This is a genomic window from Aeromonas sp. Y318-1, from assembly GCF_027706125.1.
Lineage (GTDB): Bacteria > Pseudomonadota > Gammaproteobacteria > Enterobacterales > Aeromonadaceae > Aeromonas > Aeromonas hydrophila.
This window is the reverse complement of sequence record NZ_JAPDCM010000007.1, coordinates 170,799-227,754: the sequence shown is the minus strand read 5'-3', so window position 1 is coordinate 227,754 and position 56,956 is coordinate 170,799. Positions and strand designations below refer to the sequence as shown.

General features: G+C 63.1%; 48 protein-coding genes, 2 tRNA genes and 1 pseudogene (2 of these 51 only partly in view). 27 read left to right on the top strand and 24 right to left on the bottom strand.

Annotated elements, in window-relative coordinates; all coding sequences use genetic code 11:
- From OKB87_RS12700 to OKB87_RS12660, 9 genes are all read left to right on the top strand, one after another.
- A protein-coding gene (locus OKB87_RS12700; RefSeq protein ID WP_139391600.1) for a hypothetical protein crosses the window boundary here: on the top strand, positions 1-217 show its 3' portion. The gene continues 449 nt to the left of window position 1, outside the view; only the last 217 of its 666 coding nucleotides appear in the window; its start codon lies off the left edge, out of view; it ends in the stop codon at positions 215-217.
- A 372-nt stretch (positions 218-589) separates the two neighbouring features.
- On the top strand, positions 590-1,168 hold the full coding sequence (locus OKB87_RS12695) for a DUF3305 domain-containing protein (RefSeq protein ID WP_270827649.1): 579 nt from the start codon (positions 590-592) through the stop codon (positions 1,166-1,168).
- Positions 1,161-1,763: a DUF3306 domain-containing protein gene (locus OKB87_RS12690; protein ID WP_270827648.1), complete on the top strand. Its 603-nt coding sequence runs from the start codon at positions 1,161-1,163 to the stop codon at positions 1,761-1,763. The genes OKB87_RS12695 and OKB87_RS12690 overlap by 8 nt, the downstream gene beginning before the upstream one ends.
- A 104-nt stretch (positions 1,764-1,867) precedes the next feature.
- Positions 1,868-3,610 carry a 4Fe-4S dicluster domain-containing protein gene (locus OKB87_RS12685; protein WP_270827647.1) on the top strand — a complete coding sequence of 581 codons (1,743 nt, stop codon included), beginning with the start codon at positions 1,868-1,870 and terminating at the stop codon, positions 3,608-3,610.
- A 10-nt stretch (positions 3,611-3,620) separates the two neighbouring features.
- Positions 3,621-4,241 (top strand): TorD/DmsD family molecular chaperone, encoded by a 621-nt coding sequence (locus tag OKB87_RS12680; RefSeq protein ID WP_270827646.1) that lies wholly within the window; start codon positions 3,621-3,623, stop codon positions 4,239-4,241.
- A gap of 69 nt (positions 4,242-4,310) precedes the next feature.
- Positions 4,311-4,514, top strand: coding sequence for a transcriptional initiation protein Tat (locus OKB87_RS12675; protein WP_005303194.1), 204 nt, complete (start codon positions 4,311-4,313; stop codon positions 4,512-4,514).
- A gap of 23 nt (positions 4,515-4,537) precedes the next feature.
- A complete protein-coding gene (locus OKB87_RS12670) occupies positions 4,538-7,414 on the top strand; it encodes a formate dehydrogenase subunit alpha (RefSeq protein ID WP_270827645.1) in 2,877 nt (958 codons plus the stop codon).
- A gap of 4 nt (positions 7,415-7,418) precedes the next feature.
- On the top strand, positions 7,419-8,042 hold the full coding sequence (gene fdh3B / locus OKB87_RS12665; RefSeq protein ID WP_011706855.1) for a formate dehydrogenase FDH3 subunit beta: 624 nt from the start codon (positions 7,419-7,421) through the stop codon (positions 8,040-8,042).
- Positions 8,039-9,010 (top strand): formate dehydrogenase subunit gamma, encoded by a 972-nt coding sequence (locus OKB87_RS12660; RefSeq protein ID WP_270827644.1) that lies wholly within the window; start codon positions 8,039-8,041, stop codon positions 9,008-9,010. The genes fdh3B and OKB87_RS12660 overlap by 4 nt, the downstream gene beginning before the upstream one ends.
- A gap of 65 nt (positions 9,011-9,075) precedes the next feature.
- Here OKB87_RS12660 and OKB87_RS12655 read toward each other — a convergent pair whose 3' ends face one another.
- Entirely contained in the window at positions 9,076-10,206 is a 1,131-nt protein-coding gene (locus tag OKB87_RS12655) for a hybrid sensor histidine kinase/response regulator (protein WP_270827643.1), read from the bottom strand.
- Positions 10,207-10,446: 240 nt separating this feature from the next.
- On the opposite strand from OKB87_RS12655, the gene OKB87_RS12650 reads away from it, so the two are divergent.
- Positions 10,447-12,162: an NAD-dependent malic enzyme gene (locus tag OKB87_RS12650; RefSeq protein WP_011706852.1), complete on the top strand. Its 1,716-nt coding sequence runs from the start codon at positions 10,447-10,449 to the stop codon at positions 12,160-12,162.
- A 69-nt stretch (positions 12,163-12,231) separates the two neighbouring features.
- On the opposite strand, the gene OKB87_RS12645 is transcribed toward OKB87_RS12650, so the two are convergent.
- Positions 12,232-12,573 (bottom strand): RT0821/Lpp0805 family surface protein, encoded by a 342-nt coding sequence (locus OKB87_RS12645; protein ID WP_270827641.1) that lies wholly within the window; start codon positions 12,571-12,573, stop codon positions 12,232-12,234.
- Positions 12,570-13,811 (bottom strand): hypothetical protein, encoded by a 1,242-nt coding sequence (locus tag OKB87_RS12640; RefSeq protein ID WP_270827639.1) that lies wholly within the window; start codon positions 13,809-13,811, stop codon positions 12,570-12,572. The genes OKB87_RS12645 and OKB87_RS12640 overlap by 4 nt, the downstream gene beginning before the upstream one ends.
- 304 nt (positions 13,812-14,115) lie before the next feature.
- Between OKB87_RS12640 and OKB87_RS12635 the strand changes: the two genes are divergently transcribed.
- Positions 14,116-15,354, top strand: coding sequence for a uracil-xanthine permease family protein (locus tag OKB87_RS12635; protein ID WP_016351527.1), 1,239 nt, complete (start codon positions 14,116-14,118; stop codon positions 15,352-15,354).
- A gap of 101 nt (positions 15,355-15,455) precedes the next feature.
- Here the strand turns inward: OKB87_RS12635 and pgl are convergent, their stop codons facing one another.
- The 4 genes from pgl to pykF form a co-directional block, all read right to left on the bottom strand.
- The gene (gene pgl / locus OKB87_RS12630; RefSeq protein WP_270827638.1) at positions 15,456-16,463 is read right to left on the bottom strand and encodes a 6-phosphogluconolactonase; all 1,008 of its coding nucleotides are present in this window, start codon (positions 16,461-16,463) and stop codon (positions 15,456-15,458) included.
- A gap of 69 nt (positions 16,464-16,532) precedes the next feature.
- Positions 16,533-17,366: a hypothetical protein gene (locus OKB87_RS12625; protein WP_270827637.1), complete on the bottom strand. Its 834-nt coding sequence runs from the start codon at positions 17,364-17,366 to the stop codon at positions 16,533-16,535.
- Between the two features lie 212 nt (positions 17,367-17,578).
- A complete protein-coding gene (gene mscK / locus OKB87_RS12620; RefSeq protein ID WP_270827636.1) occupies positions 17,579-20,902 on the bottom strand; it encodes a mechanosensitive channel MscK in 3,324 nt (1,107 codons plus the stop codon).
- A gap of 149 nt (positions 20,903-21,051) precedes the next feature.
- On the bottom strand, positions 21,052-22,464 hold the full coding sequence (pykF, locus tag OKB87_RS12615; protein ID WP_010633307.1) for a pyruvate kinase PykF: 1,413 nt from the start codon (positions 22,462-22,464) through the stop codon (positions 21,052-21,054).
- A gap of 316 nt (positions 22,465-22,780) precedes the next feature.
- Between pykF and OKB87_RS12610 the strand changes: the two genes are divergently transcribed.
- Entirely contained in the window at positions 22,781-22,993 is a 213-nt protein-coding gene (locus OKB87_RS12610) for a hypothetical protein (protein WP_270827635.1), read from the top strand.
- 74 nt (positions 22,994-23,067) lie between these two features.
- Here OKB87_RS12610 and OKB87_RS12605 read toward each other — a convergent pair whose 3' ends face one another.
- The 4 genes from OKB87_RS12605 to rdgC form a co-directional block, all read right to left on the bottom strand.
- Positions 23,068-24,249: a M28 family metallopeptidase gene (locus OKB87_RS12605; protein WP_270827634.1), complete on the bottom strand. Its 1,182-nt coding sequence runs from the start codon at positions 24,247-24,249 to the stop codon at positions 23,068-23,070.
- A 401-nt stretch (positions 24,250-24,650) separates the two neighbouring features.
- On the bottom strand, positions 24,651-26,294 hold the full coding sequence (ybaL, locus tag OKB87_RS12600; RefSeq protein WP_024944173.1) for a YbaL family putative K(+) efflux transporter: 1,644 nt from the start codon (positions 26,292-26,294) through the stop codon (positions 24,651-24,653).
- A gap of 386 nt (positions 26,295-26,680) precedes the next feature.
- Entirely contained in the window at positions 26,681-28,456 is a 1,776-nt protein-coding gene (gene ggt / locus OKB87_RS12595) for a gamma-glutamyltransferase (protein ID WP_270827633.1), read from the bottom strand.
- 180 nt (positions 28,457-28,636) lie between these two features.
- Complete coding sequence (gene rdgC, locus OKB87_RS12590) at positions 28,637-29,548, bottom strand: recombination-associated protein RdgC (RefSeq protein WP_011706841.1); 912 nt, start codon at positions 29,546-29,548, stop codon at positions 28,637-28,639.
- Positions 29,549-29,728: 180 nt separating this feature from the next.
- Between rdgC and OKB87_RS12585 the strand changes: the two genes are divergently transcribed.
- From OKB87_RS12585 to OKB87_RS12570, 4 genes and pseudogenes are all read left to right on the top strand, one after another.
- Positions 29,729-30,157, top strand: a complete 429-nt coding sequence (locus OKB87_RS12585) for a GNAT family N-acetyltransferase (RefSeq protein ID WP_011706840.1) — start codon at positions 29,729-29,731, stop codon at positions 30,155-30,157.
- Between the two features lie 101 nt (positions 30,158-30,258).
- A complete protein-coding gene (locus tag OKB87_RS12580; RefSeq protein WP_270827631.1) occupies positions 30,259-31,485 on the top strand; it encodes an exonuclease SbcCD subunit D C-terminal domain-containing protein in 1,227 nt (408 codons plus the stop codon).
- Positions 31,482-31,619, top strand: a pseudogene (locus OKB87_RS12575) (exonuclease SbcC); the annotation flags it as partial. The gene OKB87_RS12580 and the pseudogene OKB87_RS12575, both read left to right, overlap by 4 nt.
- Before the next feature lie 41 nt (positions 31,620-31,660).
- Positions 31,661-35,416: an AAA family ATPase gene (locus tag OKB87_RS12570; RefSeq protein WP_270827630.1), complete on the top strand. Its 3,756-nt coding sequence runs from the start codon at positions 31,661-31,663 to the stop codon at positions 35,414-35,416.
- Positions 35,417-35,497: 81 nt separating this feature from the next.
- Here OKB87_RS12570 and OKB87_RS12565 read toward each other — a convergent pair whose 3' ends face one another.
- A complete protein-coding gene (locus tag OKB87_RS12565) occupies positions 35,498-36,043 on the bottom strand; it encodes a cytochrome b (RefSeq protein WP_049047367.1) in 546 nt (181 codons plus the stop codon).
- Positions 36,044-36,262: 219 nt separating this feature from the next.
- Here OKB87_RS12565 and OKB87_RS12560 point away from each other — a divergent pair, with 219 nt between their 5' ends.
- Both OKB87_RS12560 and OKB87_RS12555 read left to right on the top strand, forming a co-directional pair.
- Positions 36,263-37,081, top strand: coding sequence for an ABC transporter substrate-binding protein (locus tag OKB87_RS12560; RefSeq protein ID WP_201974596.1), 819 nt, complete (start codon positions 36,263-36,265; stop codon positions 37,079-37,081).
- Positions 37,082-37,142: 61 nt separating this feature from the next.
- Positions 37,143-38,105 (top strand): sensor domain-containing diguanylate cyclase, encoded by a 963-nt coding sequence (locus OKB87_RS12555; RefSeq protein WP_270827629.1) that lies wholly within the window; start codon positions 37,143-37,145, stop codon positions 38,103-38,105.
- Between the two features lie 78 nt (positions 38,106-38,183).
- Here the strand turns inward: OKB87_RS12555 and crr are convergent, their stop codons facing one another.
- The 4 genes from crr to cysK all read right to left on the bottom strand — a co-directional run bounded on the left by crr (position 38,184) and on the right by cysK (position 42,177).
- Positions 38,184-38,693 carry a PTS glucose transporter subunit IIA gene (gene crr / locus OKB87_RS12550; protein WP_005303134.1) on the bottom strand — a complete coding sequence of 170 codons (510 nt, stop codon included), beginning with the start codon at positions 38,691-38,693 and terminating at the stop codon, positions 38,184-38,186.
- Positions 38,694-38,736: 43 nt separating this feature from the next.
- Positions 38,737-40,464 (bottom strand): phosphoenolpyruvate-protein phosphotransferase PtsI, encoded by a 1,728-nt coding sequence (gene ptsI / locus OKB87_RS12545; protein ID WP_270827628.1) that lies wholly within the window; start codon positions 40,462-40,464, stop codon positions 38,737-38,739.
- A gap of 44 nt (positions 40,465-40,508) precedes the next feature.
- Positions 40,509-40,766 (bottom strand): HPr family phosphocarrier protein, encoded by a 258-nt coding sequence (locus OKB87_RS12540; RefSeq protein WP_005303128.1) that lies wholly within the window; start codon positions 40,764-40,766, stop codon positions 40,509-40,511.
- 442 nt (positions 40,767-41,208) lie between these two features.
- Positions 41,209-42,177 carry a cysteine synthase A gene (cysK, locus tag OKB87_RS12535; protein ID WP_011706833.1) on the bottom strand — a complete coding sequence of 323 codons (969 nt, stop codon included), beginning with the start codon at positions 42,175-42,177 and terminating at the stop codon, positions 41,209-41,211.
- Positions 42,178-42,344: 167 nt separating this feature from the next.
- Here cysK and OKB87_RS12530 point away from each other — a divergent pair, with 167 nt between their 5' ends.
- From OKB87_RS12530 to OKB87_RS12520, 3 genes are read left to right on the top strand one after another with little or no spacing between them, the layout of a single operon-like run.
- Positions 42,345-43,187: an AAA family ATPase gene (locus tag OKB87_RS12530; RefSeq protein ID WP_270827627.1), complete on the top strand. Its 843-nt coding sequence runs from the start codon at positions 42,345-42,347 to the stop codon at positions 43,185-43,187.
- Positions 43,188-43,190: 3 nt separating this feature from the next.
- Positions 43,191-44,354, top strand: a complete 1,164-nt coding sequence (locus OKB87_RS12525; protein WP_270827626.1) for a vWA domain-containing protein — start codon at positions 43,191-43,193, stop codon at positions 44,352-44,354.
- 55 nt (positions 44,355-44,409) lie between these two features.
- Positions 44,410-45,531 carry a beta-ketoacyl-ACP synthase III gene (locus OKB87_RS12520; protein WP_270827625.1) on the top strand — a complete coding sequence of 374 codons (1,122 nt, stop codon included), beginning with the start codon at positions 44,410-44,412 and terminating at the stop codon, positions 45,529-45,531.
- A gap of 62 nt (positions 45,532-45,593) precedes the next feature.
- Here the strand turns inward: OKB87_RS12520 and tsaA are convergent, their stop codons facing one another.
- A complete protein-coding gene (gene tsaA, locus OKB87_RS12515; protein ID WP_270827624.1) occupies positions 45,594-46,301 on the bottom strand; it encodes a tRNA (N6-threonylcarbamoyladenosine(37)-N6)-methyltransferase TrmO in 708 nt (235 codons plus the stop codon).
- Between the two features lie 247 nt (positions 46,302-46,548).
- On the opposite strand from tsaA, the gene OKB87_RS12510 reads away from it, so the two are divergent.
- Positions 46,549-47,529 (top strand): NAD-dependent epimerase/dehydratase family protein, encoded by a 981-nt coding sequence (locus OKB87_RS12510; protein WP_270827623.1) that lies wholly within the window; start codon positions 46,549-46,551, stop codon positions 47,527-47,529.
- A 72-nt stretch (positions 47,530-47,601) separates the two neighbouring features.
- On the opposite strand, the gene OKB87_RS12505 is transcribed toward OKB87_RS12510, so the two are convergent.
- The 4 genes from OKB87_RS12505 to cydD form a co-directional block, all read right to left on the bottom strand.
- Positions 47,602-47,994: a DUF488 domain-containing protein gene (locus tag OKB87_RS12505; RefSeq protein ID WP_270800428.1), complete on the bottom strand. Its 393-nt coding sequence runs from the start codon at positions 47,992-47,994 to the stop codon at positions 47,602-47,604.
- Between the two features lie 22 nt (positions 47,995-48,016).
- Positions 48,017-48,388, bottom strand: coding sequence for an Rcs stress response system protein RcsF (gene rcsF, locus OKB87_RS12500; protein ID WP_010633326.1), 372 nt, complete (start codon positions 48,386-48,388; stop codon positions 48,017-48,019).
- Between the two features lie 253 nt (positions 48,389-48,641).
- Positions 48,642-50,387: a heme ABC transporter ATP-binding protein/permease CydC gene (gene cydC, locus OKB87_RS12495; RefSeq protein ID WP_270827622.1), complete on the bottom strand. Its 1,746-nt coding sequence runs from the start codon at positions 50,385-50,387 to the stop codon at positions 48,642-48,644.
- A complete protein-coding gene (gene cydD, locus OKB87_RS12490; RefSeq protein WP_270827621.1) occupies positions 50,380-52,149 on the bottom strand; it encodes a heme ABC transporter permease/ATP-binding protein CydD in 1,770 nt (589 codons plus the stop codon). Before cydD ends, cydC begins: the two co-directional genes overlap by 8 nt.
- Positions 52,150-52,350: 201 nt before the next feature.
- Here cydD and OKB87_RS12485 point away from each other — a divergent pair.
- Positions 52,351-52,424: transfer RNA gene (locus OKB87_RS12485), tRNA-Gly, on the top strand.
- A 94-nt stretch (positions 52,425-52,518) separates the two neighbouring features.
- Positions 52,519-52,593, top strand: a tRNA-Gly gene (locus OKB87_RS12480).
- 145 nt (positions 52,594-52,738) lie between these two features.
- Here the strand turns inward: OKB87_RS12480 and arcA are convergent.
- Positions 52,739-53,458, bottom strand: coding sequence for a two-component system response regulator ArcA (gene arcA / locus OKB87_RS12475; RefSeq protein ID WP_011706824.1), 720 nt, complete (start codon positions 53,456-53,458; stop codon positions 52,739-52,741).
- A 376-nt stretch (positions 53,459-53,834) separates the two neighbouring features.
- Between arcA and OKB87_RS12470 the strand changes: the two genes are divergently transcribed.
- Together OKB87_RS12470 and OKB87_RS12465 are read left to right on the top strand one after the other, a co-directional pair.
- A complete protein-coding gene (locus OKB87_RS12470; protein WP_270827620.1) occupies positions 53,835-54,251 on the top strand; it encodes a DUF3293 domain-containing protein in 417 nt (138 codons plus the stop codon).
- 42 nt (positions 54,252-54,293) lie between these two features.
- On the top strand, positions 54,294-54,773 hold the full coding sequence (locus OKB87_RS12465; RefSeq protein WP_270827663.1) for a putative 4-hydroxy-4-methyl-2-oxoglutarate aldolase: 480 nt from the start codon (positions 54,294-54,296) through the stop codon (positions 54,771-54,773).
- Positions 54,774-54,778: 5 nt separating this feature from the next.
- Here the strand turns inward: OKB87_RS12465 and OKB87_RS12460 are convergent, their stop codons facing one another.
- On the bottom strand, positions 54,779-55,255 hold the full coding sequence (locus OKB87_RS12460) for a hypothetical protein (RefSeq protein WP_124253017.1): 477 nt from the start codon (positions 55,253-55,255) through the stop codon (positions 54,779-54,781).
- 172 nt (positions 55,256-55,427) lie between these two features.
- On the opposite strand from OKB87_RS12460, the gene OKB87_RS12455 reads away from it, so the two are divergent.
- Positions 55,428-55,826, top strand: a complete 399-nt coding sequence (locus OKB87_RS12455) for an META domain-containing protein (protein ID WP_024943684.1) — start codon at positions 55,428-55,430, stop codon at positions 55,824-55,826.
- Between the two features lie 115 nt (positions 55,827-55,941).
- Here OKB87_RS12455 and aceK read toward each other — a convergent pair whose 3' ends face one another.
- Positions 55,942-56,956 carry the 3' portion of a bifunctional isocitrate dehydrogenase kinase/phosphatase gene (aceK, locus tag OKB87_RS12450; protein ID WP_024943685.1) on the bottom strand. The gene runs 713 nt beyond the window's last position, so 1,015 of the gene's 1,728 nt are visible here — the last part of the coding sequence; its start codon lies off the right edge, out of view — the gene reads right to left on this strand; its stop codon occupies positions 55,942-55,944.

Genomic DNA, 56,956 nt, shown 5'->3' with positions numbered 1-56,956 from the left:
CATAGATGAAGATGGCGAGACACATCAATTTGAAGAGTTGATTAAATTAACAAAGTTTAATGATAAATGGACGCGTAAAAAATATATTAAGTTACTTTCATATGAATTAAAATATCAATCTTCAGCATTTTTTAAGTATCGAGAGAATTTGGATCTTATTGGCCCATATGTGATTGGAAGTTTGGCGATTATGCTGACTTTATGGAAAATGCTATAGGTTACTGCGGCGAGCATCTCGTATGTTGGGATGAATTGTAGGTTGGTGCTGAACGAAGTGAAGCCCAACGTTTACCACAGAATATTTCAAAAGCAATAATCGGATAATTTGGTGTTATTCGATTATTGCCATCCCTTTTGATTAGGCTCTGGCGGATTGGTTTTACGCGGCATGTTGGGCTTCGCTGCGCTCTGCACCAACCTACGCTCGCGCCAACCTGCATCAAAGCCCCCATCGGCCACCAGACCGGCCTTGGCCCCACTCTTGCTATGTCTTATCCCATTGATGGCCGTGGCCGCCATAAATCTCCTGCCTTGATCCGCCCCGACCGAGGTGGATTACGGGGAAGGGCGGCCCGGCAGAGACCTTCTGATGGGAGCCGTGACAGTGCAAGAGACAACCAAACCCCTCTCCCCGCAGCGCTGGCTGCAACTGGAGTTAAAGGCCATCGACAGCCAGGTTGGCCGCTGGCAGAGCCGCCGTTTCGAGATTGCGGCGCTCCATCCCGCCGAGCCCGAGGCTGCCGGCGCCTTGCCCCTTACCCTGTTTCGCGACGAGCGGGGGGATTATCGCTTCAATTTGAGCTCCGGCTCGCCCCGCCTCTTTGTCACCGGAAGCCGCGTGGACAATGGCTTTGTGGCCGATGGCCTCACCCTGAGTCAGACCGTGGCCGCCGCCTATATGGATGGCGAGCGGCAGGTGCTCTCCTGCCCGCTGCCCGAAGCGCTGCAAGCCTGGGTGGAGGCCTTTATCGGTCGTCACGGCGAGCTGCTGGAGGCCCGCCGCAAGGGCAAGAAGGGCAAGGGACGGGCGCAGGATCAGCTGGGCCTCGATACGGCTGTAGCGACATCAAGAGATACGTTAGATCAAGCCAGTTGCGGCGCCGTCAAGGCCACCGGCCCCGATGGCCGCGAGCGTGGCAGCGACAGCGGAAATCGCGCCCATGAGTGAGTTCCTCAAACGCTGGTCGTCTCGCAAGAGTGAGGCGCGCAAGCATCAGGTATTGCAGCCGAGGGAAGAGGCCACCCCCGAGGTGGTTGCAGCCCCAGTAGAAGGCAGTGGCGAAGGTGAAATGCCAGATATTGCGCTGGATAGCCCCGTAGTCAGCACTGACAAGGGGAGTAGTGAAACCCTTGCCGTTGAGGGGGCAGGGAGTAGCGAGCCGCTGCTGAAAACGGCCCAGCCGGGCAAGGCCAAACTCCCCGACAGGGAGGCGCTGCGGGCCATGTTTCGCAGCCACAAGCCGGATGGGCTTGACGACTACACCCAGGATTTCAGCCGACCCGAATTGCTGCCCGCAGCCCTGAGCGCCGGGCTGCGCAACTGGCTGGTGGAGCAGGCGACGGCGCCCGATGGGGAAGCCCCTCACTCAACCGCTGCCGCACCCGAACCGGCGACGGTGGCCGTCACGGTCATAACCAGTGAACCGCAAGGGTTGGCTGATAACCATTCTCAAACCCACACCGACGATCGGGACATTTTGGTTGACCATGATGGACAAAATGTCCCAACCAAGGGTGGGGGAATGGAGCATTTGGGATCCTGACTCCCTACCAGTCACTTTTTTCCTGGGGGAGTTGGCTCGGCTCTTGCTCTCCCAGCTGACCAACAAGCGCGCCATCCCACGAGGTGGCGCGCACAGGAGTGCATGTGAGCATCGAACAACCCATAACAACATCCGTCGCAACTCTAACCGCCGATGGCGTGGCCGCGCGCAACGAACGTGCTCGCGCCTATGCCCTGCAGCATACGGTCAAGACCGACAACCTGATCCCGGCCACTGTCTCTTACCAGAGTCAGGGGAGTCTGCTGCTGGTCGGCCCGGAAGACAGCATTCGCCGCGCCGCCAGCCTGCTGCCCCAAAGCGTGATGCCGACCCTGCTGGTGACCGAGTCGGTGCATGACGCCGAGGCTGCGGATCTCGAGGCCATCTTCGAGGCTACCGCCGCCCTGGATGCCCTGACCCTGCGCGAGCCGAGCCTGACAGGGTATCTCGGCCAGTTTCAGCTCACCGGCCTTAACGGTCAGGGTGAGCGGGTTAACCTGGCTGCGCTCTGTTTTCCACAACAAGCGACTGCTGTCAGTGAACAGCTACGCGAACCGCGCTTCGATCTGGTGGCCGATCTGGGTACGACCCAGCTGTTTGCGCTGGAGCGCCCGCCGGTGGGATATCTGCATCTCTTTGATGACGATGGGCTGGCCGAACGGCTCGCCGAACTTTGTGCGCTGACCGGCATCTTCGACAAGCCGCGCTATTTTCGCTTAGACCCCGAGGCCTGCGCCTTTACCGCCCGCGGTGTGCCCGGTTGCAGCCGCTGTCTCGATGTCTGCCCGACCGATGCGCTCAAGCCCGTCAATGGTCGCATCCAGATCGATCCCCATCTCTGTCAGGGCTTTGGCAGCTGTGCCTCGGCCTGTCCGACCGGGGCGATTGCCTATCACCAGCCCGATGCCAACACCAGCGGCGACTACTTGTTCCGATTGCTCAAGCACTACCGGGAGGCGGGTGGCGAAGCGCCTCAGTTGCTGATCGCTGGTGAAAGCGAGCGCGAATGGGTGGAGGCCGAACTCATCCGCTTGCCCGCCAGCTGGCTGCCGGTCTGGGTGGAGGAGAGCGCGAGTTTGGGCATCGAGAGCTGGCTGGCCGCACTGGCCTATGGCGCCAGCGCGGTGCGCATTGCGCTCGGTGACGATGCCCCCGCCAGCGTCCGCGCGCTGGTGGAACGGGAGCTGGCGAGCGCCGCTGTGCTCTTGGCCGGCGCCGGTCTTGCTGCCGATCGCATCGCCCTGTTTAACCCGGATGCCGAACAAGATAAGCCGCTCTCCTGTGAGCCGGCCCTTGCTCTGCTGGAGAAGCCGCTCAAAGGAGACAAACGGGAGAATCTGTTTGCCGCCTTCGACGCCCTCTGGCAAGCCAACAATGGCGGCCGCGAGCCGCTGGTTGTGCCCCACGGCGCCCCTTACGGCAGCGTGGAGCTCAAAGACGCTGACTGCACCCTCTGCATGGGTTGCGTGGCGGTCTGCCCGAGCCGCGCCCTGCATGCGGTGGGCCATGTCCCCGGCCTCAACTTTATCGAGCAGGATTGCATCCAGTGCGGCATGTGCGAAAAGGCGTGCCCCGAGCAGGCCATCGTGCTGATGCCCCGCCTGCAACCGGTGCCCGAGGCGCGCCGCGCCGTGCAGAGCCTCAAAGCCGAAGAGGCGGCCTGCTGCATTCGCTGCGGCAAGCCGTTCGCGCCGGCCTCTCTTATCCGCCGCATCCAGCAAAAACTGGCCGGTCACTCCCACTTTCAGAACGAAGCCGCCCAGCGGCTGCTGATGTGCGAGGACTGCCGGGTCAAGGATGTGTTTGCGGCGCTGGCGGCGGATCCCGTCTCCCAGCTCAAGGTGTGAGGGGGCTCTGATGACTGAACAACGCAATGACTACCCGGAGGCGCCGGCAATGACCGACCTGGATCGCAATAGCGCCGACATGTACGCCCTGCTGGCGAGCCTCTGGCGCGCCGCCCCCCGAGGCGAACAGCTCGCCTGGCTGCAAGGGTTGCAGGCCATGCCCGGCTCCTTTGCCAGAGGGCTGGGGCTGGTGCAACTGGCGGCCAGCAGCCACCACGAAAACGAGCTTGCCGAGGAGTATCAGGATCTCTTTATCGGGCTGGGGCGCGGGGAGATCGTGCCGTTTGCCTCCTGGTATCTCACAGGCTCCCTGATGGAGCTGCCACTGGCGGTACTGCGCGCAGATCTGCAGTCGCTCGGTTTCGAGCGCCAGAGCGGAGTGTGCGAGCCGGAAGATCACCTGGCTGCCCTCTGTGAGGTGATGGCGGTGTTGATTGCCGAGCAGCACCCGGAGCGTAACCGCTTCTATGAACGCCACCTTGCCCCCTGGGTACTCGCCTGCTGCCGCGATCAGCAACAAGCGAAAGGGGGCAGCTTCTACCGGGCGGTCGGGGCGCTTGCCGAAGATTTCTTCAAGCTGGAAAACGAATTGCGCCTGCCCTTTGGCAGCCCGGTGGTGACGCAACCATGACGCTGCGCCACCCACTCATAGCAAAACCGGCTCACCGCAGCCGACCATAACAACAGAGGTCACAGAAAGATGAGCGATGAACAGCTGAAAGACCCGTCCCGCCGCAATCTGATCAAGGGGGTGGGGGTGGTTGCCACCATAGGCGTACTGGCCGGTGCCACTGGCCGGGTGGTGGGCAAGGAGGTACTGACCCACGACACTGAACCCGACAAGGGCTATCGGGAGACCCCCCACGTTCACGACTTTTATCGCACCCTGCGCGGCACCGACTGAGCCGGCTCAGTGAAGGAGAACTCATGAAACTGACAAAACGAGCCGAACCGGTCAACGCGAGCGAGCAAGGCAATGCGGCCGCTCGCGGTCAGGGGCTGACCCGTCGCGCCTTTATGGTCAACTCAAGTCTGGTGGCCGGTGGCGCCGTGGCCGCCGGCTGGCTGGCGCCTGCCATGATGCAACGGGCCGAGGCCAAAGCGGTGGCTGCTGACGTGCCGGTCGAGGTGAAGCGCACCATCTGCTCCCACTGCTCGGTGGGTTGCGGCGTCTATGCCGAGGTGCAAAACGGCGTCTGGACCGGGCAGGAGCCGGCCTTCGATCACCCCTTCAACTTGGGCGGTCACTGCGCCAAGGGAGCGGCCCTGCGCGAGCACGGCCACGGCGAGCGTCGCCTCAAGTACCCGATGAAGCTGGTGGGTGGCAAGTGGCAGCGCCTGAGCTGGGAGCAGGCCATCGAAGAGGTGGGCAATGAAGTGTTGCGCCTTCGCAAGGAGTCCGGCCCTGACAGCGTCTACTGGCTCGGCTCCGCCAAGCACTCCAACGAGCAGGCCTACCTGTTTCGCAAGATGGCGTCCCTGTGGGGCACCAACAACGTGGATCACCAGGCGCGCATCTGCCACTCCACCACGGTCGCCGGGGTCGCCAACACCTGGGGCTACGGCGCCATGACCAACAGCCTGAACGACATGCACAACAGCAAGTCGATCATGTTCATCGGCTCCAACCCGGCGGAGGCCCACCCGGTCGCCATGCAGCACATTCTGCTGGCCAAAGAGCGCAACGGCTGCAAGATCCTGGTGGTCGACCCGCGCCGCACCCGCACCGCCGCCAAGGCAGACATGTACCTCTCCCTGCGTCCGGGCACCGACGTCGCCTTTATCTGGGGCATGCTCTGGCACATCTTCAAGAACGGCTGGGAAGACAAGGAGTTCATCCGCACCCGCGTCTACGGCATGGACGAGGTGCAAAAAGAGGTGGCGCGCTGGACCCCGGCCGAAGTGGAGCGGGTGACCGGCCTCAACGAACAGCAGGTTCATGGCGCCGCCAAGCTGCTGGCCGACAACCGCCCCGGCTGCGTGGTCTGGTGCATGGGCGGCACCCAGCACACCACCGGCAACAACAACACCCGTGCTTACTGCATCCTCGAACTGGCCCTCGGCAACGTGGGCAAAAGCGGGGCAGGCACCAACATCTTCCGCGGTCACGACAACGTGCAGGGTGCCACCGACTTTGGCGTCACCTCCGACTCCCTGCCCGGTTACTACGGGTTAGAAGAGGGCTCCTGGAAGCACTGGGCCCGAGTGTGGGACGTGGATTACGAGTGGATCAAGGCGCGTTTTGACAACAAGGCCTACAACGGCAAGCTGCCGATGAACAACAACGGCATTCCGGTCTCCCGCTGGGTGGACGGGGTGCTGGAGAACGCCGATCTCATCGAGCAGGGCTCCAACATCCGCGCCATGTTCTACTGGGGCCATGCGGTCAACTCCCAGACCCGCGGTCCCGAGATGAAGAAGGCGATGCAAAAGCTCGACATGATGGTGATTGTCGACCCGTACCCCACGGTCGCTGCCGTCATGAACGATCGCACCGACGGTGTCTACCTGCTGCCGGCCACCACCCAGTTCGAGACCTATGGTTCCGTCACCGCCACCAACCGCTCCATGCAGTGGCGCGACAAGGTGGTTGAGCCGCTGTTCGAATCCAAGGTGGACCACGAGATCATGTATCTCTTGAGCAAGAAGCTTGGCTTTGCCGATGAGCTGTTCAAGCACATCAAGGTCGAGAACAACGAGCCACTGCTGGAAGACATCACCCGCGAGTACAACCGCGGCATGTGGAGCGTGGGCTACACCGGCCAGAGCCCGGAGCGGCTCAAGGCGCACCAGCAGAACTGGCACACCTTCCACAAGACCAACCTCAAGGCCGAGGGCGGCCCGGTCAGCGGCGAAGTGTACGGTCTGCCCTGGCCCTGCTGGGGTACCCCGGAGATGAAGCACCCCGGCAGCCACATCCTCTACGACACCAGCATTCCGGTGTCGGAAGGGGGCGGCGGTTTCCGCGCTCGTTTCGGCATCGAGTATCAGGGCGTCTCGCTGCTGGCCGAAGACTCCTGGCCGAAGGGGAGCGAAGTGGAAGACGGCTATCCCGAGATCACTGCCGACCTGCTGAAGCTGCTCGGCTGGTGGGATGAGCTGACCGAAGCCGAGAAGAAAGAGGCCGAGGGCAAGAACTGGAAGACCGACCTCTCAGGCGGCATCCAGCGGGTGGCCATCAAGCATGGCTTCGTGCCCTACGGCAACGCCAAGGCGCGCTGCGTGGTGTGGACCTTCCCGGATCAGGTGCCCAAGCACCGTGAACCGCTCTACACCCCGCGCCGGGATCTGCTGGCTGACTACGCCACCTGGCCCGATGCCAAGAGCCTGTGGCGCCTGCCGACCCAGTACGCCTCGGTGCAGGAGAAGGATGTCAGCAAGGAGTACCCGATCATCCTCACCTCCGGCCGTCTGGTGGAGTACGAGGGGGGCGGTGACGAGACCCGCTCCAACCCCTGGCTGGCCGAGCTGCAGCAAGAGATGTTCGTCGAGATGAACCCGGCGGATGCCAACGACGTCGGCGTGCGCGACGGTCAGGACGTGTGGGTGGAGGGGCCGGAAGGGGGCCGGGTCAAGGTGAAGGCGCTGGTGACCCCGCGGGTCAAACCTGGGCTCGCCTTTATGCCGTTTCACTTCGGCGGTCATTTCGAGGGCCAGGATCTGCGCGCCAAATATCCGGAAGGGTCAGACCCCTATGTGCTGGGGGAGTCGGTCAACATAGTCACCACCTATGGCTATGACCCGGTTACCCAGATGCAGGAGACCAAGGTCACCCTGTGCCGTTTTCGCCAAGTAGGAGCCTGATCTCATGGCCAGAATGAAATTCATGTGTGACACCAAGCGCTGCATCGAGTGCAACGGCTGTGTGACGGCGTGCAAGAACGAGAACGATGATGCCCTCGAGTGGGGCATCCAGCGCCGCCGGGTGGTGACCCTCAACGACGGCCTGCCGGGGGAGACCTCCATCTCGGTCGCCTGCATGCACTGCACCGACGCTCCCTGCATGGCGGTCTGCCCGGCCGACTGCTTCTATCACACCGACGACGGCATAGTTCTGCACAACAAGGATCTCTGCATCGGTTGCGGCTACTGCCTGTTCGCCTGCCCGTTCGGGGCCCCCCAGTTCCCGAAGACCGCCGCCTTTGGCGATCGCGGCAAGATGGACAAGTGCACCTTCTGTGCCGGCGGCCCGGAAGAGGATCACAGCGAGGCGGAGCGCCAGAAGTACGGAGCCAACCGCATCGCCGAGGGCAAGCTGCCCATGTGTGCCGAGCTCTGCTCCACCAAGGCGCTGCTGGCGGGGGATGCGCAGGTGATCTCCGACATCTTCCGCGAGCGGGTCGCCTATCGTGGCGCCAAGGAAGCGGGCTGGGGCAGCGGTGAAGAGCTGTTTTACGACGCCAGCAAGGCGGGCAAGGGAGGGGCGGCATGAAAACCTGGCTAATGGCCCTGTTTGCCGCCCTGCTGCTGGTGAGTACCGCCAGCTTCGCCGACGCCGAGAAAGAGGCGGTCGGTTTTGCCGGCGCCGACTACTGGCGGGCGGTGAAGGACGGGCAGGAGGGGGTGACCACCTCCCGCTCGCCGGAGCACGGGGTGCTGATCTCGGTGCCGGGCCAGCTCTGGTTCGAGGTGAAGACCAAGTGGGTGTCGCCGCTCGGTGCCATCGCCATTTTCGGGTCGCTCGCCATGTGCGGCCTGATGTACTGGGCGGTGGGGCCGACCAGGCTCTCCAAACCGCGCACCGGGCGCAAGCTCAAGCGCTGGAGCCGGCTCGATCGGGCGCTGCACTGGACCACGGCGGGGATGTTCCTGACCCTGTCCGGGTCGGGGCTGGCCATCATCTACGGCAAGCACTTTATCAAGCCGGTGGTGAGCATCGGGGTGTGGGAGAACTGGATCTGGTTCGCCAAGGTGTTCCACAACTACGTGGGGCCGCTCTTCTTCCTCTGCCTGATGGGAGTGCTCATCAAGTGGTTTCGCCACAACATCGTCAACATGGTGGACGTGCGCTGGTTCATGAAGGCGGGCGGCATGCTGGGGCCCCACAAGGGCAGTCACCCTTCGGCGGGCTTCTCCAACGGCGGCGAGAAGGCGATCTTCTGGCTGCTGATCTGGTTTGGTGGCATCGTCGTGGCAACCGGGCTGTTTCTGGACTTCCCCATCTTCGGCCAGCTGCGCCGCCAGATGGAGTGGGCCAGCTTCATCCACATCGTAGGGGCTCTCATCCTCATCTGCGGCTTCATCTTCCACATCTACATGGGCCTGTTCCAGCTGGAAGGGGCGCTGGAAGGGATGATCAGCGGCGAGGTGGACGAAACCTGGGCCAAGGAGCACCACGACCTCTGGTATGAAGAGGTGAAGCACCAGCTCGACGAGCCCAAGGCAGGCAAGTCAGGCTGAGGCTGACCGCGACATCAGGATGAAAGAGAAGGGGCGCTGCGGCGCCCCTTTGTTGTGTCTGCCGCTCAGAGCGGCGGCTGCAGCGGCAGCCGGATGCGGTAGCAGAGCCCCTCGCCGGGCGGGCTGGTGACGGCGAGCTGGCCGTGCAGATTGTTTTCCACCAGGTTGTGGATGCGACAGGCGCTCAGCCCGCAGTGGCGGGCGTCACCACGCAGGGTGGTGAAGAAGGGCTCGAACAGGTGGGCCAGCTGCTCGGCCGCCATGCCGGGGCCGTTGTCCTGGTAGATCAGCAGCAGCTCGCTGCCGGCCCGCTCCACCTGCAGGGTGAGGCGATGCTCCCCCGGCCCCTTGAAGGCGTGCTCCATGCTGTTCTTGATGAGCTCCTGCACCAGGTCGAGAAACAGCGACTCAGGGGCGGTCAGAGTGACCTCCTCGCCACCCAGATCGGCGTTGACCCTGGCGATGAGAAACTCGGGGGTGAAGGCCTGCAGCAGCTTGCGCAGGCTCTTCTGCACGGCGAAGGGGGTGGCGGGCAGCTCGGTCTGATCCCGGGTCAGCTCCTTGAAGCGGGTCACCAGCAGGGCGACCCGGCGCAGGCTGGACTCCACCAGCTCGGTGCCCTCCTTGATGTCGGTGAGCTGCTGCTGGAGCAGGCGCTGCCCCAGCATGCCGTTTTGCACCGCGCTGGCCAGCAGATCGCCGGCGCCGTGAATGAGGCTGGAGGCGGTGATGCCGATGCCGATGGGGGTGTTGATCTCGTGGGCGATGCCGGCGGTGAGCTGAAACAGGCTCTGGTAGAGCTGCACCTTGGCCTGCTGACGCCCCAGCTCCTTGAGGCGCAGCTGGTTTTGCACCCGGGCCAGTACCTCGAGCTGGTGGAACGGCTTGGATACATAGTCGCAGCCGCCGGCCTGAAAGGCCTGCTCGAGCGCCCCGATCCCGCTGTTGGTGCTGATGAAGAGTACCGGCAGGCACCACTGGCCCGGCAACTGCTTGATGCGGCGGCACGCCTCGTAACCGTCCATCACCGGCATGTTGATGTCCATCAGCACCAGATCGGGGGGGAACTCGGTGGCGGCATCCACCGCCTGCAGGCCGTCGGTGGCCTCCCGCACCCGGTAACCCGCCTCTTCCAGCAGACTGCGCAAGATGTAGCGGTTGGATGCCATGTCATCGACGATCAGGATTTCACTCATCTGTTTGTTCTCTCCTGCCCCCGGGAACCTCTCCCTGCCGGTGGCCTGCTGTTGAGCATAGTTGGCCGCTCTCTGTGGCGCGTGGCCGGTATGAGACCATCATCCGCCTCGGCGCGGATTTTGGCCGCAGGGTATGCCCAAGCTCACAAAACTAAACAGGCAAACGTCATATGATTGATTTCATTATGAGTCTTGCTCTCCTGCCGAACGGCAATTTCACGTAAATCAAAGAGAATGACTATGGCTACCGGACAATATCTGCTGTGGAAAGATGCACAGGGACAAGATTTTCGCCCCGTTGCACTGACTGGCACCGATCTGCTCAACGATCGCAATCTCAACAAGGGCACCGCCTTTACCGAACAGGAGCGCGCCGACTTCGAGCTCGACGGCCTGTTGCCTCCCCAGGTGCAAACCTTCGAAGCCCAGCTGGATCGGGTCTATCAGGGCTTTCTGAGCGCCTGCAGCGACATCGAGAAGTATCAGAACCTGCGGGCATTGCAGGATCGCAACGAGACCCTGTTCTACGCCCTGCTGGCGCGCCATGTGGAGGAGATGACCCCCATCATCTACACCCCGACCGTGGGCAAGGCGTGTCAGGAGTTCAGCCACCGCTACCAGAAGGCGCGCGGCCTCTACATCACCCCGAAGAACGTCGATGACATGGGCTCCCTGGCCCGTCAGCTGGATGCCAAATCGGTGCGCATCATCGTCGTGACCGACAGCCAGGGGATCCTGGGGATCGGTGACCAGGGAGTGGGCGGCATGGGCATTCCCATCGGCAAGCTCTCCCTCTATACCCTGGCCGCCGGCATTCACCCCGCCTGCTGCCTGCCCATTGCGCTCGACGTGGGCACCGACAATCAGGCGCTGCTGGATGATCCCATGTACCTGGGTCAGCCCCACAAGCGCATTCGCGGCAAGGAGTACGACGACTTCATCGACAAGTTCGTGGCCGGGGTCAAGCGCCACTTCCCGAATGCCGTGCTGCAGTGGGAGGACTTCAGCAAGTCCAACGCCTTCAACAATCTCTCCCGTTATCAGCAGTCGCTGCCGTCGTTCAACGACGACATCCAGGGCACAGGTGCCGTGGTGCTGGCGGGCATCATAGGGGCGGTCAAGGTCAAGGGCGAGACCCTGGGCCAGCAGAACTATCTGGTCTATGGCGCCGGTGCCGGCGGGGTGGGGGTGGCGGATCAGATCTGCGCGGGCATGATCCGCGAAGGGCTGGATCCGCAGGCGGCCCGCGATCGCATCTATATCCTGGATACCCAGGGACTGGTGTGTGACAACCGCGAGGGGCTCGACGAGTACAAACGCCGCTACGCCAAGCCTGGCCTGCTGCTGGCCGGCTGGGACACCGAGGTGCCCGGCAAGGCCAACCTGACCGACGTGCTGCGCCACGTGCCGATCACCGTGCTGCTGGGCACCAGCGGCTCGGGCGGCGCCTTCAAGGAGGAGCACGTGCAGCTGATGCAAAAACACTGCGCGCGCCCCATGGTGTTCCCCCTCTCCAACCCGACCGCCAACTGCGAGGCGCTGCCGGACGACATCTATCGCTGGAGCAAGGGCAAGGCCATCGTCGCCACCGGCAGTCCGTTCAAGGATGTGCACTACGAGGGGCAGGAGTTCCGGGTCGGTCAGGGCAACAACGTATTCATCTTCCCGGGGGTGGGTCTGGCGGCCATCGTCAGCCAGATCCGCGAGATCACGCCGGACATCTTCACCACTGCCGCCTTTGCACTGGCAGAGTGCGTGAGTGAGGTGGACCTGGCCAAGGGGGCCGTCTATCCGCGCATTCGCGAGCTGCGCAACATCTCGGTACACGTGGCGACGGCAGTGCTCAAGGACATAGTGCGGCGGGATCCTTCCCACCCGCTGATCGGTCAGGATCTGCAGCAGCATATTCTCAACCACATGTGGGAGCCGGTCTACCTGCCCTATCGCCGGGTATGATGGCTGCAAGCTTGCACTTGCAATAGCAGAGGGGTGGCCATGGCCACCCCTTTTTTGTTACCTGAGCTGTCAGCTGCGCAGCGGCAGCCAGTGCCCCGCCTTGCTGCGGCAGGCGGTGTCCTGCCACTGCTGGCTGGCCTGGCCTATGTAGAGCTGCTCGCGGTAGTCGCGGCACCAGAGGCCGTTGGGGTGGCGGAAGGTGCGCAGTGGCGTGACGCTGCCCGAGTGGCGGTTGGCGGAGTTGAACCAGGTGAGGCTCTGGCCCTTGGGGCGGGTTTGCAGCGCCTCGGCCAGCGCCTGATTGGCCAGCGCCACATCCTGCTTGTCCATCTGGTGATAGAGCGGGGTGGCTGGCTGGGTGGCACAGCCGGACAACCACAGCGCCAGGCAGATCAGCAGATAACGGCTCATGGTTGCACCTTGCTGTTGAACCCTTGCTGGATCAGCGCTTGCTCCTGCGCATCGGTCAGGGTCTGGCCGCGATCGTCGACCGTACCGTCGCCCCGGATCTGGTTGCCATCGGCATCGACGGCATCTACCCCGTTGTCGTCGATCGTGCCGTCACCCCGGATCTCGTTGCCGTTGGCATCGACGGCATCTACCCCGTTGTCGTCGACCGTGCCATCGCCCCGGATCTCGTTGCCGTTGGCGTCGACGGCATCTACCCCGTTGTCATCGAGGCCGTTGCCGAGGCCACGCCCGCCACCATGACGATCTCCGCCGGCGTGGCGGTCCCCTCCGCCATGCTGCTCACCACCGGCATGCCGATCGCCCCCTGCATGCTGCTCGCCGCCGGCATGTTCCCCACCGCCGTGGTCGTCACCACCATGGCTGCTGTCGCTGCCGCCATCGTGACTGCTTCCACCGCTGCTGCTACCGCCATCGCTGTCACTGCCTCCACCGCTGCTGCCGCCGCCATCGCTGTCGCTGCCTCCACCGCTGCTGCCACCGCCACCGCCATCGCTGTCACTGCCTCCACTACTGCTACCGCTACCACCTCCGCCGCTACTTCCTCCTCCACCGTTTCCACTGCCATCGCCATCCTTGTTGTGAACGATCAGCCCATTGGCGACATAGCTGTGGCTGCCATCGAGGATCAGGTTGAACAGTGCCGTGGTGGGCGGGGCGTCCAGCCAGCAGAGGGACTCCACCAGTAGCGGGGCGGGGTGGGGGGCCAGCGCCAGGTTGCCTGCGCTGCCGTGCTCCGACCAACCCAGCAGATGCATGCCGGTAAAGAGCGGCAGCACGGCGAGGGTCGGGTTCTCGGTACGGGTCATGGCCGGGGCGATGGCTGCCCAACCACGGGTGGTCAGCAAGGGGTGCTCAGCGGTGAAGAAGGGGGCCAGCCGGTTGAGCCCGTACAGCCGGCGCGCTCCCAGCAGTACCCGCTCGACCGCCAGGATCTGGTTGCTGTGGCCATATTGATCCCGTACCCGTTCACCGACCCGCAGGGTCTCGATGGGACGCTCCTCCCCATCGGCCATCAGGATGCGGGTGCCGGCCACGAAACAGGACTTGGCATAGGCCTGATTCAGCTGCCATTGATGGTGGCTGAAGTCATAGCTGAGCGGGGTGGCAAACAGGGCCAGGGCGATGGCTGAGCCTACCAGCAGTCGGCGCTGGCTGGGCTTGAAAGCGGGCAGTGACATGGGGGACTCCTTGTCCGGCTGGGTTCACGCCATCAAGTATAGAGGGGGCCGGTAGTGGGCAGGGGCAACACCTGACAACAAAACAGCGTGGAAAAACGATTGGCGCCGGCGATAAAAGTGCGTAAAATCGCTTCCTCGATGCTTGTAGCAACGAATCCCGCCTAAAAAGCCAGTTTCATGCTCTCCCCAAGCAGTAAGAGGCAACAAATGACGCCGAATGGCTCATTCAGTGCCTTGAAAAAGTCTTGTGATAACTGAAAAGTGTCAAATATCCCTGTCAGTTATCAAAAAATTAAGGACATCCATGTTTTCCTTAGTCAAGCAAAGTGTCGCCGGGCTGCAAATCCTGTTTGTCGCCTTCGGTGCCATGGTTCTGGTGCCCCTGCTCACCGGACTGAACCCCTCCATGGCCCTGCTTGGCGCCGGTGTGGGCACCCTGCTGTTCCAGCTCTGCACCCGCCGCCAGGTCCCGATTTTCCTCGGTTCCAGCTTTGCCTTCATCGCCCCCATCATTTACGCCACCCAGACCTGGGGCCTGCCCTCCACCATGTTCGGCCTGTTTGCCGCCGGTTTCATGTACTTCATCCTGGCCGCGCTCATTCGCGTGCGTGGGATGGGTTTCGTGCACAAGCTGCTGCCGCCGGTGGTGATTGGTCCGGTGATCATGGTGATCGGTCTGTCGGTCGCCCAGGTAGCCTGCAACATGGCGATGGGCCGTGCCGGCGGTGAGCAGGTCGTGCCAGCCTCGGTTGCGCTGACCCTGGCCGGCATCTCGCTGGCGGTGACCCTGATTGCGGCGGTGTTCTGCAAGGGCTGGATCAAGCTCATTCCCATCCTCTCCGGCGTCATCGCCGGTTATGTGGCCGCCGTGCTGATGGGTCAAGTGAGCTTCGATGGCATGGTGAATGCCCCCTGGTTGGCGCTGCCCCACTTCGTGACCCCCGAGATCAACTGGGCTGCGGCGCTGTTCATGCTGCCGGTGGCCATCGCCCCCTGTATCGAGCACATCGGCGGCGTGCTGGCCATCGGTGGTGTGACGGGCAAGGATTACACCAAGAACCCGGGTCTGCACCGTACCCTGGCCGGTGACGGCATCGGCGTCTGCTTCGCCGGTTTCATCGGTGGTCCCCCCGTCACCACCTATGCCGAAGTGACCGGCGCCGTGATGATCACTCGCAACTTCAACCCGGTCACCATGACCTGGGCCGCGGTGTTCGCCATCATTCTGGCCTTCTTCGGCAAGTTCAACGCCCTGCTCACCTCCATCCCGATGCCGGTGATGGGCGGCATCATGCTGCTGCTGTTCGGATCCATCGCCGCCATCGGTCTCAAGACCCTGGTGGAGTCCAAGGTGGATCTGGGGCTGTCGCGCAACATCGCCATCGTGGCCGTGACCCTGACCGTGGGTGTCGGTGCGCTGGAGATGAAGATCGGTGACTTCGCCCTGGCGGGTGTGGGTCTGGCCTCGGTGGCCGCCATCCTGCTCAACCTCATCCTGCCCCAGCACTCCGAAGAGGGTGCCATGGAGAGCGCCAAGGATTAAATGCCTGGCTTGCTGTGCGTTGAGATGATGAAAGAGAGGCCACCCCAGGGTGGCCTCTCTGTTTTGTCGATGCGCCGGGCTCGGGGCTAAGTGCTGAGAGCTCAGGGCGTCAGCGTCAATACCCGCACCCACATGGCCCCTTCGCCCGCCGGCTGGCGTGCCTGTAGGGTCAGGGCGCCGCTGGCCGGATCGATGCGGTGCAGCGCCAGCTGGTGGGAGGCCTGCCCTGCCGCCAGCAGCCAGCGGCCCTGCCCGTCGATGGCAAAGCCGCGCGGCATGGTTTCGGTGGGGAAGTGGTCGACTACGCCGAGCTCGCCATCCGGCGCAATGGCGAACTGGGTCAGCAGGCTGCTGGCCCGCTCGCTGCTGTAGAGAAAGCGCCCATCCGGCGTCACGTGCAGATCCGCGCCCCAGTACTCCCCCTGATAACCGGCGGGCAGCATCTCCAGGCTCTGGCACAGTGTGATGTCGCCATCGGCGCTACGCCGATAGCGGTTGATGGTGCAGTCGAGCTCGTTCAGGCAGTAGAGGTCGCCATTGCTTGGGTGCAGCGCCAGATGGCGCGGGCCGGCGCCGCTGGCGGTCTGCAGATCCCCCCGCGGATGGGGGCGCAGCCGACCCTCCCGGCAGAGCACAAAGCGGCGGATACGGTCCTCCTTGAGGCAGGCGACCAGTACCTCCTGCTCGCCCTGGCTGTCGGCGGCCAGCAGGGTGACCGAGTGGGCGGCCTGCAAGCCATCGAGCTGCTGATGGGGCGGCGCTGCCCGACCGGTGCTTCCGATGGCGGAGACGGTGACATGATTGAAGGCATATGAGGCCGCCAGCAGGAAGCGGCCGTCGGCCGAGATGGCGGTGTGGGAGGCGCTGCCCGCGAGCGGCGCCGAGCTCGGCTCGCTGAGTCGGCCATCCACGCCAATCCGGTAGCTGATGAGCGCAAAATCGGGCCGCACGGCGGCATGGAGCCAGTGTCCGTCCGGGCTGATCACCAGCGGCTGGACCTGGCCCGGGGTGTCGACCACCTGCAATAACGCGAGCTCCCCGCTCCCGGCCAGGGCGAACACGTGGATCTGCTGGCTGGCGGGGCTCGCCACATAAACGACCTGCTGCATCTGCTCTCTACTCCTTGTCATGTCATGGGCAACGGCGGTCATCTTATCCTCTTTCGGGACCGCTCTGGCCTACTCTTTTGCCCGCCCCGGGCAGACCACCTGACGGGCCTTGAGGTGGTAGAGCTCCACCTGCGGGTGGCTGAAGAAACCCACTTCCCACGGGTTCTTCTGCACGAAGGCGGCACGAATGGGCTCGAACAGCGGGTGATCCTGCGGGATCTGGTAGGCATCGGCGGCGATGATGGTGTAGTTCCACTCGATGGCGCGGGTGTAGGTGAACACCGCCCGCGAGTCGATGGCGAAGTGGCAGCGCCCGTCGCGCTTGAGCAACTGCGACTTGAAGGTCTCTGGGAAGGTGATGAAGAAGATGTCGTCCTCATCGGAGGAGAGAAACGCCAGCACTGTGGTGTGCGGCTGGGACTGGGCCCGGGTCACCAGCACCCCGATCTTGTTCTCCACTTCGCGCAGGTCTGGCACCGGCAGGCCGGTGAGCGGGGTGACCGGCAGCTCGCAGGCGGGGCGTTCATCGGCCGGATGCTGATAGTCCGGCCGGGCGAAACCATAGACCACCCGGTTGCCGTACCAGAGCTCGAACTGCAGCGGGGTGACCTGCACCTTGTCCGGGGCGGTGCGTGTTATCACCCCCTTGTAGGAGACGCGATAGACGCTCAAGGAGGCGTCGTACTCGTCGACCCCGGTGCGGTTGTCCAGATGCAGGGTGATCTTCTCCCCCACCGCCAGTTGGTGCCCCTTGGGGAAGCTCAGCAGCAGCTCGTCACCGGCCTGGATCTCGACCCCGCAGATGTAGACGCCGGTCTCCTTGCTGGCGGGGTCGACATAGGTGGCGGCCACCCCGAGCAGGGGAGAGCCGAGAAAAGAGAGCAGAGAGGATTGGGAACTCATTGGCGCACCTTGGCAAATGTGGGGGTTGGCCCCTCAGTGTATCGCGGCCGGCCCGGATTGGCAGACCCCCTCACTGGGGGAGGTAAGCACTTCAGGCTAGCGGCAAACGGTGTCCCATTCTGGCCGGCGTGTCACAAAACCAGCGCAGATGGCTGGCCGCCGACCATAAAAAAGGCCCCTTGCGGGGCCTTCGAGTGGCATGGCGTGCTGCCTTAGACGGGCTGGGCACCCGGCAGGGCGGGAGGCTGGGCGGAGTCGGACTCCACCTTCTGCTCTTCGCCCTTCATGTTTTTGATGTAGACATCCATCTGGTTGAACGCGATCTCGATGCCGTTGGCCTTGAACAGGGCGTCGATCTTGCGGTTCAGCTCGTCCACCGCCGGGTTGCGATCGCCGAGCTCGCTCACGAAGAAGCGCAGCTCGTGATCCAGGGTGCTGGGGCCGAAGGTGAGGAAGTAGACGATGGGGGCCGGGTCTTTCAAGACGCGGCTGTTGTCGTCCGCCGCCTGTTTCAGCAGGGTACGGGTCAGCTCCAGATCCGAGCCGTAGGCCACCCCCACCCGCACGATGACCCGGGTGACGGTGTCGCTCAGCGACCAGTTGATCAGCCGTTCGGTCATCAGCACCTTGTTGGGGATGATCACCTCCTTGCGGTCGAAGTCGGTGATGGTGGTGGCGCGGATGCGGATCTTGGAGACGGTGCCGGAGAAGGTACCGATGGTGACGGTGTCACCGATCCGCACCGGACGCTCGAACAGGATGATGATGCCGGAGACGAAGTTGCCGACCACCTCCTGCAGACCGAAACCGATACCGACCGTCAGACCGGCGGCGAGCCACTGCAGCTTGTCCCACTGCATGCCCATCAGGGAGAGGGCGGTGAGGGTACCGACCCCGATCAGCACGTAGTTGAGCATGGTGGTGATGGCGTAGGCCGTGCCCTGGGCCAGACGCAGCTTGGAGAGCACCAGCACCTCCAGCAGACCCGGCAGGTTGCGAGCCAGTGACCAGGCCGCCCCCAGCATGAAGATGGCGGTCAGCACATCGCTCAGGCTGACGGGGTAGAGCACCGCATTGGCGCCGGAGCCCACGCTCTTGTGCCACAGCACCATGCTGTCGAGGTAGGAGAAAACCGCCACCAGATCGGACCAGAGCCAGTAGAAGGCGACGCCGAACACCAGCAGCAGCACGGTGCGGGTCAGGCGCAGGGACTGCTGGCTGACATCCTCCAGATCCATGGGCTGCTCTTCGATGGACTCACCCCCTTCCGCATCTTCCGAGGACTTGTGCTCGCGCTTGGCCACCGCACGGCGATAGGCCAGGCGGCGGGCCGCCAGCTCCAGCCCGCGCAGGGCGGTGCGGTAGACCAGGCTCCAGATGATGATGAGGTAGAAGGATTCGATCAGCCGGCCGGTCAGCTTGAGGGCGGTGTAGTAGTAGCCCAGCCCGACCAGCACCATCAGCGCCACCGGTGCCAGCGCCAGGGCGATGGCGGTGATGGACTGCTGCATGCTCGCCTCGCCCTTGATGCGGGCGCGGGAAATGGGGAACACCAGGTATGCGGCCAGCCCCAGCAGGGCCAGGGTCAGCGCCTGACCCACCACGTCGTTGCCCAGCGACGAGGGTTCTACCACCGCCTTGGTCGACAGCATGATGAGCGGCAGCAAGGGCACCCACAGGTAGCGCATGCTGGTGCGCTTGGCCTGCAGTTCGGCTCTGGCAATGCGGAAATGGGTCTCGGCGATGCCGCCCGGCCGCATCACCGCCAGGTAGACGCTGAACACCAGGTAGCCAAGCGCCAGGTTGAGGGTGATCTGGAAAATCAGCTTGGAGCTGAGCAGACCGCAGTCAGTCAGCAGCAGGCCGGCAGCCAGGATGAACAGGCTGCCCGGCAGGCGCTGCAGCACGGTAAACAGCAGGGCACGCGGGGTGTGCCACTGGCTGTCCTGGCGAAAACGCCCCAGATCCTTGGTGATCTTCTTCTGCCGCTCCACCAGCGCCGGGCGCTTCCAGATCAGCAGACCACCCACCAGCAGCAGCGGGAAGGCGAGCAGGGTGATGGGCAGCAAGGTTTCACCCCAGCCGCTCCAGTCCGGTTTCAGCACCCAGTCGGAGGCCTGCTTGTAGGCCTGGGCCGGCCAGCTGATGAACCACTTGCCATCGATGGGCTTGTTGCTGCTCACCCAGAAGATGTGCTGCTGCAGGGTAAATTCGATGGAGGAGTAGATCCGCGCCAGCTGCTGCTGGGTCAGCTGCAGGCTGATGGCGTTGGTCAGCTGGGCATCCAGCTGGCGGTTGAGCTGGTCGAGCAGGCTGATGCGGGTGTCGAGCAGCTTGGAGAGGCTGGTTCTGTCCTCCTCGCTCACCGGCTCGCTGCTGCTGGCGATCAGGTTGTCCAGATACTGGGTCTTCTGGAACAGCTGGTCGCGCTGCTGGCTCAGCTCGAACTGGGCCAGGTGCAGGTCGGCGATCTGCTCTTCCAGGTTCTTCACCAGCGTGGAAGGCGATGACTCCAGCTGTTGATAGAGCTGGTAGAGAATGCGTGACAGCAGCAGGTTGCCCTTGAGCATCTGCACCTGTTCGTTGAGGTTACGCTCGGTCTGGGTGCCGCGCTCCAGCCAGCTCTTGGCCTGCAGGTTCTTCTGCACCAGCGAGTTGAGGTTGGTGGTGGCGCTGACCAGCTGCTGGCTGAGCTGATGGTTGAGCTCCTGCTCTTTTTGTACCAGCGGATTGTCATCCGCGGCGACCAGCTCGCCGGTCTGCTCGGCGGTCTTCTCGGTGTCACCGAGACGCTTGGCACTGCTCTGCTCTTGCAGCAGTTGCAGCTTCTGCTCTTCGCTCGCGAGGCGGGCGCTCTGGTAGTCGCGCTGCTTGACCGCCAGATCCTGCATGCTGGTGCGGTTGTCCAGCTGCTGTTGCAGGTTGGCCAGTTGCAGCTCCTGCAAGGCCAGCTCGGCGCCCAGCTTCATCTTCTCGGCGCCGCTCACCCCGTCACCGGCATTGAGGCGGGTACGGATCTCCTGGCTGCGCTGATAGGCGCGGCTCATCAGGGCCTGGGCCCGCTCCGGCAGGGTTTGCAGGCTGGTGATCTGGCTGCCGATGGTGCCGAGGGCTTCCTGGGCATCCTGCATGTTGGCCATGACGTCGGGCTGGCGACTCTCCAGCTCGCTCAGACTCATGCTGGCGTATTCACTCTTGATCTGTTCGGCACTCTTGTTCTGGGTCAGGGCATCGAGCTTGGCGCTGATGTCCCTGAGCTCGGCCGGCAGGGAGCGGATGCGCTCGCTCTGGCTCTTGGCCTTGCTCTTCTCCTTCTCGATGCTGTCGAGCAGGGTGAGGGTGTCGGTCAGGAATTTCTGGTCGGCCTGCTGGCTGACGGTGAGGGTATCAGACTTGCCAAGGGCATCGAGTGCCCGCTGCACACTGGCACGTGAGGGCACATCCTGCGCCATGGCCTGCGGGGCGCAGAGGCTGACGAGTAAGCAGAACAGCGGCAACAGGGTGGCCGAGGCTCTTTTGAAGCGTGTTGAGAGCATAAAACTTCCGGGTTATTACGCGATATTTGGGAATTTTCCCACTTGGATTAAATCTGCGTGGATTCTAACACCGGGCAGGAATGGGCAGCAGGGGGGCAGATAAAAAAAACGGCGCCCGCAGGCGCCGTTTTCAGCTTGTTCAGTTCCGATTAAAGAACGTGAACAGAAGCGGTGTTGGTGGTGCCGCTCGGTACCAGGGCACCGGAGACCATGACAACCACGTCACCCTTCAGACCCATGCCGCTGGCCAGCGCCGCTTCTTTACCGATACGATAGAAATCGTCGGTGGAGGCGATGCTGTCAACCACGTGAGCAACCACACCCTTGGTCAGTACCAGCTGGGCAGCGGTCTTCTTGTTGGTGGTGATGGCCAGGATCCAGGCTTTCGGGAAGTACTTGCGGATGGCCTTGGCAGACTTGCCGCCTTCGGTGGCAACCACGATCAGCGGGGCATCCAGCTTCTCGGAGGTCTCTACCGCGCCTTTACATACGGCTTCGGTGATGCGCAGCTTGTTGCTGTCGTTGGCAGCAGACAGGTTGGACGGCATCACGGCATCGGTACGCTCGCAGATGGTGGCCATGATGGTCACGGCTTCCAGCGGGTATTTGCCCTTGGCGGACTCACCGGACAGCATGACTGCGTCGGTACCGTCCAGGATGGCGTTGGCCACGTCGCCGGCTTCGGCGCGGGTCGGACGCGGGTTCTTGATCATGGAGTCCAGCATCTGGGTGGCGGTGATGACCACTTTGCGGGCTTTGTTGCACTTCTCGATGATCATCTTCTGGGCGAAGATCACTTCTTCAACCGGGATCTCGACACCCATGTCGCCGCGGGCAACCATGATGCCGTCGGAAACAGCCAGGATCTCGTCGAAGTTGTCCAGGCCTTCCTGGTTTTCGATCTTGGAGATGATCTGGATGTTCTCGCCACCGTGGGCTTTCAGGTGCTCACGGATTTCCAGCACGTCTTCTTTCTTGCGAATGAAGGAGGCGGCAACGAAATCAACGCCTTGCTCGCAACCGAAGATCAGGTCGCGCTTGTCTTTCTCGGCCAGGGCCGGCAGCTTGATGGAGACGCCCGGCAGGTTGATGCCCTTGTTCTCGCCCAGATCGCCGTTGTTCAGTACTTTACAGATGACTTCGCGCTCGGTGATCTCGATGACGTCCAGACCGATCAGGCCATCGTCAACCAGGATGCGGTTGCCGACGCGCAGGTCGTTGGCGAAACCGGCATAGGTCACGGCTACTTTGTCTTTGTTGCCAACCACGGTCTGGTCGGTGGTGAAGGTGAAGGTCTGGCCAGCGACCAGGGCAACGTCGTTGCCGCCTTCCAGCTTGATGGTACGGATTTCCGGACCCTTGGTGTCCAGCAGAATGGCTGCGTGCTTGCCGGTTTCGGCCATGACAGCGCGCAGGTTGCTGATGCGACCACCGTGCTCGGCGTAGTCGCCGTGGGAGAAGTTCAGGCGCATGACGTTCATGCCGGCGTCCAGCATCTTGGCCAGCATTTCTTTGGATTCGGTCTTGGGACCGATGGTGCAGACGATTTTGGTCTTTTTCATGTCAGTCTTCATGGTTAAGGAGTTTCCGCCGTGCAATATACACCAGTTTTTGGATACTTTTTATGATCCAGAAACAACGTTTTGACCAGATAACGTTTTCTTTTCAGGGATAACGTTTTCCTCTTGGCTACTTTTTAGGGCATAAATTAACTGGTCCGCGCAGATTTGGCATAAATGTCGCCATATGTATCTCGGCGCCGGCCCGCCTCGTCAGATGTTGTAAAATGACGATCCCGTCCCGTCATCAAGCCGTCATCGGTCCTCGACAAGAATAGACACTCTGCTGCCACCGTAGTGCCGCAAAGAGTGTCGCAAGATGGCCCCTTATCTGTTGCTGTTGTCCCTTGCCCTGCTGGGTGTGCAGGCGCTGCCCGCCAGCTGCTGGCCGGCGGATCCCGCTCCCCGCGATGGCGCGCTGCGCGCGTTCGAGCGCCTTGAAATGCACCAGGCCCAGGCCGCCACGGCCCTCGCGCAGCAAGGCTTGCCGCGCCCCAATACCCCGCTTGACGGGATACATCGACAGCCCTGAGCGGCAGATGCAGAGACGAAAGAGGGAGGCCTGGCCTCCCTCTTGTTTTGGATACGTCACCTCGCCTCGGCGGCTCAGTTTATCTTGCCCATCTCGATGGCAAAGCTGGTGGCCAGCTGGGCGAACTTGAGGGCGTGGGCAGCCGAGGGATCAGAGTTCTGCAAGGTGTCCTGGGCGGTGTGGATGTTGGGGTTGTAGTCGTTGAAGCGCGACTCGAACGGCATGGCGGCCGGGTAGCCCTGATTATGCCAGGAGGCGTGATCCGAGCAGCCGTAACCGCAACTGTCATAGCCGTAGCGGATCTGGGGCAGATAGGCGTCGAGCAGCTGGGCCAGATAGCCGGTCAGCCCCTTGTCGGTGTAGTCGGTCATGAAGATGATATCTTCCGCCGAGCCCTGGTAGTTGGTCATGTCCAGCTGCAGCGCCGCCAGCACCTTGGTATTGGCCGCCTTGTAGCGGGTGGCGATGTCCTTGGAGCCGCGCAGCCCCACCTCTTCCGCCGCATAGCCGATGAACTGCAGAGTACGTTCCGGCTGGCGGCCCTGCTCGGCGATGACCCGCAGCACCTCGGTCAGGGTGGCGATGCCGGAGGCATCGTCATCGGCGCCGGGGGCCAGGGTGCGGCTGTTGGGAGCCGAGCCCGCGGTGGAGTCGAGGTGACCGCCGAGCACCACCACTTCGTCCGGGTATCGGCTGCCCTTGAGGGTCAGCACCACGGATTGCTGCGGATAGCCGCTGTGCTTGACCCGGCTGACGCTGGCCCAGGGCAAGGTCGCGCTCAGGGTCTGCCACTGGCCGGCCACCCAGTCCGCCGACTGCACCCCTGTGGTGGTGGTGTAGTAGCGGTTGCGCCAGCTGGCGAGCTGGCTGATGGTGCCGACTATGTTGTCCTGATCCAGATAGGGCAGCAGCCGGTTGACGCTGGCCCCCTGGGTCAGCGGCGGGGCGCTGAACAGGTTCTGGCTGATGGGTTGGGCCATGCTCTGCAGGGCGTCGGCCAGGGTGCTGTGCACCACATAGCCGCCGCAGCGTTGGTGCCCTTCGTGCATCAGGTGGGAGAGGGTGCCAAGCTCGCTCGCCTCGACCTGGGCCAGCTGGACCGGGGCGCCGCTGGCGCTGAACAGGGGGGCCAGTTTGGCCTTGACCTGCTTGAGTTCGACGCCGCTGTCGGCACCGACCGTGATCCAGACGGGCTCGGCGGCCTGTACGGCGAGGGGCAGCAGGGGGAGCAAGAGGGCGGTCAACAAGGGTTTCATAGCGGATCCTTCCAGAGTGAGTTGCAGGCATGTGTGCCAAGTGGGTGTCATAAGACGACTGGCCCAGTCTAGCCAAAGGGAGAAAACGGCGAATTTGCCCATCTGGCGCGCCCCTACCCCCGTCCGGTGGGGGCCGCTGCAGGATCTGCTGTCTACTGCGCCCCGCTGGGGGTAACCGCTGGAGCTTTGTGCTGGCGAGGGGAAGCTGCGCAGCGTGCCCGCCGCCGAGGCGGCGCTCTGCCCTGACCTGGGGAGCTGACAACGGGAGTCAAATTGTGCCATATCGGCGCGAGACGCCGGTGGGCATGGGTGGGGGGGGGGTCTGGGTACCCCAAAGCACGGGTGTAAAAAGAGACATAAAAAGAGGGGCCTTGGCCCCTCTTGCGTACTGGATGGCGGGTTTACGCAGTTGCCTGGGCCAGCATGCCGAGCGCTATCTCACGTTCGCCCATGATCACCTTGTCCGCTCCCTGCTTGGTGAGGAAGCTCACCTCGTCGTCGCTGTGGGCGCGGGCGATCACCCGGATCGCCGGGTTGATGAGCTTGGCCTGGGCGATGGCCTCGCCGGCCTCGAAGCTGTTTGGGATGGCCACCAGCAGCCAGCTGGCGTCGGTGATGGCGGCGCGGCACAGCACCTCGTCATCGGCCACGTTGCCGTTGACGTGGGGAATGTCGGCCTGGCGCAGGCTCTCGAGCCGGTGCGGATCCTGCTCGATCACCACCAGCTCGCGGCCGGCCTGCTGCAGGCCGTTCACCAGCAGGCGGCCGACCCGGCCATAGCCCACCAGTATGGTGTGGGCCTTCATCTCCACCGCCGGGCACTTGCACTCGGCCAGCACCTTGGCGTTGTCGGCGTCCGGGTGTTTCTCCAGGTAGCGCTCGACGGCGTTGAACACCAGCGGGTTGAGCATGATGGAGAGGCTGGCCCCCACCAGGATCAGGTCACGAGCCCCTTCCGGCACCAGCTTGAGCACGATGGCCAGCCCGATGAGGATGAAGGAGAACTCGCCGATCTGGGCCAGGCTGGCGGAGATGGTGAGGGCGGTGCGCCGGCTGTAGCGGAACAGTCGCACGATGGCGTAGGCCGCCGCCGACTTGCCGAACATGATGATGAACAGGGTGGCCAGCACCGCCAGCGGCTCGGTCAGCAGCACCGCCGGGTTGAACAGCATGCCCACCGAGACGAAGAACAGCACGGCGAAGGCGTCCTGCAGCGGCAGGGTGTTGTTGGCGGCGCGATGGCTCAGCTCGGAGCGGTTCATGACGATGCCGGTGAAGAAGGCGCCGAGGGCGAAGGAGACGCCGAACAGCTTGACCGCGCCGAAGGCGATGCCGAGCGAGCAGGTCAGCACCGCCAGGGTGAACAGCTCGCGCGAGCCGGTGCTGGCGGTGTGGGCCAGCAGCCAGGGGATGAAGCGGCTGCCCACCACCATCATCAGCGCCACGAACAGGCTCACCTTGCCGAGGGTCCAGCCCAGATCCAGCGCTATGCTCTGCCAGCTCAGGGTCTGCTCGCCGAACTGGATGTCGGCGATGATCGGCAGCATCACCAGCGCCAGCACCATCACCAGATCCTCGACGATGAGCCAGCCGATGGCGATGCGCCCCTGCAGGGTTTCCAGATTCTGACGGCTCTCCAGCGCCCGCAGCAGCACCACGGTACTGGCGGTGGAGAGGGCGAGGCCGAACATCAGGCCGGCGACCGGATCCCAGCCCAGCAGGGAGGAGAGCCCCATGCCGAGCAGGGTGGCGACCGCGATCTGGGCGATGGCGCCGGGGATGGCGATCCGCTTCACCGACATCAGATCGCGGAAGGAGAAGTGCAGCCCCACCCCGAACATCAGCAGGATCACCCCCAGCTCCGCCAGCTCGGGCACCAGCTTCATGTCGGCCACATAACCCGGGGTGAAGGGACCCGAGATCACCCCGGCCGCCAGATAACCCACCATGGGGGAGATCTTGAGGCGCTGGGCAAACATGCCGAGGATGTAGGCCAGCACGAAGCCGCCGACCAGAGTGGTAATCAGGGGAAGGGAGTGGTCCATGTCGTCACCTCGCTAATGGCAGTCAGGGGGCTACCAGATCACCGCGCGGGCGAAGAGGGCAGCTGTCAATGAGCAGGGGGCGAAAGAGACAGATGCTGGCCGCATGCACAGAGGTGTGTCTGGGGGACAACAGTTGCCGTTTCTGTTGAAAAATAATACGTTTTTGGTAGAAAAACAATATTTATCCACATTTACGACTTAATTTGCGATTAAAACTGTATAAGTTGCTGTTTTGAGGTGAAAGCGCGCCTCTCTGGCGGTCAGGCTGGCAACAGTAATCAATCGATGATGGTTTTTCTGGCCACTGCTGGAGGAGGGGAGATAGCAAAAAAGCGGCCGACTGGCCGCTTCACTGCGTGGGGTTCCGAGTGCAGATGTAGCCGCGCTCACTGGCCCTTGGCGATCCCCTCCCGGCGCGGATCGGCGGCGCCCAGCCAGCCGCCGGTGTTGCGCTGCACGCCCTGCAGGCCGGAAGTTTGCTCGCTCAGCACCACCTCGTGCCCCTTTGCCTTGAGCGCCTCGACCACGGCGGCCGGGGTGCGACCCGCCTCCAGCTCGGTGGGGCCGTTGCGACTGCCGAAGTTGGGCAGATTGATCGCCTGCTGCAGGTTGAGCCCCCAATCCTGGGTGCCCAGCAACGTCTTGCCCACGTAGTTGATGATGGCGGAGCCCCCCGGCGAGCCCAGGCTCATCTCGAGCTCACCGCTGTCCTTGTCAAACACCAGCAAAGGGGACATGGAGGAGCGCGGCCGCTTGCCCGGCTCCACCCGGTTGGCCACCGGCAGCCCGGCGGCGTCCAGCGAGGTGAAGGAGAAGTCGGTGAGCTGGTTGTTGAGCAGGTAGCCGTTGACCATCAACCGCGAGCCGAAGCCGTCTTCGATGGAGCTGGTCATGGAGACCGCCATGCCCGCCTTGTCGACGATGGAGACGTGGCTGGTGGAGGGGAGCTCCGGGGTGGCATCCTGGCCGCGAGCCGGCGCCAGCGGCGGGGTGCCCGCTTTGGCCAGGCCCATGGAACGCTCGCCGATGAGGGCGCCGCGCCGGGCCAGATAGTGCTTGTCGAGCAGGCCGCTGACGGGGACCGCCACATAGTCGCTGTCCGCCACGTACTGGTTGCGATCGGCAAAGGCGAGCCGCGCCGCCTCGCTGTAGAGGTGGATCGCCTCGGCGGAGGCGGCCGGCTGGCCCTGCTCCCCCTGCACCGGTTTGAGGGCCGCCATGTCGCGGCTCTCCAGCATGCCGAAGATCTGGCCGAGGGCAATGGTGCCGGACGAGGGGGCCGGGAAGCCGCATACCCGGCTCTGGCGATAGTCAAAGCAGAGGCCGTCGCGCAGCTTGGCGCGGTAGCTGGCGAGATCGACCGCGCTCAGCACCCCGGGGTTGGTCGGGTGGGCGTGCACCTTGGCCACCATGGCCTCGGCCAGCGGGCCGCGATAGAAGGCGTCCGGCCCCTGGCTTGCCAGGGTTCGCAGCACCTTGGCCAGCGCCGGGTTGGTCAGTCGGCTGCCCGCTGGTTTGGGGCTGCCGTCGGCCTGATAGAAGTAGGCCCGCGCGTCCGGGTCCTTGGCAAGGTAAGGATCCTTGGCTAGCAGTGCGGCCAGCCGCGGGCTTATCACGAATCCCTGCTCCGCGAGGGCGATGGCGGGCTCGAACAGCGCAGCCCAGGGCAGCTTGCCGTAACGCTGGTGGGCCAGCGCCAGTGCCCGCACCGTGCCGGGGGCGCCCACCGAGCGCCCGCCCACCACGCCGTCGTAGAAGGCCATCGGCTTGCCATCCTTCATGAACAGCTGATCGGTGGCGGCGGCGGGGGTTGTCTCGCGGCCATCCACCGCCGCGACTTTCTGGCCATCCCACACCAGCATGAGGGATCCGCCGCCGATGCCGGAGGATTGCGGCTCCACCAAGGTCAACACCAGCTGCACCGCGATGGCGGCGTCCACCGCGCTGCCACCGGCCTGGATCATCTGGTAGCCCGCCTCCACCGCCAGCGGGTTGGCGGCGGCCACCATGAAGTCGCGGCCTTGCCAGCCCTGTTTGTCCTGCCAGCCGCTGGCGGCCTCCGGCGCGATCAGGGTGTGGGCGGGGGGCGCTTGCATCTGCTGAGTGGCGCAGCCGGCCAGCAGTGCGAGGGCGATGGCCAGCCCCAGTGGTTTGCGCAACATGACACTCTCCTTGTCTGTTTTATGAGCATGAGTGGGGGACTATGTCACGATTGGCGCTAATGACTCAAGTTGTTGAATCAGATCAACAAGTTACTCATCTATCAACAAGTCGCTTCGAGCGTATGCCCATAAAAAAACCGCCCGGAGGCGGTTTTTTGCAATCAGGCTGAGCCAAGTCGCTTAGATGGACTGCTCTTCACCGCCCAGGGCGGCAAACAGGGCCGGGATGAACTGGGCCAGCTCGGCGGTGACCAGGGCGAAGTCGGCATCCAGACGGGCGGCCGGATCTTCGCTGGTGACGTCGTCGTTTTGCTCGCGCAGCTCTTCGCTGAATTTCAGGCGCTTGATGGAGAGATCGTCCCCCAGCACGAAGCTCAGGGTTTCGCCCCAGTTGAGGGCCAGCTTGGTAACCAGCTTGTCGTTGGCCAGGTGGTTCTTGATCTCGTCCGTCATCAGATCCTGCTGCTTGCAGCGGATGATGCCGCCGTGCTCCATGGCGCTGCGCAGCTCGGCCTCGTCCTCCAGGGTGAAGGAGGCGGGCAGGTTGCCCTCGTTCAGCCACTCGGTCATGGTGATCTCGGGCGGGTTCTTGAGGGCCACCGGCACCACCGGCAGGGTGCCGATGGATTTGCGCAGCAGGGCCAGCAGGTCATCCGCCTTCTTGGCGGATCCCGCGTCCACCACCATCAGGTTGTCGGCCGGATTGATCCAGGCGAAGGTCTGGCTGGTGCGGCTGAAGGCGCGTGGCAGCAAGGTGTGGAGGATCTCCTCCTTGAGCGCTTCCTTCTCTTTCTTCTTGAGGGCGCGGCCCTGCTCGAACTCGATCGCTTCTACCTTCTCCGCCAGCATCTCCTTGACCACGGTGCCGGGCAGCATCTTCTCTTCCTTGCGGGCACAGATGAGGATGTGGCCGGCGGCGGAGTGGGTCAGGGTGGAGCCGAATTTGCCAAGGGGCTTGACCCACCCGAACCGGGAGATGTCCTGGCTGCCGCACGGGGTGAAGGCACAGGCTTCCAGCTGGGTTTCCAGCTGCTCGACGGTCAGCTCGAAGGGGCGGGTAAAGCGATAAATCTGCAGGTTTTTAAACCACATGGCGTCCTCGGTCTCATAGATTGTCCGGCGGGCATTGTACTAGAGAGGCGCTTTGTGATCAGCCAATCATTCTTGTTAAATAAAGGGCGATCGACTTCACAGGGAGTCATATTCGTCCCCAAAGCCGTCATCAAACTCCCCTAGACTGCGGATGTTCAGGTTGTTAACAAGGATACCAATATGCTGAGGGCGAGTCGGTCCGACGACATGGACGAGATCGTCGAAATCTGGTTGCTGGCCTCCCTGCAGGCCCACGACTTTGTCGATGCTTCCTGCTGGTGGCAGGCCCAGGAAGATCTGCGCACCCGCTATCTCGATCACGCCCGCATCTGGGTGTTCGAGGAGCGCGGCGAGCTGCTCGGTTTCATGGCGCTGGTGGATGACTACCTGGCGGCCCTCTTTGTGCGCCCCGACCGCCAGGGGCGGGGAGTGGGCCATGCCCTGCTGCAGGAGGCCAAATCCAAGGGGGCCCGGCTGCATGCGCGGGTGTTCGTGGAAAACGATCTGGCGGTGCGCTTCTATCGTCGCCACGGTTTCGTGATCGAGGGGGAGGTGGCCGATCCTCTCACCGGTCATCCCCAGTACCAGATGTGCTGCGAGCCCGCCTGAATCTGCCGGCCGCGCCGGGTATGGCTTGAAAAAGGGGAGGCATATCCTCATCTTGTCTGCATCGGGTGCCGCTGACACCTCCTCCATACGAGCCGTTTTTCATGAAGATCCTGCATACCGCCGACTGGCATCTTGGCCATCAACTCCATGGCCACGATCGCCGTTTTGAACACGACGCCTTTCTCGACTGGCTGGCAGACACCATCAAGCGCCGCGACATCGACGCCCTGCTGGTGGCGGGCGACCTGTTCGATACCGCCAACCCCCCCGCCAGCGCCTGGCAGCAGCTCTACCGCTTTCTGGCGCGTCTGCGCGCCGAGCACCCGGCACTGGAGATGGTGCTGATCGGCGGCAACCACGACTCTCCCTCCAAGCTGGATGCCCCCCACGAGCTGCTGCGCGCCTTCGACCTGCATCTGGTGGGCAGTATCAGCCGGGACGACGAGGGGCAGCTCGAGACCGAGCGTCTGCTGGTGCCGCTGCGAGGCAAGGATGGCGAGGTGGCCGCCTGGTGCGCCGCCGTGCCGTTTCTGCGCAGCAGCGATCTGCGCCCCGACGGGCTCAGCGAGGGGCAGGACAGACTGATCGAAGGGGTACGCCAGGTCTATGAGGCGGTGCTGAGCGAGGGGCGTGCGCGCTGCCATCCGGATCAGGCCCTCATCGCCATGGGCCACGCCTATCTGGCGGCGGGCCAGCTCTCCGAGCTCTCCGAGCGGCGGGTGCTCGGCGGCAACCAGCATGCCCTGCCTGCCGAGCTGTTTGCCGCCGCCGACTACACGGCGCTGGGTCATCTGCACCTGGCTCAGAGCCCGGCCGAGGGGGTGCACTACAGCGGCTCGCCGCTGCCGCTCTCACTGGCCGAGGCGAACTACAACCATCAGGTGCTGGAGGTGACGTTTGAGGGGGGCAAGCTGGCCCGGCTTGAGCGGATCCCGGTGCCCCGCGCGGTGGAGATGATCCGGCTGCCCCAGAGCGGTCTCGACGAGGCGCTCCGGGCCATCGAGGCGCTGGCGCTGCCCGCTTGCCCGCAGCAGGCGCAGCCCTTCCTCGAGGTGCGGCTGCTGCTGCCCAAACCCGAGGCCCGCATCCGCGAGCGTGTGCTGGCCGCCATCGGTGACAAGCCGGTGCGCCTTGCCCGCATCACGACCAGTTATCAGGGCTCGGGCCAGGGGCTGGCGGATGGTGCCGGCCAGCGCCGGCTCGATGAGCTCTCCCCCACCGAGGTGTTTCGCCTCTGCTATCAGCGTCAGTTCGACGGGGAGCCGGAGGCCGAGCTGGTAGCGTCGTTTGAAGAGATTTTGGAGCAGGTGAAGGAGGCAAATGCATGAAAATCTTGTCGCTGTCAGGGGAGAATCTGGCCAGCCTGACCGGCCCCTTTACCATCGATTTTGCCGGTGGCGCCCTAGGGATTTCCGGCCTGTTTGCCATCACCGGCAATACCCGGGCTGATGGGGGCAAGAGCATGCGCGATATCGGGTCGGTATGGATGGAGGCGTGTGGCGTATGAAGATCCTCTCTTTGAGTGGTGAGAACCTTGCCAGCCTGACCGGTCAATTCACCATCGATTTTGCTGGTGGCGCCCTGGGGGCCGCCGGCCTGTTTGCCATCACCGGCAATACCGGCGCCGGCAAGAGCACCCTGCTCGATGCCATCTGTCTGGCGCTCTACGACGAGATGCCGCGCTTCATCGCCAACCGCAAGAACGTGGCCGAAGTGGGCCGCATGGATGACGAGGAGAAGCTCAAGGCCAACGACGTGCGCGGCATCCTCAGCCGCGGCCACGCCAGCGGTTTTGCCGAGGTGCAGTTTCGCGGCTGTGACGGCCGCGTCTGGCTGGCCCGCTGGGCGGTGCGTCGGGCCCGCAACCGCGCCGAGGGGCGCTTTCAGGCCCAGGAGCGCAGCCTGACCGACGTAGCGTCGGGCCAGGTGTTCAGTGGCAGCAAGCGGGAGCTGCAGGATCGCATCGACGAGCTGGTGGGGCTTTCCTGGGAGCAGTTTCGCCGCGCCGTCATCCTGCCACAGGGGGAGTTTGCCGCCTTCCTCAAATCGAGCGCCGACGAGCGTTCGGCCCTGCTCGAACGGATGACCGGCACCGAGCTCTACTCCGCCATCTCGGTCCAGACCCATGAACGGGCGCGGGAGGAGCAGCAGAAACTGGCCGCCATCAGCCAGCGGCTCGGCGACGTGGCGCTGATGGACGAGGCGACTCGCGAGCAGTGGGTGAGCCAGCAGGTGAGCCTCGCTACCAGCCTCAAACACGAGCAGCAGCAGCAGCAGCTGATGCAGGACTTGCGCGATCTCAATGGCCGCATTGCCGCCCAGTTGCAGGCCTGTCAGGAGGGAGAGGCGGCCCTTGCCGCGGCCGAGGCGGCCCATGGTGCGGCCGCCCCCGAGCGCGAGGAGTTCGCCCGCGCCGAGCTGGCCCAGGTGGCCCGCGCCGATCACGACGAGCTGGCCCGCCTCACCCTGGAGGTGCAGCAGCAGGAGAAGGCGCTGGCCGAGCTTGGTCCCGAACTTGGCAAGCTGGAGGAGCAGACCCAGCAGAGCGCCCTCACCGAACAGCAGCTGCTGGCGGAAAAGATCGCCGCCGAGCGCGAGTGGGGCGCTCTGCAGCCCGAGCTCAAACGGGCGCAGGAGCTCGACACCCGCATTCGGGAAAAGCAGCAGCAACTGCAGAAGATCCAGCAGGAGGGGGCGCAGGAGCGGGAAGTCCAGCTCACTCTGGAGCAGGGCTGGCGCCAGCAGCGCCAGCAGGTGGAGCAGCTCAAGGCCCAGCACCAGCAGTGGGGCGCCTGGCTTGAGGAGCACAAGGAGCTGGCGCCGGTGGCCCGCCAGTGGCAACCCCTGCTCACCGCCATGCAGGATTGGGCCGAGGATGCCGACAGGCTGCAGCAGCTCCTTACCCTGCGCGAACACAAGCTGCGCGCCCTCAGGCAGTTGCAGCACCAGCTGGAGCAGGGGCAGCAGGAGCGCGACTACTGGCAGCGCGAGCAGGAGCGGCTGCAGCAGCAACAGCACGAGCTGCAGGAGCAGCAGTGGGAGGGGCGCCTGGCCAAGGCGCAGGAGCAGTGGCAAGGGCAGACCGAGCAGCTGGGCCAGCTGCGCCAGCTGCTGGAGCTGGCCGACTATGGCCGCAATCACGGCGAGCAGCATGGTCGCCTGCAGCAGGAGATCGCCCAGCTGGAGCAGGCGCTCGGCAAGCTGGCCATCCTCGGCGACGAGCTGACGCCAGCCCGCGAGCGGCTCGCCCTGCAACGGGACGAGGCGCGTCACGCACTGGAACAGTCCCGTGCCATCGCCAGTTTCGAGCAGCATCGCCACATCCTGCGCGACGGTGAACCTTGCCCACTCTGCGGCGCCGAGGAGCACCCCTATCACCAGAGCCAGCCACAGGTGGCGGGCATTCTGGGGCAGTTGGCGGAGCGCGTCCGCAGCCTGGAGCTCGAGTGGGAGCGACTCAATCACCAATACATTCAGTGCGAGAGCGAGCGCCAGGAGCTGGCCCGCCAGCTGGCGGTGCGTCAGCAACATCTGCCTGAGCTGGAGACGCGCGCCGAGCAGCTGACCCAGCGCTGGCAGCAACTGGGCGGTGCCGAACTGCTGGGCCATCCGCTGCCGCTGCGTCAGAGCCCGATCGAGTGGAACGAATTGATGAGTACCCTGCTCGGCCGCGGCCAGAGTCTGGAGCAGGGGCTGGCCCGCAGCCAGCAGCAGCTGCGCGAGGCCCAGCTCGGCCAGCAGCAGTTGCAGGCCGTGCGCCAGCAGCTGAGTCAGCTGGCCAGTCAGCACCAGCAGTTCGAGCAGCAGTGGCAGGAGGCCGACCGCCAGCGCATCGCCCTGGAAGGGGAGGTGAAGGCGATGGGCGAGCAGGAAACGACCCTGCGCCAGCGCCTTGAGCAGGGAGGCAGCCGGCTCGATGAGCAGATGGGAGGCCAGCCCTGGCATCAGTGGCTGGGCAGCCAGCAGTGGCACGAGTGGCAGCGGGCCTGCGAGGCCTGGCTGCACGGCCAGAGTGAGTGGGAGCGGCTGACCGGCGAGATTGCCAGCCTCACGCCGGCCCTGAGCGCCCAGGAGGCACGCCTGCAGACCCAGCGCGAGCTGCTGCACAAGCTCGAGCGCGACTACAAGGAGCATGAACAGCAACGACAGGGGCTGGTTACCAGCCGTGCCACCTGTCTGGGGGGGGAGGAGATTGCCCTGGTCGAAAGCCGCTGGCAGCAGCGGCTGCAGCAGCTGGCCAGCGAGCTGGAGACGATGCAGGGGGCGGCCCGCGCCCTGCGCGAGCGCCAGACCGAGCTCAAGACCCGTCTCAGCCATCTGGAGCAGGAGAAGCAGGTGAGCAGTCGGCGGCGGCGGGAGGTGCTGGGGCGCTGGGCTGCCCACGCCAGCAGCCTCGGCATCGCCGAATACGACCTGCGCCGCCTGCTGGCCATGAGCCCGGATGAACTCAAGGCGCGCCGCGCCGCCTTGCAGGCGCTGGAGGATGCCCGCGCCGAGGCGCGAACCCGTTTGACCGAGCGGCAGCGGGCGCTGGCGCTGGAGGAGAGCAAGCTGGATCGTTACCGCGAGCATCACCCCGAGCTGGCCGCGTTGGCGCCGCAGGAGCTCGACAGCCGGCTGACGGCGCTGGAGGCGCACTGCCGCACCCTCGACGAGCAGCTGTTCCAGTGCAAGAGCACGCTGGCCCAGGCCGAGGCGGCGGCCCTCAAGGCGGGTTCTTTGCAGGAGGAGCTGGCCGCCCAGCAGGCGGTGGCGGATCACTGGCAGCGCCTATCCGACCTTATCGGCTCGGCCAGCGGCGCCAAGCTGCGCACCTTCGCCCAGAGCCTCACGCTGGAGCGGTTGCTGCTGGAGGCCAACGCCCAGCTCGCCGAGCTCTCCCCCCGCTATCGACTGGAGCGGGTGCCCGGCACCGATCTGGCGCTACAGGTGGTGGATCTCGACATGGGGGACGAGGTGCGCTCGGTGGACTCCCTCTCCGGCGGCGAGAGCTTCCTGGTGTCGCTGGCGCTGGCGCTGGCCCTCTCCAGCCTGTCGTCGCGCCAGACCCAGGTTGAATCGTTGTTCATCGACGAGGGCTTTGGCACGCTCGATCCTGACAGCCTGGATCTGGCGCTCTCCAGCCTCGACTCCCTGCAGGCGGCCGGCCGCCAGATCGGGGTCATCTCCCACGTGCAGACCCTGGTGGAGCGGATCGGCGTGCAGGTGCGGGTGGAGGCCCTCGGCGGCGGTGAAAGCCGGGTGGTACTGCCCGGATGACGACGGGTCGCTCATGACCATCCATGAACAAACAGGCCCCTGTCAAAGGGGCCTGTTTGTTGGTGTGCAACCTGTCGCCGGTTATTTGCGCTCGGGCAGCATATTGGTCAGGGTGTTGTCCTTGAGCACATGGTGGTGGTAGATGGCTGCCGCCGCGTGCAGGGCAATCAGCGCATAGCCAATGTTGGCCAGCGTCTCGTGCAGCTCCTTGATGGTGCCCTTCAGGCCGTCGTCGGGGGCGATGAGGGCGGGGAGTTCCAGGCCGAAGAAGGGGATGGGCTTGCCGCCTGCGCTCAGCAGCAGCCAGCCCAGCAGCGGGGTGAGGATCAGGAAGCCATAGAGTGCCAGGTGGGCGAGCTTGGCCAGCGTGAGCATCAGGGGGGAGAGCTCGGGCACGATACGCGGTGAGGGGCTACCCACGCGCACCAGCAGGCGCACGACCACCAGCGCCAGGATCAGCAGACCCACCATGAAGTGAAACTCCTTCATCAGGTCGCGGCCGGCCGACCCTTTGGGGAAGATGTCCCTGAACTCCATCAGCGCATAGACGGCGATCATCAGCAGCAGGGTCAACCAGTGCAGCCCTATGCTCAGGCTGCCATAACGTTGTTCGGTATTTTTCAACATGCTCATATCCTTCTCGGGGCTCGCATTGCATCAAGGGTGGTCGCATCGGGCATCCTGCCCCCGCACCATTCCTTTTCATGTTACCGCGCAGATGTGTCAAAACCTTGATCTCGGTGTGTTTTTTAACATCTTATTTGCAACTCGCCCGACACGCTCTGTGCCGAGTCTATGCTTCTGATCAACAGGACCATGCTGGCCCTGCTGGTGAGGGGTTGCATCATGAAGCATCTGAGAGTGGGCGTGCTGGCAGGCTTGATGCTGCTGGCCATGCTGCTGGGGATGACGGGGGTTGACGAGGAGCGGCTGGCTGCGGCAGAACCTGGCCGACCGACTCATTTTTCAGCCTATCTTGGTTTGTTGCCGGGGCTTATCGATTCCAACGGCACAGGTCCCTTCGTCGACCTGGTCAAGGCCATCGCCGGGCTGGATGACGGGGTGGAGGTGAGCGTGATGGTCTATCCCATGTCCCGTGCCACCCGCAGCGTGGTGGTGGGGGAGGCGGACTTCAACCTGCCGGCGCTGCGCAACCCCTACATCGACGAGTCCATGCTGCCCTATCGCTTCAGCTCGGCGACCTTTGGCAAGGTGACCCACGTGCTCTACAGCAACAGTGCGGCGCCCATTACTCCCGCCATGGTGCTGGGTTACGAGTACACCAAGCGGGATCTGCTCATCGAGGGGGTGACCGACTTCTGGCCCTTCTCGGTCAAGCGTTCCCTCTCGCTCGAGCAATCCCTCGGCAAGTTGAGCCGGGGCCGCATCGATGCTTTTCTGTGGGCGCAGGAGGAGGCGGATTTCACCCTGCGCAAGATGGGGCTGACCAATATCCACCGGGTCTATTTCGGTGAGTTCGACGATGTGTTCATCATCCCCAAGGGGCCGAAAGGGGATGCGGTCGACCGCTTCCTGACCCAGTCCATCGAGCGGCTCAGAGCCTCCGGTCAGCTCGACAAGATCTACTCCGGCATTCACGGTCCCTATCAGGAGTGGCAACCGGGAGAAAATGCTGCGACCAAGGCGGTCAGAGCCGCGCAATGAGCGCTTTACCCGCGATCAGCGCTCACTTACCTTGGAACGGTACCTTGGTAAAGGAGTTACCTTGAACATCACCGATCCTGTGATCCTGACCGAGCTGCAGCAAATCCTGTTTCGCTCCTTCGACGTGATCCCGTTTCCGATCCTGATTTCGGAATCCGCCTGCAGCGAGACGCTGGGCAGCATACCCACCCGACTGTCGGAGATCCCGGCCCGTCATCACAGGTTCGTGAACCGGGCCTTCGTGACTCAGCTGGGTTACGATCTGACGGATCTGCCCGACATGGCCAGCTGGTTTGCCACCGTCTATCGCGATGAAGAGAGCAGGGCCCAGGCGATTGAGCGCTGGAACCAGGCGGTGATGACCAGCCTGGCCAACGGCGCGGCGGTGGCCGAGATGAGCGCCTGTCTCTACTGCAAGAACGGCCAGCGGCGCTGGTTTACCATCACGGCCCAGCTGACGGCCGATGCCATGCCGGGCTGGCACATAGTGACGCTGCGTGACATTCACGACCTGCACTGCATGATAGAGGAGGTGAGCCGGCTCTCCTGCACCGATCCGCTGACCGAGCTCGGCAATCGGCGTGCCGCCGGCCAGCAGTTGCAGGCGCTCTGGCTGCGGGGGGAGCCCTTCTCGGTGATCCTCTGCGATATCGACCACTTCAAGCAGATCAATGATCGCTATGGCCATCCCGCCGGGGATGCGGCGTTGTGCGAGGTGGCCCGCATCATGACGCGGCAGCTGCAGCCCGCAGAGCATCTGGCCCGCTGGGGCGGGGAGGAGTTCCTGTTGATCCTGCCTGGGATGGATGCCGAACAGGTGGTCGAGCGAGCCGAGCAGTTGCGCCGGCAGTTTGTCGGCCATGCCGTGGGCTGGCAGGGAGAGCACTTCTCCCTGACGGTTAGCCTGGGTTGTGCCACCCAGGAGGAGGGACAGGGCATCGACAGTCTGTTGCAGGTGGCGGACAAGGCGCTCTACCAGGCCAAGACCAACGGCCGCAACCGGGTGGTATTTGGCAGGGCCTAGCCGGAAAACGCCCATAAAAAAACCGAAGCCAGGGCTTCGGTTTTTTGTTGCGGCGACGGGCTCTGGGCCCATGTGGCCTTATTTTTTGATGCGGATCACCGGGGTCTCGCCCACGGTCACGGCACCCGTCATCTTCACCAGCTCTTTGATCTCGTCCATGTTGGAGATGACCACCGGAGTCAGGGTAGATTTGGCTTTGGCTTCCAGAACGGCCAGATCGAACTCGATGATGGTGTCACCGCGCTTGACCTGCTGACCTTCCTGGGCGATGCGCTTGAAGCCTTCGCCTTTCAGTTCAACGGTGTCGATACCGAAGTGAACGAACAGCTCGATACCAGAGTCGGATTCCAGCGAGAACGCGTGGTTGGTCTCGAAGATCTTGCCGATGGTGCCGTCGCACGGAGCAACCATCTTGTTGCCAGCCGGCTTGATGGCGATGCCGTCGCCGACGATCTTCTCGGCGAAGACTACGTCGGGCACATCTTCGATCGGTACGATTTCGCCTGACAGCGGGGCAAAGATTTCGATGCCGCCGGTATCAGAACTGTCATCGGAAACCAGTTTCTTCAGTTTATCAAACAGACCCATAGTAAAAGCTCCTAGAGATGATTGTCGCTGTTTGCAGCCGATCTTAGCAGACTGCCTTCTGCTTAATAAAGTTATCTACACAGGCTTCGATTTCGGCGGCGGTGGCAAAGCTCAGCGCTTGATCAGCCATGGCCTTCACATCTTCGAAGTTGGTGTTGCGGATAAGCTTCTTGATACGCGGTACAGAGATGGCGCTCATGGAGAACTCATCCAGACCCATACCCAGCAGCAGCAGGGTGGCACGCTCGTCACCAGCCAGTTCACCACACATACCGGTCCACTTGCCTTCGGCGTGGGATGCATCGATAACCATCTTGATCAGCGTCAGGACGGAGGGTGACAGCGGGTTGTACATGGCGGAAATCATCTCGTTACCGCGGTCGACAGCCAGGGTGTACTGGGTCAGGTCGTTGGTACCGATACTGAAGAAATCCACTTCCTTGGCCAGATGATGAGCCATCACGGCAGCAGCCGGGGTCTCGATCATGATACCCACTTCGATGGATTCATCAAAGGCTTTGCCTTCGGTACGCAGTTCGGCTTTCAGCGTCTCTACGGTAGCCTTCAGGCTGCGGAACTCTTCGACAGAGATGATCATCGGGAACATGATGCGCAGTTTGCCGAAGGCAGACGCACGCAGGATGGCCCGCAGCTGGGCGTGCATGATGTCGGCGCGATCGAAGAAGATCCGCACGGCACGCCAGCCCAGGAAGGGGTTCATCTCTTTCGGGAAATTCATGTAGGGCAGTTCTTTGTCGCCGCCGATGTCCATGGTGCGCACGATGATCGGCTGATCCGGCATCGCTTCGGCCACTTCTTTGTAGGCTTTGAACTGCTCGTCTTCGGTCGGCAGCGCGTCACGGTCCATGAACAGGAACTCGGTACGGTACAGACCCACGCCTTCGGCGCCGTTGCGGATGGCACCTTCGGTATCCTTGACGGTACCGATGTTGGCGCACACTTCGACCTGATGGCCATCCAGCGTGATGGCAGGCAGATCTTTCAGTTTGGCCAGTTCATCTTTCTCGGCCTGGAACTGGGCCTGGAATTGCTTGGCTTCGTTCAGTTGTTCGGCTGTCGGATTGATGATGATCTGGTTGTTGATCGCGTCCAGCACCAGCACGTCACCATTCTTGACGCGCTCGGTGATGTCGTTGGTACCCACGATGGCCGGCAGCTCCAGGGAGCGGGCCATGATGGAGGTGTGGGAAGTACGGCCACCGATGTCGGTGACGAAACCCAGCACGTATTTCAGGTTGATCTGAGCGGTTTCGGACGGGGTCAGGTCTTTGGCGACCAGGATCACCTCTTCGTCGATGGTGCTCAGGTTGACAACGGCGATGCCCAGTACGTTCTTGACCAGACGGGTACCGATGTCACGGAAGTCGGTGGCGCGCTCGCGCAGATAGGGATCATCCAGCTCGGCCATCATCTTCGCGTACTGCTCGATGACCTCGTAGATGGCCTTGTCAGCGGTGGCCTTGTTGTCTTTGATGAAGGATCTGATATCCCCTTCCAGCTCTTCATCTTCGAGCAGCATGATGTGGCCTTCGAAGATGGCCTCTTTTTCTTCACCGAAGGTGCGACCAGCCATCTCTTTGATGGCTTCCAGCTGTGCGGCTGACTTGGTGCGGGCTTCGAGGAAGCGGTTGATTTCGGCATCAATCTGTTCGGCAGCGATTTTGCCCTGATTGATAACGATTTCATCTTCTTTCAGAAGAAGCGCCTTGCCGAATGCGATACCGGGGGACGCAAGAATGCCAGATATCATAATCCTTCCTATTAAAACGACTGTGGGGGAGGAATAAAGCTGGATTACTCCAGCTCGTCCATCAGGGCAACCAGCTTCTCAACGGCTTTCTGAGCGTCCGGGCCGTCGGCCTGGATGGTCACGTTGGTGCCTTTGGTCAGGCCCAGGGTCTGCAGCTTGAACAGGCTCTTGGCGCTGGCGGATTTGCCACCGGAGACCACAGTGATCTCGCTTTGGAATTCTTTGGCTTCTTTCACGAACTGAGCTGCCGGACGGGTGTGCAGGCCGTTTTCAGCAGTAATAACAACAGACTTCTCGTACATGGTTTCACCCCATATTATTGATATTTTTTGGTGTGAGGGATGCTTTTGACGCTTCCTTCTCGCACCGTGTCAGTATGGATATGTTGTAAAGTAACGAAATCAGACCTGCAATGGTTTAATCCAGGTCAATTTTCTGTGCAGTATTCGGTGTCTGCCTCAACTCTTTTCCGTTATCGCTCTACAAGCCGCGTCAATGCTGGTTTGAAATTATTTTATAACGAAAAATAACACTTTGTTACTTTGTGATACCTAGTCGGCAAACACCTCGTGACGCGGCACAGGATATGAGATTTATCACAGAATGTCTGCTTTTTTTGTCGCTGGGTTGCTTGTTATTTTACCCCGAAAAATAAGGGGTCGACTGGCGCTGCCAAGTGCTCAGTCTAGCTCATAAAGAAACGGCGCTCCTGGGAGCGCCGTTGTTTTGAAATAATCCGATCACTTATTGCTGCAGTTCCTGCTCGCTGAACACCCCGGCAAACAGGGCGCTGGAGAGGTAACGCTCGGCGGCGCTCGGCAGAATGACGACGATGGTCTTGTCGGCAAACTCCGGCAGTTCGGCGAGGCGGGCTGCGGCCACCACGGCGGCGCCTGAGCTGATCCCGGCCAGGATCCCTTCCTCTTCCATCAGGCGGCGAGCCATCTCGATAGCATCATCGCTGTTCACCTGCTCGACGCGATCCAGCAGGGTGAGGTCCAGGTTGCCCGGGATGAAGCCGGCACCGATGCCCTGGATTTTGTGGGGACCGGGTTTGATTTCAAGGCCGGCCAGACGCTGGCTGATCACCGGTGATTCGCTCGGCTCGACGGCGACGGAGACCACCGCCTTGCCCTTGGTCTGTTTCAGGTAGCGAGAGACACCCGTGATGGTGCCGCCGGTGCCGACGCCAGCCACGAACACATCCACCTGACCGTCGGTGGCGTCCCAGATCTCGGGGCCTGTGGTCTTCTCGTGGATTTCCGGGTTGGCGGGGTTTTCAAACTGTTGCAGCAGCACGTATTTGCCCGGCTCGGACTCGAGGATCTCATTGGCCTTGGCAATGGCGCCCTTCATGCCGAGCGGCCCTTCGGTCAGCACCAGATTGGCGCCGAGTGCCTTGAGCAGCTTGCGGCGCTCCAGGCTCATGGTGGCCGGCATGGTCAATGTGATGGGATAGCCACGGGCGGCGGCCACGAAGGCCAGAGCAATACCCGTGTTACCGCTGGTTGGTTCGATGATCTCCTTGCCCTTGGTGAGGACGCCGCGTTTCTCGGCATCCCAGATCAGGTTGGCGCCGATGCGGCACTTGACGCTGAAGCTCGGGTTACGGCTCTCAATCTTGGCCAGCACGCGGCCCTTGGTAACACGGTTGAGACGAACCAGCGGGGTGTGACCTATGGTCTGGCTGTTGTCCTCAAAAATTTTGCTCATGGTGCTATCCCTGTTTGTTACGGCGATGAAACAAGATTACCCTGTGGTTTCTGAATGAGAAGTGACGATTTGTTATAACAATATGTTATTACAAGATATAGAGCTTATTCTTTCTTATTGAGGCCTCGATCTCAAAAAGGTCTTTCATCGTCAAAGGAATGGACGTTATGGGATTTGCAGGAAGCGATCGCTATCTCGCCTCTGAATCGCTCAAGATGGCGGTCAATGCCGCCATCGTGCTGGAAAAGCCTTTGCTTATCAAAGGGGAACCCGGCACAGGCAAGACCGAGCTGGCCGAAGCGGTGGCCCGCCATCTGGGCACCGAGCTTATCGCCTGGCACATCAAATCCACTACCAAAGCCCAGCAGGGGCTCTATGAGTACGATGCGGTGGCCAGGCTGCGCGACTCCCAGCTCGGCGACCCCAGGGTAGGGGAGATCAGCCACTACATCCGTCGTGGCAAACTGTGGCAGGCCTTCACTGCCGACCAGCGCCCGGTGCTGCTCATCGATGAAATCGACAAGGCGGACATCGAGTTCCCCAACGATCTGCTGCAGGAGCTGGATCGGATGGAGTTCGACGTCTACGAGACCGGCGAGCGAGTCAAGGCCCAGCAGCGGCCGGTGGTCATCATCACCTCCAACAATGAGAAGGAGCTGCCGGACGCCTTCCTGCGCCGCTGCTTCTTCCACTACATCCGCTTCCCCGACAAGGCCGAGATGCAGGCCATCGTCAAGCTCCACTACCCCGACCTCAAGGAGAGCCTGCTCGGCGAGGCGATGGATCTCTTCTTCGAGTTGCGCGAGGTAGAGGGGCTGCGCAAGAAGCCGTCCACCTCGGAGCTGCTGGACTGGATCCGGCTGCTGTTGGCCGACGACATCGCCCCCGAGGCGATGCGCACCCGCGAGCCGGGCAAGCTGGTGCCCGCCCTCTACGGCGCCCTGCTCAAGACCGAGCAGGACCTGCATCTCTTTGAGAAGCTCGCCTTTCTGGCCAGACGCGGCAGCTGACTGATGCTGATCGACTTTTTTACCCACCTGCGCCGCCACAAGCTCCCCTGCAGTCTGCGTGAACTGCTGGACTTGCACGCGGGGCTGGCAGCCCGGCTGGCCAGTCTCGACATGGACGAGTTCTACCAGCTTTCCCGCTGCCTGCTGGTGAAAGACGAGGCGCACTATGATCGCTTCGATCGCGCCTTCGCCGAGTATTACGAGGGGTTGGCCGCCATCCCCCTGTTGCCGGAGAGCCTGCCCGAGGAGTGGCTGCGCCAGGAGTTCGAGCGGCTATTGAGCGCCGAGGAGAAGGCATTGCTCACATCCCTCGGCGGACTCGACCAACTGCTGGCGACCCTCAATCAGCGGTTAAGCGAACAGAAAGAGCGTCACGCCGGCGGCAACAAGTGGGTGGGTACGGGGGGCAGCAGCCCGTTCGGCCACGGCGGTTTTCACCCGGAAGGAGTGCGCATGGGGGGAGAGGGCCAGCATGGCAAGGCGGTCAAGGTGTGGGAGGCGCGCCACTATCGCAACTTCAGCGACGATTCACCGCTGGGGCAACGGGCCATCCAGCTGGCGCTGCGCAAGCTCAGGCGCTGGGTGCGCAAGGGCAACCCCGACGAGCTGGATCTCGACGACACCATCCAGAGCACGGCCAGACAGGGCTGGCTCGATGTGAAGCTCAGACCCGAGCGCCACAACGGGGTCAAGCTGCTGGTCTTCTTCGACGTGGGGGGATCCATGGATGCCCACGTGGCCGAGGTGCAGCGCCTCTTCTCGGCCCTGCGCCACGAGTTCAAGCATCTGGAGTACTTCTATTTTCACAACTGTCTCTACGACTTCGTCTGGCAGGACAACGCCCGCCGGCACGAGGCGCGCTTCGATACCCTGCGCCTGCTGCGCACCTACGGCAGCGACTACAAGGTGATCCTGGTGGGGGATGCCACCATGGGCCCCTATGAGATCACCTGGCCCGGCGGCAGCGTCGAGTATTGGAACGAGGAGGCCGGCCAGGTGTGGCTGGCCCGCCTGCAGCAGCACTTTCCCAAGCTGGTGTGGATCAACCCCACCCCGCGCCGGGAGTGGCTCTGGCATCCCTCCATCAAGCTGATGAACGAATTGATCGGCGGGCGCATGCACCCGTTGACCCTGGCGGGTCTGGCTGCGGCTATCGACCAGCTGTGACCCTCTCTACCCGAACAGACCAACAAGCCGGGAGTGAACCCGGCGAGGAGCAAAGATGACCTCTATCGTGATCAGTGGCTCAGGCCTCTATACCCCTCCCTTTGCCGTCAGCAATGAAGAACTGGTGGCCGCCTTCAACCAGTACGTGGATCTCTACAACGAGGAGAACGCCTCCGCCATCGACGCCGGCCAGCTGCCCGCCAAGCAGCATTCGAGCAGCGAGTTCATCGAGAAGGCCTCCGGCATCAAGAGCCGCTATCTGGTGAGCAAGGAGGGGGTGCTGGACCCAGACATCATGCAGCCGCTGCTGCCCGAGCGACCCGATGACAAGCCCTCCATCATGGTGGAGATGGCGGTGGCCGCCGCCGAGCAGGCGCTGATCGCCGCCGGTCGCGAGCCCGGCGAGATCGATCTGGTGATCGTCGCCGCCTCCAACATGCCGCGCCCCTATCCGGCCCTGGCCATCGAGCTGCAGCACTATCTGGGGGCGAGCGGTATGGCGTTTGACATGAACGTGGCCTGCTCCTCCGCCACCTTCGGCATCAAGACCGCCGCAGACATGCTGGCGGCTGGCAGCGCCAAACTGGCGCTGGTGGTCAACCCGGAGATCTGCTCGGGGCACCTCAACTTCCGCGATAGGGATAGTCACTTCATCTTCGGCGACGCCTGTACCGCCGTGCTGCTGGAGCGGGAGGCCGATTGCAAGGTGGCCAACCCCTGGCAACTGGTGGCCAGCAAGCTGGTGACTCAGTACTCCAACAACATCCGCAACAACTTCGGCTTCCTCAATCGGCTCAGCCCGCGCACCCGCTACGGCGATGACAAGCTGTTTCGCCAGCAGGGGCGCAAGGTGTTCAAGGAGGTGCTGCCGCTGGTGTGTGACCAGATTGCCGGCCAGCTCGATGAGCAGGGCTGGGCTGCAGATTCCCTCAGCCGGCTCTGGCTCCATCAGGCCAACCTCACCATGAACCAGTTTATCGCCCGCAAGCTGCTGGGCCACGACGCGAGCCAAGAAGAGGCGCCGGTCATTCTCGACAGCTACGGCAACACCAGCTCGGCAGGCTCCATCATTGCGTTCCACCTTCACAGCGGCGACCTTCCCACCGGGGCCCGCGGCGTGCTCTGCTCGTTCGGCGCCGGTTACTCCATCGGCAGCCTGCTGCTCACCCGTTTGTAAGGGGGCCGAGCAGCGGCAAGCAACAAAAAACCACCCGAACGGGTGGTTTTTTTATGGCTGGCTCACTGGGCCGGCTCGATGGCGAGCACTAGGCAACTGGGCTCGCTGATGCGAAAGCGTACGTTGCAGTCAAACAGCCTGACGCCGTACTCCTTGTCGTCCGGCTTGCCCTTCTTGTAGGCGGGGCGCGGATCCTGGGCCAGCACTTCGCTCACCAGCAGGCGCAGCTCGGGGTGGGCCTTGAGCCAGGGTTGCAGCAGCTGCTCCGCCTCGGGGCTGAAATTCACCGCCAGCGGCGGGGTGGGGGCATCGGGGGCGAACCCGCCGCGAGCATCCGGCAGGCTGTCGGCATACGGGATATAGGGCTTGATGTCGACGATGGGGGTGCCATCGAGCAGGTCCACCGCCCCCAGCTCGAGCCAGAGTTTGCCGCGCTCACGACCGACCCCGTGCAGCTCGACCACCGAGAGGCCGAGCGGGTTGGGGCGAAAGGTGGAACGGGTGGCAAACACCCCGACCCGCTCGTTGCCGCCCAGGCGCGGCGGGCGCACCGTTGGGTGCCAGCCCTGCGCCATGGTCTGGTGAAACACGAAGCTGAGCCAGAGGTGGGAGAATTGCTCGATGCCGCGCAGCACGTCCGGCTGATCGTAGGGGGGCTGCAGCTCGAGGCGGGCGCGGGCCGATTTGACCAGACCGGGCTGGCGCGGGATGGCGAACTTCTCCTTGTAGGGAGAGCGGATGATACCCAGGGTGTCGATTTCGAACTTCATGGCGGATCCTGACTGAAAACCCCGGCAATGTAGCACAGCGGCCCTCAAAACGCAGGCTTGCCCGCCGGCCGGTGGCTGCATGCTTGCCGTGATCCCGCTCCCATCCCGGCCGCTTCGGGGCTGTATCGCGCCGCCAAGTTGCGTAGGGTGGGCGCAGGATGAGTGAAAGGCGCGTCCGCCAGCAGGGCGGCTCGCTACAACCGGCGTGACCGCAGGAGAGGGGCCGCGCCGCACAGGAGAGACAGGGATGAAACTGCTGATCATCGGCGGCACCGGATTTCTGGGGCGCCATCTCACTGCGCTGGCGCTGGATTGGGGCCACGAGGTGACCTTGTTCAATCGCGGCCGACGCCAGCACCCGGACTGGCGCGAGCTCAGCCAACTGCAGGGGGACCGGGATCAGGACCTGACCCCGCTGCATCGCTATCAGGGAAGCTGGGATCTGGCCATCGACACCTGCTGCTATCGCCCCGAACAGGCGGCGAGCCTCTCGGCCGCCCTGCTCGGGCGCTGCGAGCGGTTGATCTTCATCTCCACCATCAGCGTCTATCGCGACTTTGCCCACCCGGGGCAGGACGAGTCGGCGCCGCTGCACGCGATTGCCGAGGGGGAGATGCCGGAGGATTACGGTCCCCTCAAGGTGCTGTGCGAGGCCACGTATCGGGCCCGTTGGGGCGAGCGACTCTGCGTTTTGCGCCCAGGTGTCTTGTACGGCCCCCATGATCCCACCGGTCGGCTGGCCTGGTGGGTGAAACGGGTGCAGCAGGGCGGCCCCTGGCTGCTGCCGGGGCAGGGGGAAGATCGGCTGCAATATCTGGACGTGCGCGACTGCGCCGAGTTTGTGCTGCGGGCCGCCGAGCAGCAATTGAGCGGCATCTTCAATCTGGTCAAGCCCGGTATCGCACTGAACGACTGGGTGGATCGCCTGGCCGCCAGGCTGGCTCCCGCCACTGCGATCGTGCCCGAATGGGCACCCTGGCCCGCACTGCTGGCCGCCGGGGTGGAGCCCTGGCAGAGCTATCCGACCCTGTTGCCCAATGAGCAGCCCGAGTATGCCGGTTATGGCCGCATCAGCGCCGAGGCGGCCATCGTGCAGGGCCTCAACTTTCGGCCGCTGGAGGAGACGGTGGCGGATGTGGCTGAGTGGCTGGCCGGCGCACCGGACGCCGCGGTGGCCGCCGGCATCACGGCCGAGCAGGAGACGCGGCTGCGTCAGCTTGTCTGGTAGTGTGGCCGGCAAGTGCGGCAGCAAAGCAAAAGGGCATCGAGAGATGCCCTTTTCTTTTCGGCGTGAGCGCAGCTACTCGGTGCGCATGGCGGCGCCGGCGGCGGTCAGTTGCTCGCGCAAGATGGCGCGATGACAGCGGGACTCCTGCTCGCAGTAACAGCCCACCGACAGGTTGGTGGTGTGGGAGAGGGCGGCCAGCAGCGCCAGATCGTGCCTGGCGGCCGGAGTGGCCAGCTCGGCCTTGTACTGTTTGCAGAAGGCGCTCCACTGGGCGGGCGTCTCGGCAGCCTGGCCCAGCTTCATGGTGTCGTTGCTGGGGGCGAGATTGGGGAACCAGACGTCGTACCAATCCTGGCTGGCAAACTCGGCTTTGGGCACGCCGCGGGGCGGGCGGCGCACGGTGCCGATCCGCAGTCCCTCGTCGGGCAGGCGGGGCGTGCCGAGGCGAACGATGGCCAGTGCCATGCAGGCTCCTTACCGTTGACGCTTATTTCTCGGTGGCGACTTTCAGCGCCTGGCCGTAGCAGATCACCTGCTTCAGGCAGCCCGGGGTGTCGCTGAATTCGGCGCACTTGTCGAAGGTGACGCCGTTGCCACCCATGTCGGCCACGCGGCGGCGAGCCAGGGTACGGGCCTCGCCGGCGTTGGGGATCGGCTGCTTGGCATCGCTCTGGCAGGACTCCCCTTCGACGGTGCCGAGATAGAGGTAGTTGAGATCGGCCAGCTGGCCCTGTTCATAGATCTGAACGCTGCCCGGCTTGAAGTACTCGTCGAAGTTCTCTTTGTCCAGATTGCTGTTGAAGGCAAAGTCGGCGCAGCCGGAGGCAATCAGGGGCATCATCAGGATCAGGCGTTTCATCGTCTCGTATCTTGTGTCGGTGATGAGGACAGTAGCAAGGCGCAGGCGCTCCATGTCGGCATCTTGTGGAATAACGAAGGAACCATTATAGGGGCCAGTCGACGGTGTCGACCAGCCCCATTTTTAGCCGTATGGGCGGGGTGTGACCAGGATCCGGCCGTGTGTTGCCCGTGCAGCTTCACGCTGCCGGCAAAGATGACTGGCCTGCTGTCATGAGAGAGAGGCGCAGCGGGCGCCCCTCTCTCGTTGCTCATCAGGCCGGCGCCAGCCGCTGATGCAGGCTGCGGTAGTAGTCGTCCGCCAGCAGCGTCTGATGGGGGGCGCAGAGGCGGATCTGACCCTCTTCCATCAGGGCGATCCGGTCCATCTGCTCCAGCCCCAGCAAACGGTGGGAGATGAGCAGCAGGGTGCGATCAGCCCCCAGCTTGAACAGCAGATCCATGATCTCCCGCTCGGTCTGGCTGTCGAGCCCCTCGGTCGGCTCATCCAGCAGCCAGAGCGGCGCGTCGTGCAGCAGGGCGCGGGCGATGCCGATGCGGCGGCGCTCGCCACCGGAGAGCGGCCGGCCGCCATCCCCCAGCCAGGCATCGAGCCCGCTGTCGCTGTGGCCGTTGTCATCTTCCAGCAGGTTGGCAAGGCCAACCTGGGTCAGCACCTGCACCAGCTGCTCGTCACTGGCATGGGGGGCGGCCAGCTTGAGGTTGCCGCGCAGGGTATCGGCAAACAGGTGCACCCGCTGGCTCACCACCGAGAGGGAGGCGCGCAGCGCTCCTTCGCTGTAGTCGGTGAGCGGCTTGCCATCGAGCTGGATCTTGCCGGCCTGCGGGTTCCATTCGCGGGTCAGCAGTCCCATCAGGGTCGATTTGCCGCAGCCGGTCTGGCCCAGCAGCGCCAGCTTTTCACCGGCCTGCAACTGCAGGGTACAGCCGCGCAGCACCGGCTGCGGGTTGCCTGGGTAGCTGAAATAGAGGTCGCTTATCTGCAGCGCACCCTGCGGCGCGTGGCGCTCTTCATGGCCCCACTCGGGGGCCTTGGCCTCCTGCAGGATCTCGTTGAGGCGGCGGGCAGAGGTGAGGCTGGTGGAGAGGTGCTGGAAAGCGCCGGCCAGCGGCATCAGCGCCTCGAAGCTGGCCAGGGTGGCGAACACCATCAGCGCCGTGATGGGATCCGGCGCGGCGCCTGCTACCCCGTGGCCGGCCAGCCACAGCATCAGGGTGAGGGTCCAGCCGCTCAGCAGTTGCACCGAGCAGTTGGCCAGCCCGCTCACCCGGGCCATGCGGGCCTGGGCCTGGATCAGCGCCTGCTCGGCCTGCTGCAGCTCGTCGCGCGCCCGGGGGGCGGCGGCAAACATCTGCAGCTCGGCCTGACCGTCCAGATAGTCCACCAGACGGGTACGCAGGTTGGACTTCTCGGCGATCAGCTGGCGACCGGGCTGGCGGCCGAGGAAGTAGAACACCAGCGGCAGGGCCAGCATGCCGAACAGCAGGATGGCGCCCAGTATCAGCGCCAGGTCGGCATCTAACAGCGAGAGGAAGAACACCAGGCCGGCGGTGCTGAGCAGGGCCGCGCCGATGGGGGTGACCAGCCGCAGGTAGACGTGGTCCATGGCGTCGATGTCGGCCACCAGCCGGTTGAGCAGGTCCGCCTGGCGAAAGCCTGCCAGGGCACCGGTGGAGAGCGGCGAGAGCTTTTGCCAGAACCAGACCCGCAACCGGGTCAGCACCCGGAAGGTGGCGTCGTGGCTCACCACCCGCTCACCCCAGCGGCCGGCGGTGCGGATGATGGAGAAGAAGCGTACCCCGCCAGCCGGCGTCATGTAGTTGAAGGTGTCGCGACTGGCGACCGCCATCCCCGCCACGGCGGCGGCGGAAAGGAACCAGCCGGAGAGCGACAGCAGTCCCATCCCGGCGACCAGGGTCACCAGGGCCAGCAGCAGGCCGAGGGAGAGGCTCAGCCAGTGCTGGCGATAGAGGCGCAGAAACGGCAAGAGATCAGTCATCGAGAGAACCCTCGTTACGTTGGGAGAGCAGGCGGGCGAACGGCCCCTGTGCGGTACTCAGTTGCTGGAAGCTGCCCTGCTCCACCAGCTTGCCGCGCTCCAGCACCAGGATCTGATCCATCTTGGTGAGCTGGTCGATGCGGTGAGTGATCATCAGCAGGGTCTGGCCTGCTGCGGCCTGTTCCAGCGTGGTCATGATGGCACGCTCGGAGTGGCGATCCAGGCTGGCGGTCGGTTCGTCCAGCACCATCAGCTGGGTGGACTTGAGCAGGGTACGGGCCAGGGCGAGGCGCTGGGCCTGGCCGACCGAGAGGCCACCGGCCTGATCCCCCACCGCATAATCGAGCCCCTTTTCCATGGCAAACTCCCACGCCTGAGCCCGTTTCAGGGCCTCCTCCAGTTCGCTGTCACTGGCGGATGGGTTGGCCAGCAGCAGGTTGTCGCGCAGCGAGGCATGGAACAGCTGCGGGTTCTGGGAGAGCCAGCCCAGCTGGCGGCGCCACTGGCTCATGTCGAGGCTGGCCAGCTCCTGGCCGTTGACCTTGAGCTCGCCGCGATAGGGGGCAAAGCCGAGCAGGGCATTGACCAGCGAGCTCTTGCCGGCGCCGCTGATGCCGATGAGGGCGGTGCGCGAGCCGGACGCCAGGGTGAAGTCGATGGGACCGACCAGCACCTTGCCCTCGGCGCTCAGCACTTCAAGGCCTTTGGCCTCTACCTTGATGGGGGCGTCGGCATGGAAGGGCGCATTGCCTGAGGCGGGTTCCGTCACCTCGGCTTCGAGGAACTCCAGCAGCTGTTCGGCGGCGCCGATGGCCTGTGCCTTGGCGTGGTAGTGGGCGCCGAGTTCGCGCAGCGGGGCATAGAACTCGGGGGCCAGAAACAGCACGAACAGGCCGGTAAACAAAGTGACTTTGCTGCCATAGTGGCCGAAGTTCAGGTGATCGATATAGGAGAAACCGAAGTAGACGGCCACCAGCGCCACCGAGAGGGCGGCGAAGAACTCCAGCACGGCGGTACTGAGGAAGGCAAGGCGCAGCACCTCCATGGTGCGTTCGCGAAAATCTTCCGACGCATCGCGAATGGCATCCCCTTCCGCCTGGGTGCGCATGAAGAGCTGCAGGGTGCGCAGCCCCTTCAGGCGATCGAGGAAGTGGCCGGAGAGACGGGCCAGCGCCTGGAAGTTGCGGCGGTTGGCATCGGCGGCGCCGACCCCCACCAGGATCATGAAGAGGGGAATGAGGGGCGCCGTGCCCAGCAGGATCAGTCCTGCGGCCCAGTTGACCGGGAACACGGCCACCAGGATCACCACCGGAATGAACACGGCAATCGCCATCTGCGGCAGATAGCGGGAGAAGAAATCCTGCATGTTTTCAATCTGCTCCAGCAGCAGGCTGGCCCAGCTGCCGGCCGGTCGACGCTGGATGTAGGCCGGCCCCAAGCGGCCGAGGCGGGTGAGCACCAGCTCGCGGATGGCCTGGCGCACCGCGCTGCCGGCCTTGAAGCTGGCTACTTCACGGCCATAGGCCAGCACCGCCTTGCCGAGGGTAACCAGCAGCAGGGCGATGAAGAGGGGAATGGATTGCGCCGGCGTGCTGCCTTCGATGATGAAACCGTGCAGCAGGGTGGCCAGCAGCCAGGCCTGCACCACCATCAGGATGCCCTGACCCAGGCCAAAGCCGATGGAGAGGCCGATCCAGCGCCGGCCGTGGCTCGATTGATTGCGCAACCAGCCATAGAGTCGTTTTTGCGTTTTTTTATCCATTACCACCATCCTCGCGTCGAGTGGCGCAAGACTATCCTCGCCCCCCAGGCTTGGCAACCTTGTAAATTCCGGCTTGTGAAAACGGTTGATTGAAAAAGCGGCTTGCTGCTCATTAGTTGGTCGAACAGATTGATTTACGGTAAAAAACCGTATCGAGGTGATTGCGCTCGGCGGCAAAATGCATATAGTAGAGGCCCTGACGCGGGTGTAGTTCAATGGTAGAACGGTAGCTTCCCAAGCTGCATACGTGGGTTCGATTCCCATCACCCGCTCCAAATTCCAGATGACGGTCAAGGCCGTTGTCACCTCAGCCGAAACGGCTGTCTGTCGTGGGGTTTCCCCATCACACCAAGCAAGTTTTGATGCCAGGCGGGCATCGTATAATGGCTATTACCTCAGCCTTCCAAGCTGATGATGCGGGTTCGATTCCCGCTGCCCGCTCCAGCCTTCATGCAAAAAGCCCACTCCTGCGAGTGGGCTTTTTGTTGTCTGTTTTTTGATGCCGGCAATAGTGCCAGCTTGACCAAGCTGGATGGCGCAGAAATGGAAAAGGCGCCATCGGCGCCTTTTCAACTCGGGGGAGGGAGGATTACTCCTGCTCCAGCTCGCCGCAGAAGCGATAGCCTTCGCCGTGGATGGTGGCGATGATCTCCGGAGTGTCGTTGACGCTCTCGAAGTGCTTGCGGATGCGGCGGATGGTGACATCCACGGTGCGGTCGTGGGGCTTGAGCTCACGGCCGGTCATCTTCTTGAGCAGCTCGGCGCGGGTCTGGATCTGGCCCGGGTTTTCGCAGAAGTGCAGCATGGCGCGGAACTCGGAGCGCGGCAGCTTGAACATGTCGCCAGCCGGGCTGACCAGGGCGCGGCTGTTGATGTCCAGAGCCCAGCCGTTGAACAGGTAACGCTCCACCAGCTTCTTCTCTTCGCCACCGGCGGCCACGTTCATGGTGCGGCTCAGCAGGTTGCGGGCACGGATGGTCAGCTCACGGGGGTTGAACGGCTTGGTGATGTAATCGTCGGCACCGATCTCCAGACCCAGGATCTTGTCCACTTCGTTGTCACGACCGGTCAGGAACATCAGGGCGATGTTGTCGTCCTCACGCAGCTCGCGTGCCAGCAGCAGGCCATTCTTGCCCGGCAGGTTGATGTCCATGATCACCAGATTGATGGTGTGGGAAGTCAGAGCCTGATGCATCTCGTCGCCATTGTTGGCTTCGAGCACGATATAGCCCTCTGCCTCGAAGATGCTTTTCAGGGTATTGCGAGTGACCAGTTCGTCTTCGACGATCAGAATGTGTGGTGTTTGCATGAGTATTCCCAGATTCTTATCAGTTAGTTATCTAAATTTTAACACTCTTTGGCGTTACCCGACCGGTCCTGAAAATTTATTACGTCATCCTGGGTATGAATGTCAGGTCGGATTATCGCGAATTTGGCATCAGCGTTGGCAAACATCCCTGTGCCACACATAGGCTCTCAACAAGTCTGATCGAGAGAAGCCTGGAAAGGTAGTCCATTACAAAAGTGGCTGCATTTTATCAGTTAACAGGCGCATAACAACACTCTTTGCCGTCAGATAGCAACTTTTTAACTCTGGTTTGATATAGGTCAAACCCTGAGTTCACAGCATGATACTTGGGGTTGCCCCCATTTTCGCCCCTATAAAATGTAATGGAATGTAACATGTGGTTGACATGAATTTGTGGGAAAACTACAGAAAAATCTGCTTTATTGCACCCTTTTCGGCGCCGAAATGGCCTGCCTACGCCATTGTGACGGCCTGGAATCCTGCCAGTCGCCAGCTGGGAATGCGTCGCAATACCCGCCGTCAGCGGGCCCTGTGGCGGGCCATTGCGGCGGTGCCTCGCTGGCAGGCGATGGGCCCCTGCCGGGGCAGTTCGCTGGATGAAAGCTGGCAGGAGTCGTCGCTGCTGCTGGCCTCCACGCGCAGCGAGGCCATCCGGCTGGCGGCCCGCTTTGGCCAGAATGCCATCTACTGGGTGGAACAGGAGGAACTGTGGCTGCTGCCGGTGTTGCTGGCGGGGGAGCCACACCATCTGGGCAGAATTGAATCCCACTGGATTGTCAGGGACTCTGCTTGATGAAAGAATGAGCGAATTCATGTCCATGGAAGGAGACTTATGATGCTGGATCTACTGCCCGATCTCTGTGACGAGTACGGCGATGCCCTGCAGGTGGCGGAACCGCTGTTTCAAGATTTTGGTGGCAAGGCGCTGTTTCACGGCCAGGCAGTCACCCTCTCCTGTTACGAGGACAACAGCCTGGTGCGGGAGCTGGTCAACCGACCCGGGCAGGGGCGGGTGATGGTGATCGATGGCGGTGGTTCCCTGCGCCGGGCCCTGCTCGGCGATCAGCTGGCGATCAAGGCGGCGGAGCAGGGCTGGGAAGGCATCGTGATCTATGGCGCCGTGCGCGACGTGGGCACGCTGGCGACACTGGCGCTGGGAGTCAAGGCATTGGCGCCCTGTCCGGTCAAAACCGAGAAGCGAGGGCTGGGTGAGCTGGATGCTGTGGTGTCGTTTGCCGGAGTGACCATACATCCGGGTGACTACGTCTACGCCGATCTCAACGGCGTGCTGGTGAGCGCCACCCGGCTGATCTGATCCCGCTAGAAGTTGAAGCCGACCCCGACGCTGAGAGATTGTTCGGTGCTAAAGGCGCTGACACCGTAGTTGGCGGTGATGGCCAGTTGCGGGGTCAGCAGCAGGCTGGTGTTGAGCTCCAGCAGGGTGCTGGGTTTGTTCACTTCCAGCTGTTTGAGCTGGCTGCCGATGTTGAGCATGGGGGAGAGCTGATAGCGCACCCCCGAGCTCAGGTTGTAGCCGGATTGCTCGCTGCTGGGGCCGATGGCCGGGCCTGCTTCCATGTAGAGGCTGACGCCCTCGTGCAGCGGATACTGATAGCCGGTATTGATGAGCCAGAGATCGAAACTGTCGTTGTGATGGGTCTGATTGCCGAGCAGTACGCCGGAGTAACTCTTGACGTAGAGCTGGCTGTTGGCGTCGTTCTTGAGGAAATCCCAGTCGGCGGCCTGGGCGGTAAGGCTGAGGCATGAGACGAGTGCGATGACGGATGATTTGACCATTCTTTTCCCCTCCCTGGGTCCGGAACAGGAATACAAGCATGGCACATGCCAGCTGGTAGTAAAGGGAACCCCGATCACAATAAAACAGTTTTGATTTGCTCCGCTCTCATGATACACAGGCCCCCATCACCATGTTTCTTCCCCTATTTTGCTGATATCAAGAGGTGAACCCATGAACAAAAAACTGACTCTGCTGGCTGTACTGGCCCTGGGAGGCTGCGCCATGGCAACTGGTTCCAAGCTGACTCAACTGCAAGCTTCCACCTGGCAACTGCAAGGGGCGAGCGGCGACACCTTTACCCTGCAAGTCGCCGGTGACAAGGTGGCCGGCAAGGGCGGCTGCAACCGCTATTTCGGCGCCATCACCCAGCAGGGTGACGGTGTGCTGGCGCTGGGCCCCATGGGTTCGACCCGCATGATGTGCATGGGTGATCTGGCCGGCAAGGAGATGCTCTATCTGCAGAAGCTGGAGAAAGTGGCGAGCTTCCAGATCAGCGGTCAGCAGCTGGTATTGAGCGACGCCAACAAGGCGGCGCTGCTTACCTTCGACGCCATGCCTGCCGCCAAGTAACTGACGTTTTTGTCAGGGGCTGTCGTAGCGCGAGCTGACGGCCCAACGCAAAAGGGACGCCTCGGCGTCCCTTTTGCTATTTGCACTCCCTTTTGCAACTGGGCTCCCCGATAAGCTAGCCCCCCCGCTGAAATTTGAAGCGCTTCTTGCGCCGATAGGGATAGACATCCTCGAACACCCCCTCCTTGATGTTGCTCTGCAGCATCTTCCAGTAGTTGGCATCGAACAGCTCCTTGTGCAGCTGCATCATGATGTCGCGCACCTGGGGTTTTTGCAGCAAGAAGGTGGCGAACTCTTCGGGGAAGATGTCGTTGGGGGCCACCGAGTACCAGGGTTCTGCGCTCCACTCATCCTCGGGGTAGCGCGGTGGCGGGATCTGGCGGAAGTTGCACTCCGTCATGTAGCAGATCTCGTCGTAGTCGTAGAACACCACCCGGCCGTGACGGGTGACCCCGAAGTTTTTGAACAGCATGTCGCCCGGGAAGATGTTGGCCGCCGCCAGCTGCTTGATGGCGTTGCCGTACTCCTCCAGCGCGAGCCGGGTCTGCTGCTCGTCCGCCTTGTCGAGATAGAGGTTGAGCGGGATCATCTTGCGCTCGGTGTAGAGGTGCTTGATCACCAGCTTGTCGTCGGTGAGGGTCAGCGCCGAGGGGGCCACCGTCTTGAGCTCGGCCAACAGCTCCGGCGAGATGCGATCGAGGGGAAACTCGAAGTTGGTGAACTCCTGGGTATCGGCCATGCGGCCCACCCGGTCGTGCTGCTTTACCAGCCGGTATTTCGCCTTGACCTGCTCGTGGCTCACGTCCTTGGGCGGCGTGAACTCGTCTTTGATCACCTTGAACACCACGTCATAGGAGGGGAGGGTAAACACGCTCATCACCATCCCCTTGATGCCCGGCGCGATGACGAACTGCTCCCGGCTCTGGGCCAGGTGCTGCTGATAGTGGCGATAGAGCTCGGTCTTGCCGTGCTTCTGGCAACCGATGGCGTTGTAGATCTCGTAGTCCGGCTTGTGGGGCATGATCTGGCGCAGAAACAGCACGAATAGCGCCGGCACGGGGGCATAGACCATGAAGTAGGCGCGGGCGAAGCCGAATACGATGGAGGCCAGCTCAGGCTCGAAGATGACG

Bases quoted from the DNA above. Each gene is read 5' to 3' on its own strand.
- cysK (WP_011706833.1), bottom strand. From the start codon at position 42,177: ATGAGCAAAATTTTTGAGGACAACAGCCAGACCATAGGTCACACCCCG.
- OKB87_RS12510 (WP_270827623.1), top strand. From the start codon at position 46,549: ATGAAACTGCTGATCATCGGCGGCACCGGATTTCTGGGGCGCCATCTC.
- OKB87_RS12635 (WP_016351527.1), top strand. From the start codon at position 14,116: ATGTTTTCCTTAGTCAAGCAAAGTGTCGCCGGGCTGCAAATCCTGTTT.
- OKB87_RS12660 (WP_270827644.1), top strand. From the start codon at position 8,039: ATGAAAACCTGGCTAATGGCCCTGTTTGCCGCCCTGCTGCTGGTGAGT.
- cydC (WP_270827622.1), bottom strand. From the start codon at position 50,387: ATGACTGATCTCTTGCCGTTTCTGCGCCTCTATCGCCAGCACTGGCTG.
- OKB87_RS12455 (WP_024943684.1), top strand. From the start codon at position 55,428: ATGAACAAAAAACTGACTCTGCTGGCTGTACTGGCCCTGGGAGGCTGC.
- mscK (WP_270827636.1), bottom strand. From the start codon at position 20,902: ATGCTCTCAACACGCTTCAAAAGAGCCTCGGCCACCCTGTTGCCGCTG.
- OKB87_RS12465 (WP_270827663.1), top strand. From the start codon at position 54,294: ATGCTGGATCTACTGCCCGATCTCTGTGACGAGTACGGCGATGCCCTG.
- ggt (WP_270827633.1), bottom strand. From the start codon at position 28,456: ATGTTGCGCAAACCACTGGGGCTGGCCATCGCCCTCGCACTGCTGGCC.
- pykF (WP_010633307.1), bottom strand. From the start codon at position 22,464: ATGAAAAAGACCAAAATCGTCTGCACCATCGGTCCCAAGACCGAATCC.
- fdh3B (WP_011706855.1), top strand. From the start codon at position 7,419: ATGGCCAGAATGAAATTCATGTGTGACACCAAGCGCTGCATCGAGTGC.
- rdgC (WP_011706841.1), bottom strand. From the start codon at position 29,548: ATGTGGTTTAAAAACCTGCAGATTTATCGCTTTACCCGCCCCTTCGAG.
- OKB87_RS12560 (WP_201974596.1), top strand. From the start codon at position 36,263: ATGAAGCATCTGAGAGTGGGCGTGCTGGCAGGCTTGATGCTGCTGGCC.
- OKB87_RS12690 (WP_270827648.1), top strand. From the start codon at position 1,161: ATGAGTGAGTTCCTCAAACGCTGGTCGTCTCGCAAGAGTGAGGCGCGC.
- OKB87_RS12520 (WP_270827625.1), top strand. From the start codon at position 44,410: ATGACCTCTATCGTGATCAGTGGCTCAGGCCTCTATACCCCTCCCTTT.
- OKB87_RS12605 (WP_270827634.1), bottom strand. From the start codon at position 24,249: ATGAAACCCTTGTTGACCGCCCTCTTGCTCCCCCTGCTGCCCCTCGCC.
- cydD (WP_270827621.1), bottom strand. From the start codon at position 52,149: ATGGATAAAAAAACGCAAAAACGACTCTATGGCTGGTTGCGCAATCAA.
- OKB87_RS12670 (WP_270827645.1), top strand. From the start codon at position 4,538: ATGAAACTGACAAAACGAGCCGAACCGGTCAACGCGAGCGAGCAAGGC.
- OKB87_RS12675 (WP_005303194.1), top strand. From the start codon at position 4,311: ATGAGCGATGAACAGCTGAAAGACCCGTCCCGCCGCAATCTGATCAAG.
- OKB87_RS12530 (WP_270827627.1), top strand. From the start codon at position 42,345: ATGGGATTTGCAGGAAGCGATCGCTATCTCGCCTCTGAATCGCTCAAG.
- arcA (WP_011706824.1), bottom strand. From the start codon at position 53,458: ATGCAAACACCACACATTCTGATCGTCGAAGACGAACTGGTCACTCGC.
- OKB87_RS12540 (WP_005303128.1), bottom strand. From the start codon at position 40,766: ATGTACGAGAAGTCTGTTGTTATTACTGCTGAAAACGGCCTGCACACC.
- OKB87_RS12625 (WP_270827637.1), bottom strand. From the start codon at position 17,366: ATGAGTTCCCAATCCTCTCTGCTCTCTTTTCTCGGCTCTCCCCTGCTC.
- OKB87_RS12565 (WP_049047367.1), bottom strand. From the start codon at position 36,043: ATGTTGAAAAATACCGAACAACGTTATGGCAGCCTGAGCATAGGGCTG.
- OKB87_RS12460 (WP_124253017.1), bottom strand. From the start codon at position 55,255: ATGGTCAAATCATCCGTCATCGCACTCGTCTCATGCCTCAGCCTTACC.
- OKB87_RS12645 (WP_270827641.1), bottom strand. From the start codon at position 12,573: ATGAGCCGTTATCTGCTGATCTGCCTGGCGCTGTGGTTGTCCGGCTGT.
- OKB87_RS12650 (WP_011706852.1), top strand. From the start codon at position 10,447: ATGGCTACCGGACAATATCTGCTGTGGAAAGATGCACAGGGACAAGAT.
- OKB87_RS12525 (WP_270827626.1), top strand. From the start codon at position 43,191: ATGCTGATCGACTTTTTTACCCACCTGCGCCGCCACAAGCTCCCCTGC.
- OKB87_RS12655 (WP_270827643.1), bottom strand. From the start codon at position 10,206: ATGAGTGAAATCCTGATCGTCGATGACATGGCATCCAACCGCTACATC.
- OKB87_RS12640 (WP_270827639.1), bottom strand. From the start codon at position 13,811: ATGTCACTGCCCGCTTTCAAGCCCAGCCAGCGCCGACTGCTGGTAGGC.
- OKB87_RS12585 (WP_011706840.1), top strand. From the start codon at position 29,729: ATGCTGAGGGCGAGTCGGTCCGACGACATGGACGAGATCGTCGAAATC.
- OKB87_RS12680 (WP_270827646.1), top strand. From the start codon at position 3,621: ATGACTGAACAACGCAATGACTACCCGGAGGCGCCGGCAATGACCGAC.
- crr (WP_005303134.1), bottom strand. From the start codon at position 38,693: ATGGGTCTGTTTGATAAACTGAAGAAACTGGTTTCCGATGACAGTTCT.
- rcsF (WP_010633326.1), bottom strand. From the start codon at position 48,388: ATGAAACGCCTGATCCTGATGATGCCCCTGATTGCCTCCGGCTGCGCC.
- pgl (WP_270827638.1), bottom strand. From the start codon at position 16,463: ATGCAGCAGGTCGTTTATGTGGCGAGCCCCGCCAGCCAGCAGATCCAC.
- OKB87_RS12610 (WP_270827635.1), top strand. From the start codon at position 22,781: ATGGCCCCTTATCTGTTGCTGTTGTCCCTTGCCCTGCTGGGTGTGCAG.
- OKB87_RS12505 (WP_270800428.1), bottom strand. From the start codon at position 47,994: ATGGCACTGGCCATCGTTCGCCTCGGCACGCCCCGCCTGCCCGACGAG.
- ptsI (WP_270827628.1), bottom strand. From the start codon at position 40,464: ATGATATCTGGCATTCTTGCGTCCCCCGGTATCGCATTCGGCAAGGCG.
- ybaL (WP_024944173.1), bottom strand. From the start codon at position 26,294: ATGGACCACTCCCTTCCCCTGATTACCACTCTGGTCGGCGGCTTCGTG.
- OKB87_RS12580 (WP_270827631.1), top strand. From the start codon at position 30,259: ATGAAGATCCTGCATACCGCCGACTGGCATCTTGGCCATCAACTCCAT.
- tsaA (WP_270827624.1), bottom strand. From the start codon at position 46,301: ATGAAGTTCGAAATCGACACCCTGGGTATCATCCGCTCTCCCTACAAG.
- OKB87_RS12570 (WP_270827630.1), top strand. From the start codon at position 31,661: ATGAAGATCCTCTCTTTGAGTGGTGAGAACCTTGCCAGCCTGACCGGT.
- OKB87_RS12695 (WP_270827649.1), top strand. From the start codon at position 590: ATGGGAGCCGTGACAGTGCAAGAGACAACCAAACCCCTCTCCCCGCAG.